The 56,080-nt window shown below is 58.1% G+C and carries 51 protein-coding genes, 1 tRNA gene and 2 pseudogenes (2 of these 54 cut by a window edge); 27 read left to right on the forward strand and 27 right to left on the reverse strand.

Annotated features, from left to right (window positions below; translation table 11 throughout):
- Together ACIPZF_RS12110 and ACIPZF_RS12115 are read right to left on the reverse strand one after the other, a co-directional pair.
- Positions 1-237: the 5' end (the start) of an MFS transporter gene (locus tag ACIPZF_RS12110; RefSeq protein ID WP_400799246.1), read on the reverse strand. Its footprint begins 606 nt before the window's first position; the window shows 237 of its 843 coding nt (coding positions 1-237); the start codon lies at positions 235-237; the stop codon falls past the left edge of the window.
- Between the two features lie 163 nt (positions 238-400).
- A pseudogene (locus tag ACIPZF_RS12115) lies at positions 401-1,132 on the reverse strand (NADH:flavin oxidoreductase); the annotation flags it as partial.
- 172 nt (positions 1,133-1,304) lie between these two features.
- On the opposite strand from ACIPZF_RS12115, the gene ACIPZF_RS12120 reads away from it, so the two are divergent.
- Positions 1,305-1,637, forward strand: a complete 333-nt coding sequence (locus ACIPZF_RS12120) for a LysR family transcriptional regulator (RefSeq protein WP_400799708.1) — start codon at positions 1,305-1,307, stop codon at positions 1,635-1,637.
- A 45-nt stretch (positions 1,638-1,682) separates the two neighbouring features.
- On the opposite strand, the gene ACIPZF_RS12125 is transcribed toward ACIPZF_RS12120, so the two are convergent.
- A complete protein-coding gene (locus ACIPZF_RS12125) occupies positions 1,683-2,264 on the reverse strand; it encodes a hypothetical protein (protein ID WP_400799249.1) in 582 nt (193 codons plus the stop codon).
- Between the two features lie 373 nt (positions 2,265-2,637).
- On the opposite strand from ACIPZF_RS12125, the gene ACIPZF_RS12130 reads away from it, so the two are divergent.
- The 5 genes from ACIPZF_RS12130 to ACIPZF_RS12150 all read left to right on the forward strand — a co-directional run bounded on the left by ACIPZF_RS12130 (position 2,638) and on the right by ACIPZF_RS12150 (position 7,036).
- Complete coding sequence (locus tag ACIPZF_RS12130) at positions 2,638-3,003, forward strand: hypothetical protein (protein WP_400799251.1); 366 nt, start codon at positions 2,638-2,640, stop codon at positions 3,001-3,003.
- A gap of 99 nt (positions 3,004-3,102) precedes the next feature.
- Entirely contained in the window at positions 3,103-3,477 is a 375-nt protein-coding gene (locus ACIPZF_RS12135) for a type II toxin-antitoxin system CcdA family antitoxin (protein ID WP_400799254.1), read from the forward strand.
- A gap of 732 nt (positions 3,478-4,209) precedes the next feature.
- On the forward strand, positions 4,210-4,527 hold the full coding sequence (locus ACIPZF_RS12140; RefSeq protein ID WP_400799257.1) for a hypothetical protein: 318 nt from the start codon (positions 4,210-4,212) through the stop codon (positions 4,525-4,527).
- 559 nt (positions 4,528-5,086) lie between these two features.
- Positions 5,087-5,482: an HAD family hydrolase gene (locus tag ACIPZF_RS12145; protein WP_400799260.1), complete on the forward strand. Its 396-nt coding sequence runs from the start codon at positions 5,087-5,089 to the stop codon at positions 5,480-5,482.
- Between the two features lie 414 nt (positions 5,483-5,896).
- Positions 5,897-7,036, forward strand: coding sequence for a hypothetical protein (locus ACIPZF_RS12150; RefSeq protein ID WP_400799263.1), 1,140 nt, complete (start codon positions 5,897-5,899; stop codon positions 7,034-7,036).
- Positions 7,037-7,167: 131 nt separating this feature from the next.
- On the opposite strand, the gene ACIPZF_RS12155 is transcribed toward ACIPZF_RS12150, so the two are convergent.
- A complete protein-coding gene (locus ACIPZF_RS12155) occupies positions 7,168-7,737 on the reverse strand; it encodes a helix-turn-helix domain-containing protein (RefSeq protein WP_400799266.1) in 570 nt (189 codons plus the stop codon).
- Between the two features lie 198 nt (positions 7,738-7,935).
- On the opposite strand from ACIPZF_RS12155, the gene ACIPZF_RS12160 reads away from it, so the two are divergent.
- The 3 genes from ACIPZF_RS12160 to ACIPZF_RS12170 all read left to right on the forward strand — a co-directional run bounded on the left by ACIPZF_RS12160 (position 7,936) and on the right by ACIPZF_RS12170 (position 9,655).
- The gene (locus ACIPZF_RS12160) at positions 7,936-8,667 is read left to right on the forward strand and encodes a metallophosphoesterase (protein WP_400799269.1); all 732 of its coding nucleotides are present in this window, start codon (positions 7,936-7,938) and stop codon (positions 8,665-8,667) included.
- Positions 8,667-8,978 carry a hypothetical protein gene (locus ACIPZF_RS12165; RefSeq protein ID WP_400799271.1) on the forward strand — a complete coding sequence of 104 codons (312 nt, stop codon included), beginning with the start codon at positions 8,667-8,669 and terminating at the stop codon, positions 8,976-8,978. The genes ACIPZF_RS12160 and ACIPZF_RS12165 overlap by 1 nt, the downstream gene beginning before the upstream one ends.
- A gap of 179 nt (positions 8,979-9,157) precedes the next feature.
- Positions 9,158-9,655 (forward strand): hypothetical protein, encoded by a 498-nt coding sequence (locus ACIPZF_RS12170; RefSeq protein WP_400799274.1) that lies wholly within the window; start codon positions 9,158-9,160, stop codon positions 9,653-9,655.
- 203 nt (positions 9,656-9,858) lie between these two features.
- Here ACIPZF_RS12170 and ACIPZF_RS12175 read toward each other — a convergent pair whose 3' ends face one another.
- The 3 genes from ACIPZF_RS12175 to ACIPZF_RS12185 form a co-directional block, all read right to left on the reverse strand.
- Complete coding sequence (locus tag ACIPZF_RS12175) at positions 9,859-10,878, reverse strand: hypothetical protein (RefSeq protein ID WP_400799277.1); 1,020 nt, start codon at positions 10,876-10,878, stop codon at positions 9,859-9,861.
- A 384-nt stretch (positions 10,879-11,262) separates the two neighbouring features.
- Complete coding sequence (locus ACIPZF_RS12180) at positions 11,263-11,457, reverse strand: hypothetical protein (protein ID WP_400799279.1); 195 nt, start codon at positions 11,455-11,457, stop codon at positions 11,263-11,265.
- Positions 11,458-12,079: 622 nt separating this feature from the next.
- The gene (locus tag ACIPZF_RS12185; RefSeq protein WP_400799281.1) at positions 12,080-13,339 is read right to left on the reverse strand and encodes a DUF4427 domain-containing protein; all 1,260 of its coding nucleotides are present in this window, start codon (positions 13,337-13,339) and stop codon (positions 12,080-12,082) included.
- Positions 13,340-13,797: 458 nt separating this feature from the next.
- Here ACIPZF_RS12185 and ACIPZF_RS12190 point away from each other — a divergent pair, with 458 nt between their 5' ends.
- On the forward strand, positions 13,798-16,605 hold the full coding sequence (locus ACIPZF_RS12190; protein WP_400799283.1) for a TrlF family AAA-like ATPase: 2,808 nt from the start codon (positions 13,798-13,800) through the stop codon (positions 16,603-16,605).
- Positions 16,606-17,234: 629 nt separating this feature from the next.
- On the opposite strand, the gene ACIPZF_RS12195 is transcribed toward ACIPZF_RS12190, so the two are convergent.
- The gene (locus tag ACIPZF_RS12195; protein WP_400799285.1) at positions 17,235-17,792 is read right to left on the reverse strand and encodes an HAD domain-containing protein; all 558 of its coding nucleotides are present in this window, start codon (positions 17,790-17,792) and stop codon (positions 17,235-17,237) included.
- Positions 17,793-17,844: 52 nt separating this feature from the next.
- Here ACIPZF_RS12195 and ACIPZF_RS12200 point away from each other — a divergent pair, with 52 nt between their 5' ends.
- Positions 17,845-18,039 carry a hypothetical protein gene (locus ACIPZF_RS12200; RefSeq protein ID WP_400799287.1) on the forward strand — a complete coding sequence of 65 codons (195 nt, stop codon included), beginning with the start codon at positions 17,845-17,847 and terminating at the stop codon, positions 18,037-18,039.
- Positions 18,040-18,324: 285 nt separating this feature from the next.
- Here ACIPZF_RS12200 and ACIPZF_RS12205 read toward each other — a convergent pair whose 3' ends face one another.
- Genes ACIPZF_RS12205 through ACIPZF_RS12220 form a run of 4 tightly spaced genes read right to left on the reverse strand, consistent with a single transcriptional unit; the run spans position 18,325 to position 24,181 of the window.
- A complete protein-coding gene (locus ACIPZF_RS12205) occupies positions 18,325-19,770 on the reverse strand; it encodes a tyrosine-type recombinase/integrase (RefSeq protein ID WP_400799289.1) in 1,446 nt (481 codons plus the stop codon).
- Positions 19,751-20,365, reverse strand: a complete 615-nt coding sequence (locus ACIPZF_RS12210; RefSeq protein WP_400799291.1) for a hypothetical protein — start codon at positions 20,363-20,365, stop codon at positions 19,751-19,753. Before ACIPZF_RS12210 ends, ACIPZF_RS12205 begins: the two co-directional genes overlap by 20 nt.
- On the reverse strand, positions 20,362-22,500 hold the full coding sequence (locus ACIPZF_RS12215; protein WP_400799292.1) for an integrase: 2,139 nt from the start codon (positions 22,498-22,500) through the stop codon (positions 20,362-20,364). Before ACIPZF_RS12215 ends, ACIPZF_RS12210 begins: the two co-directional genes overlap by 4 nt.
- Entirely contained in the window at positions 22,484-24,181 is a 1,698-nt protein-coding gene (locus ACIPZF_RS12220; protein WP_400799295.1) for a hypothetical protein, read from the reverse strand. Before ACIPZF_RS12220 ends, ACIPZF_RS12215 begins: the two co-directional genes overlap by 17 nt.
- Before the next feature lie 399 nt (positions 24,182-24,580).
- Between ACIPZF_RS12220 and ACIPZF_RS12225 the strand changes: the two genes are divergently transcribed.
- Together ACIPZF_RS12225 and ACIPZF_RS12230 are read left to right on the forward strand one after the other, a co-directional pair.
- Positions 24,581-25,437, forward strand: a protein-coding gene (locus ACIPZF_RS12225; RefSeq protein WP_400799298.1) for an IS5 family transposase whose coding sequence is annotated in 2 segments (ribosomal slippage) — positions 24,581-24,922 and positions 24,925-25,437 — 855 coding nt in all. Because the reading frame shifts where the segments join, the coding sequence is not laid out codon by codon here.
- A gap of 591 nt (positions 25,438-26,028) precedes the next feature.
- Positions 26,029-26,322, forward strand: a complete 294-nt coding sequence (locus tag ACIPZF_RS12230) for a 50S ribosome-binding protein YggL (RefSeq protein WP_400799711.1) — start codon at positions 26,029-26,031, stop codon at positions 26,320-26,322.
- A 36-nt stretch (positions 26,323-26,358) separates the two neighbouring features.
- On the opposite strand, the gene ACIPZF_RS12235 is transcribed toward ACIPZF_RS12230, so the two are convergent.
- The 6 genes from ACIPZF_RS12235 to ACIPZF_RS12260 form a co-directional block, all read right to left on the reverse strand.
- Positions 26,359-29,964, reverse strand: a complete 3,606-nt coding sequence (locus ACIPZF_RS12235) for a transporter substrate-binding domain-containing protein (RefSeq protein ID WP_400799301.1) — start codon at positions 29,962-29,964, stop codon at positions 26,359-26,361.
- Positions 29,965-29,972: 8 nt separating this feature from the next.
- Complete coding sequence (locus ACIPZF_RS12240; RefSeq protein WP_400799304.1) at positions 29,973-30,593, reverse strand: response regulator; 621 nt, start codon at positions 30,591-30,593, stop codon at positions 29,973-29,975.
- Positions 30,594-30,869: 276 nt separating this feature from the next.
- Complete coding sequence (locus tag ACIPZF_RS12245) at positions 30,870-32,201, reverse strand: deoxyguanosinetriphosphate triphosphohydrolase (protein ID WP_400799306.1); 1,332 nt, start codon at positions 32,199-32,201, stop codon at positions 30,870-30,872.
- Positions 32,202-32,300: 99 nt separating this feature from the next.
- Positions 32,301-32,630, reverse strand: a complete 330-nt coding sequence (locus tag ACIPZF_RS12250) for a hypothetical protein (protein WP_400799309.1) — start codon at positions 32,628-32,630, stop codon at positions 32,301-32,303.
- A complete protein-coding gene (locus ACIPZF_RS12255; RefSeq protein ID WP_400799312.1) occupies positions 32,627-33,001 on the reverse strand; it encodes a phage holin family protein in 375 nt (124 codons plus the stop codon). Before ACIPZF_RS12255 ends, ACIPZF_RS12250 begins: the two co-directional genes overlap by 4 nt.
- 9 nt (positions 33,002-33,010) lie before the next feature.
- Positions 33,011-33,325 carry a YqjD family protein gene (locus ACIPZF_RS12260; RefSeq protein ID WP_400799314.1) on the reverse strand — a complete coding sequence of 105 codons (315 nt, stop codon included), beginning with the start codon at positions 33,323-33,325 and terminating at the stop codon, positions 33,011-33,013.
- A 315-nt stretch (positions 33,326-33,640) separates the two neighbouring features.
- Between ACIPZF_RS12260 and ACIPZF_RS12265 the strand changes: the two genes are divergently transcribed.
- The 4 genes from ACIPZF_RS12265 to ACIPZF_RS12280 all read left to right on the forward strand — a co-directional run bounded on the left by ACIPZF_RS12265 (position 33,641) and on the right by ACIPZF_RS12280 (position 36,478).
- Positions 33,641-34,849 carry an ammonium transporter gene (locus ACIPZF_RS12265; RefSeq protein ID WP_400799317.1) on the forward strand — a complete coding sequence of 403 codons (1,209 nt, stop codon included), beginning with the start codon at positions 33,641-33,643 and terminating at the stop codon, positions 34,847-34,849.
- Positions 34,850-34,922: 73 nt separating this feature from the next.
- Complete coding sequence (locus ACIPZF_RS12270) at positions 34,923-35,159, forward strand: glutaredoxin family protein (protein WP_400799320.1); 237 nt, start codon at positions 34,923-34,925, stop codon at positions 35,157-35,159.
- A gap of 74 nt (positions 35,160-35,233) precedes the next feature.
- Complete coding sequence (locus ACIPZF_RS12275; RefSeq protein WP_400799323.1) at positions 35,234-35,542, forward strand: transcriptional regulator; 309 nt, start codon at positions 35,234-35,236, stop codon at positions 35,540-35,542.
- A 51-nt stretch (positions 35,543-35,593) separates the two neighbouring features.
- The gene (locus tag ACIPZF_RS12280) at positions 35,594-36,478 is read left to right on the forward strand and encodes a pseudouridine synthase (protein WP_400799326.1); all 885 of its coding nucleotides are present in this window, start codon (positions 35,594-35,596) and stop codon (positions 36,476-36,478) included.
- Positions 36,479-36,603: 125 nt separating this feature from the next.
- Here ACIPZF_RS12280 and ACIPZF_RS12285 read toward each other — a convergent pair whose 3' ends face one another.
- On the reverse strand, positions 36,604-38,169 hold the full coding sequence (locus tag ACIPZF_RS12285) for a methyl-accepting chemotaxis protein (RefSeq protein WP_400799328.1): 1,566 nt from the start codon (positions 38,167-38,169) through the stop codon (positions 36,604-36,606).
- Between the two features lie 108 nt (positions 38,170-38,277).
- Positions 38,278-41,019, reverse strand: coding sequence for an aconitate hydratase AcnA (gene acnA, locus ACIPZF_RS12290; protein WP_400799330.1), 2,742 nt, complete (start codon positions 41,017-41,019; stop codon positions 38,278-38,280).
- Between the two features lie 222 nt (positions 41,020-41,241).
- Here acnA and rlmM point away from each other — a divergent pair, with 222 nt between their 5' ends.
- From rlmM to pdxB, 3 genes are all read left to right on the forward strand, one after another.
- The gene (gene rlmM / locus ACIPZF_RS12295) at positions 41,242-42,306 is read left to right on the forward strand and encodes a 23S rRNA (cytidine(2498)-2'-O)-methyltransferase RlmM (RefSeq protein WP_400799333.1); all 1,065 of its coding nucleotides are present in this window, start codon (positions 41,242-41,244) and stop codon (positions 42,304-42,306) included.
- Positions 42,307-42,485: 179 nt separating this feature from the next.
- Positions 42,486-42,728, forward strand: a complete 243-nt coding sequence (tusA, locus tag ACIPZF_RS12300; protein ID WP_012313540.1) for a sulfurtransferase TusA — start codon at positions 42,486-42,488, stop codon at positions 42,726-42,728.
- 60 nt (positions 42,729-42,788) lie between these two features.
- Positions 42,789-43,931: a 4-phosphoerythronate dehydrogenase PdxB gene (gene pdxB / locus ACIPZF_RS12305; protein WP_400799335.1), complete on the forward strand. Its 1,143-nt coding sequence runs from the start codon at positions 42,789-42,791 to the stop codon at positions 43,929-43,931.
- 49 nt (positions 43,932-43,980) lie between these two features.
- Here the strand turns inward: pdxB and ACIPZF_RS12310 are convergent, their stop codons facing one another.
- The gene (locus ACIPZF_RS12310) at positions 43,981-44,154 is read right to left on the reverse strand and encodes a PA1571 family protein (protein ID WP_400799337.1); all 174 of its coding nucleotides are present in this window, start codon (positions 44,152-44,154) and stop codon (positions 43,981-43,983) included.
- A 202-nt stretch (positions 44,155-44,356) separates the two neighbouring features.
- Here ACIPZF_RS12310 and ACIPZF_RS12315 point away from each other — a divergent pair, with 202 nt between their 5' ends.
- The 3 genes and pseudogenes from ACIPZF_RS12315 (at position 44,357) to ACIPZF_RS12325 (ending at position 47,927) form a co-directional block, all read left to right on the forward strand.
- On the forward strand, positions 44,357-46,120 hold the full coding sequence (locus ACIPZF_RS12315; protein ID WP_400799340.1) for an ABC transporter transmembrane domain-containing protein: 1,764 nt from the start codon (positions 44,357-44,359) through the stop codon (positions 46,118-46,120).
- 763 nt (positions 46,121-46,883) lie between these two features.
- Positions 46,884-46,994, forward strand: a pseudogene (locus ACIPZF_RS12320) (hypothetical protein); the annotation flags it as partial.
- A 228-nt stretch (positions 46,995-47,222) separates the two neighbouring features.
- Positions 47,223-47,927: a methyl-accepting chemotaxis protein gene (locus ACIPZF_RS12325; protein ID WP_400799713.1), complete on the forward strand. Its 705-nt coding sequence runs from the start codon at positions 47,223-47,225 to the stop codon at positions 47,925-47,927.
- Between the two features lie 54 nt (positions 47,928-47,981).
- Here ACIPZF_RS12325 and ACIPZF_RS12330 read toward each other — a convergent pair.
- A tRNA-Pro gene (locus ACIPZF_RS12330) sits at positions 47,982-48,058 on the reverse strand.
- Positions 48,059-48,140: 82 nt separating this feature from the next.
- On the reverse strand, positions 48,141-48,362 hold the full coding sequence (locus ACIPZF_RS12335; protein WP_145181644.1) for a YgdI/YgdR family lipoprotein: 222 nt from the start codon (positions 48,360-48,362) through the stop codon (positions 48,141-48,143).
- Between the two features lie 176 nt (positions 48,363-48,538).
- On the opposite strand from ACIPZF_RS12335, the gene moaB reads away from it, so the two are divergent.
- Entirely contained in the window at positions 48,539-49,078 is a 540-nt protein-coding gene (gene moaB, locus ACIPZF_RS12340) for a molybdenum cofactor biosynthesis protein B (protein WP_400799343.1), read from the forward strand.
- Positions 49,062-50,288 carry a gephyrin-like molybdotransferase Glp gene (gene glp, locus ACIPZF_RS12345; RefSeq protein WP_400799346.1) on the forward strand — a complete coding sequence of 409 codons (1,227 nt, stop codon included), beginning with the start codon at positions 49,062-49,064 and terminating at the stop codon, positions 50,286-50,288. The genes moaB and glp overlap by 17 nt, the downstream gene beginning before the upstream one ends.
- Here the strand turns inward: glp and ACIPZF_RS12350 are convergent.
- Positions 50,277-51,524 carry a glycosyltransferase family 4 protein gene (locus ACIPZF_RS12350; RefSeq protein ID WP_400799349.1) on the reverse strand — a complete coding sequence of 416 codons (1,248 nt, stop codon included), beginning with the start codon at positions 51,522-51,524 and terminating at the stop codon, positions 50,277-50,279. The two genes, glp and ACIPZF_RS12350, sit on opposite strands and share 12 nt — an antisense overlap.
- A 241-nt stretch (positions 51,525-51,765) precedes the next feature.
- Here ACIPZF_RS12350 and yegS point away from each other — a divergent pair, with 241 nt between their 5' ends.
- Positions 51,766-52,647 (forward strand): lipid kinase YegS, encoded by an 882-nt coding sequence (yegS, locus tag ACIPZF_RS12355; protein ID WP_400799352.1) that lies wholly within the window; start codon positions 51,766-51,768, stop codon positions 52,645-52,647.
- Here the strand turns inward: yegS and ACIPZF_RS12360 are convergent.
- The 3 genes from ACIPZF_RS12360 to ACIPZF_RS12370 all read right to left on the reverse strand — a co-directional run bounded on the left by ACIPZF_RS12360 (position 52,631) and on the right by ACIPZF_RS12370 (position 54,949).
- Entirely contained in the window at positions 52,631-53,290 is a 660-nt protein-coding gene (locus tag ACIPZF_RS12360) for a response regulator (RefSeq protein WP_400799355.1), read from the reverse strand. The genes yegS and ACIPZF_RS12360 overlap by 17 nt on opposite strands.
- Positions 53,287-54,177 carry a sensor histidine kinase gene (locus ACIPZF_RS12365; RefSeq protein WP_400799358.1) on the reverse strand — a complete coding sequence of 297 codons (891 nt, stop codon included), beginning with the start codon at positions 54,175-54,177 and terminating at the stop codon, positions 53,287-53,289. The genes ACIPZF_RS12360 and ACIPZF_RS12365 overlap by 4 nt, the downstream gene beginning before the upstream one ends.
- A gap of 268 nt (positions 54,178-54,445) precedes the next feature.
- Positions 54,446-54,949: a histidine kinase gene (locus ACIPZF_RS12370; RefSeq protein ID WP_400799361.1), complete on the reverse strand. Its 504-nt coding sequence runs from the start codon at positions 54,947-54,949 to the stop codon at positions 54,446-54,448.
- A gap of 341 nt (positions 54,950-55,290) precedes the next feature.
- On the opposite strand from ACIPZF_RS12370, the gene ACIPZF_RS12375 reads away from it, so the two are divergent.
- Positions 55,291-56,080, forward strand: the 5' portion of a protein-coding gene (locus ACIPZF_RS12375; RefSeq protein ID WP_400799364.1) for a chemotaxis protein CheV. Its footprint extends 146 nt past the window's final position; only the first 790 of its 936 coding nucleotides appear in the window; the start codon lies at positions 55,291-55,293; the stop codon falls past the right edge of the window.

Here is a 56,080-nt window from a genome sequence, read left to right on the forward strand (position 1 = left end):
GATTACTGTAGCTACAAATAGTGCTGAAACTGCTGCAAATATCCCTGGTAACGTCATCATCAGTCCTGCAACTCCTGATGACACATCAAAGTTAGTTGCGGCTTCGGGCAGGACGCCTATTGGTGCAAATTCGCAGGTGACTTGAGCAAAGGTGCCGAAACCCAGTGAGGCGACAGCGAGGGCACTGCTATAGGAAGGAGCGCAACTTTCTTCGATGGGCGGAGGTGTTTCGTTCATAGAGCTCATAAAATGTCCCTGTTCAGCAAGCACGTTTCATTATGCCCGCTAGGTAATGTTCGCTTTCCTTACTTATTCAGCCGATTGGCAAATAGCATGCGCCTAGATGCTCCCTACTAATTCATAGTTGGGAGGTCTAGGCGCTTTTTAGTTAGCCTTAAGTTTAGATTGCCAGCTCTGACTCTTTGATTTTGGCAATAGGGCCCAAAATTGAAGGGTCAAATTCTCGCAGGGGCTCACCGCGTTGCACGAGATTTGGCAGGTCTGGATTGGCCAGTGCCCCGCGACCGAAAGCGATCACGTCAGCACCTTTCTCCAGGAGTTCTACCGAACGATCCAGGTCATGCAGCGAGCCGTTGGTGAGGATTGTGGTGTTTGGCGCATACTTCTTCGCCAGTTTGGCCAGGCTGTCGCTACCGCCTTCGAAGGCTGGTTTCCAGGCTTCGAACTCGGTGACGTGGATGTAATCGACACCGGCGTCAGCCAGGGCACCGAAAATCACCTCGGCAGCCTTTTCGCCTTCTGCCCACTTGTGATGGAAATCATTCACCTTGCCCTGTGAAATGCGAACACCTATGGCGGCACCAGGCTTGACAGTTTTCTTCACTGCGTTGACGACCTCAAGAATGAGGGCTGCGCGGTTTTTAACGTTGCCACCCCAGCGGTCAGTACGCTGGTTGGTGTAGTCGGTGAAAAACTGATCGAGTAGGTAGCCGTTTGCGCCATGAATTTCAACGCCATCGAAACCTGAGACTTCAGTTGCCAAACGTGCGGCGTTGGCGAAGCCTTCAATTGCCTCAGCGATTTCCGCGTCAGATGCAGCTGCCGGCACGGGGTACTTGCCCTTACCGTAATAAAAGGCCATCTGGTCGCAAGAGTCGGGAAGTGTTGTTGGTAAACTTGTCATTGATGTCGACTAGGCGCGTGAGTGAATGGCTAGGATGTAGGTATGAGGTTTTGAGCTAATACCGGAAGTCGGGTGATCTGGGGAATGCTTTGTGTCTGAGAAAAGCGTAGAAGAAATATTAGTTTTCGATTTGCTTTCTGCCGTGAATTTGAATTGCCTTGTGGTTTTCATGGCTTTATATCAGGAGCGCAACGTCACTCGCGCTTCAAGGCAGCTCCAGATCGGGCAGCCGGCTGTCAGTAATAGTCTGATGAGACTTAGGTCACTGCTCGGAGATCAGTTGTTCATCAGAAAGCAGTGTTGGATGGAACCTACGCGACGCGCCCACGAGATAGCTCAAAGCCTTATGCCCCTCATCGTTGATGTTCAGATGTTTCTACGAACCAACTGGAGACCTTTGGATGAGGCAAGCGCTCAATCCGAATCCTGCGAAGTTTATGAAACTACAGCCATTGATTTTCACGAAATAGATCATCCACAGGGGTGCCGCTGAGCGATTGCACATGGGCAGGGAGTACCCCTACCCATGTGTGTAGCTTTAGATCAGCCCTTTGTCCTTCAGTTCTCGCTGGACACGGCGTTTGATTTTCGCGATCGGTGGGTCTTCGACAACTTTAGACTGCTGGTTGAAGAGCGAAGGAAATCGGGACTTGGCCATCGCTACAGGTACCAAGGCGAATGACCCCCACTTCAGCTGCCAGGCGTGAAACTCCGCTTCTGTTTCAATCACGTACAGAGGTTCATCAAAAACGTTACGGAAGTCCATGGCGCTGAGCGCCCCATGACCGGGAGTTGGCACTCGAACCTCGCGTCCCCGCTTGTCCCAGCCGATGAAATACGAGTCAAAGCCAACTGACGTCCATGTGCAATCGTTCAGGCGTACATGGTCTACGCCCTCTTTAGGGAGTCGCAAGGCGCATATCTTCTGCATTAGACCAAGGTAAAAATCACCGATGCGATCAGCAGGAGCGGTTTTGACGCACCCTTTGAAGTGGTTGTAGTCGTTGTAGCCGAGCCTTTTAGCCAGGTAGTTGAGATACTGGGTGTGCTTAAGCTTTGGCGCATCCGCCACCTTCGTCTCTTTGAAGGTTTCCAAAATGGATTCAGCAGAAAAACTCATGACATTAGCTCCACTGTCATGGCCGTAAAAGCACCTTAGATGGTAGACCTTTGCAGATCTGATGCGCTTTGCTGGGCTTGCTGCGAGCCGGGCTGGCCACGGGGGACTAATGTGGTTGGCGGCTACTGCACCGTACTCTCCCACGCAGCAGGGCGGTGTACGGCGACCTGGGCTCTGGGCCCTGGTCTGCAGGATAGCAAGTAGCGAAATTCTTGTGCAAGCGCTTGAGTCTGGTACCACGCCGTCAGGCTGTCGGTGAAGGGTGACTCCGCCGTTGAGGAATTTGTTCGTGTCTGACGGAGTGCGCGGTGACTCATCGATAGTAACCTGAAGTATCCAGGGGACAAGTGCTCCCTTGGCCACCAATGCTTAGATGGCTGAGATCGTTTTGAACACTGATGTCGAAGCTGAGATCTGGCGCCACGCTTGCTTGAGATATCCAGGGCAGCTGGCCGAAATCCTTGACCACGCGCTTGGCTGCTTCACTCGACAACCGGGACTTGATGACCTGACTCGCCTTCATCACGTGATACTGAGCGACCTCGGATTCGAGCGGCTAGCCGAGGCGTTAGCCAGTCACTCCTGGCAAGCCTGGCATGTCCGTCATTACGACCATATTGAGCTTCGCTGGCAGCTCCGAATGCACCTCAAGCGATACCTGCAGGCGCGACTGATCCGCGACGGAGTTGCGTCTAGCGTTATTCGTGACGACCATTTCGCCGCTGATCTCGGACTGTGAGGCGTCTTCAGCCTGATGAAGATTGTGCTGGCACGCTTGAGCTCTCAGGCATAGCCTCAACTCATGACGAAACATACGTTTTTATGAAGGAGTAGCGCCGTGCCGCCATCCTATGGAAAAAGTGCACTCAAGGAATCAGTTACCCTCGCCATTAGCGCTGATCTGCTCGCCAGAGCTGTGGAGTTGGGCCTGAATCCAAGCGAGACGCTGGAAAAAGCGCTGGCTGAAGCTGTGAGCCAGCGTGAACAGGAGATCAGTAGGACAGCCCCTCAAGAGGTCGAAGGAGCGTCGTCGGCGGAGGACATTGATCCCGTGCTACTGGCTGCTGCGACTGGCCTGTTGGGCGATGAAGCGAAGGCCGTGCGTTGGCTAACAAGACCAAACAGCGCATTGGGTCACAAGCGCTTAGTTGACGCTGATCACCAAAAGGTATTGGACGTAATAGCGCGCCTATCTCATGGCTTCTGCGTATAGCCTTTCATCAAGCTGTTCAGGCAAAGCGATACCTCCCAACACTTCCGCCTGGTGTCCCTGGCTTCATATCGGAGCCGATGCTGAGCTGATGGCTCAGCTCTTCCAAACAGGACTCTGGGTACGCCGCCTCCGGTCAATGTCGTACAAAATTACTAAATTGCGACAAAACGTTCAGATTCGCGACAATCTGTTCACCCCCCCCTCTTGAAAATTTTTAAACGAGACGGAGTTTTTATATTTGAGGGCAATAGAAAAGCGGTGATGCCTCTGGCAACGCCGTTCCGGCAGGATCCTGCTGTGTTTTTCAATCGGGCAGTTCGAATTTTGCTTACTCGGTCTATAGGGTAAAACAGTCCTCTGCTGGCACCGAATCGGGTGGGGGGCGAGGGGGGATCGCCTTTATTTGCAGCCGTAAGGCTGCTGCTTATGCTTTGATTACAAACCAACTGGCCTATTTTTTTAAAAATCAATATATGGTGGTTTTAAAGGGTTTTTTCGGTACTTTTGCCTATATCTGGTATTTTGACGACGTTTGCATCAGCTGCTAAAGGTGAAGCCTGAGGGGCTGTGTAGACGATGGGAAGGAATTCCGTGGTGTCACTTGCTCTGGTTGGGAAGAGCCTGTTGCTTGCAGTGTACAATTTGAGACCTGGGCCTCCTCTGGCTCATCTTGGTGGAGGCGATCGGCATGAAGATTCTCCACCCGTAATCAGTGGTGTTTGAGATCGAGATATGAGTAAGACCCTTAGCGAGGAAGAGATGAGAGCGGCGTTGTTCGGTGACGCCGCAGGGCCTGTCGGCGGGCCAATTCAACATCAACCCCAACCCAGGGCGGTGTCGGCGACAAAGACACATAGGGTTAAGCGCCTGTCCTCTAGGTTACGCGTCACTATGCGAGTTGCTAGGGAGTTCGAAGGGGAGGAAGAAGTCTTTGTCCATGATGCGAACACGCTGAGTACGCTGATCGCGGAGGCCGAGGCCAAAACAGCGGCGAAAAAGAAGAAGTATCGCTATTTCGATGTGATTTCAGTGACACCGGTTCAGGTCTGAGCGCTTCGTCCCGCAGTGCCTTGAATAAAGCTTGCCACTATTCAGTTTAGTTTCGGTATGTGAGAGGTATGGATGCGTTCTAAGCGTGAGCAACGGCCCGAAACGGTGATCTGCGCAAATCTCAAGTGTGCGAGAACGCTAAGTTTCTCCGGTTACCGGCAGGGGTATGTCGACGAGGAAGTTGAACCAGATCGTGTCCATTGGCGTTCATACCCACTCCTCGATGGCGACTCTGTGTTATGTCCATGCGGGCACTACACGGCTTACTACAACCCTGCAACGCGCACCCCACCTTCAAGGTGAGGCGCCTGAAATATGTGAGGCCAGCCCTGTGCCGATCGTAGCAGCTATTTTTGATGCCTTTTGAACTACGGTTCAGATCAAGTGCAAGCGTCATCCATTTCGGCAACTGCTGCGCATTGGCGCGAAGCAAGGCCGCACGCCGCACGCCGCTGATCTCCACTGTCTGATGACCTCTCGCCTCGGGATAGAGCATGCTGCAGAGCTCTTCGGAATCAGTCTCAACGCTCATGAGCTTCGATCCTTGGAGCATGACCTTATGAAGGAGCTGGAATCGATCACGGTGTACCCCGATGCAATTGAGGCGTTCCGGAGGTTAAAGGCCGCAGGCGTAGCGACCGCCATCTGCTCGAACCTTGCCTCCCCATATGGGCCAGTGCTGAGGCGCTTATTGGGTGACGTCGACGGATTTGCGTTGAGCTACGAAGTCGGGATGATGAAGCCGCATGAGGGTATCTATCTCGATGTGTGCAATAAGTTGGCTGTACGCCCGCGATGGGATCACAGCCCATCAGCTGAGCGTGTGGTTATGATCGGTGATTCTCGGCCATGCGATAGAGATGGCCCTCGGGCTGTTGGCATTTCCGGCTATTACCTGGATCGTAGTGGGGGCGGGGAAATTGCCGACCTAGTGCAATTCGTGGAGCTCGTATAATTGGGGGAAAGCTGTCTCGATGACGGCACGTTTCGCAAATGACCAGCGAGTGATTCTTTCCAATGCCGCAATGGCTCCAATGGCCCTCGCGCGATGCTCTGAGTGAGCGTAGCTACACCTGCTGTTCGAGTCTGATGTGATGACATGAACAATCAGAGGCCGGCTCGAACAGTCCAGGGCGGATGGTTTTCGTAGGATGAGTGAGATGCATGGGCTGGGCAGGTGCACCCCTCGTTAATCAGCGTCATGCCTGGCGAACGTGGGCAAATCGCCAGTATGATCAGGCTATTACCCAAGGAGAGGTGCGTAATGTTTGGTTTTTCACCCAAGAGTAAGGGCTATCTGTTTTCCAGCACTAGCCTAGTTGATGGCCTGGCTCACCGTAGATCGACCACACTCGCAGAGGTTGAGAGCTTGGATGCCAACCGTATGCTCAACACTGCGCCGGATGACCTGATTGCGTATCTGATCGAGAAAGCCTCGGTGGAACCAATCGTTCTTCGCAAAGAGGATTGGTATGCGGAATCTAAAGAAGTCCAAATCGATGTTCGGTATGACTGTAATCGGTATATCCGAGATACCAGCCGCCCCGTTCTGATTGCAGGTGAGAAAATAGAAGTTCACGTCCCTTTCGATGGGCCTGCTGATTTCTTCTACGCGCAGTCGAATCAAATGACCACCAATCCACCTCGCGCGAAGGTGGTCGGCAGCGAGCTGATTCTGGAATTCCAATATGCAGCGGATTCGCCCCGTGAGATCCGTCCAGAGGTCGACCGCCTGCTGTCGAGTATCGAAACGTATTTGAGCTGGCAGCAGCCTTTGATCGACGCCCACAACTCGTCGATGCCCAGCATGGCTCGTCAGGCAGTGGACACGCGAAGAGAGAGACTCCTGGCTCAGTCCCAGCGCACGGCTGCTTTGGGCATTCCGATTCGCCAACGCTCGGATGCGCCCAAGACTTACGCTGTGCCAACTGCACGGCGCAAAGCCGCACCGACCTTACCAGCTGCTACCTCCAAACCCTACCAGCCAGAGCCGACTTGGGCGATGGATCAATACGAGCATGCTCTGAAAATTGTGCAGGACATGTCTGTGGTCATGGAGCGCAGTCCGGCTGCGTTCAAAACCATGGACGAGGAGGCGCTTCGCCAGGCCTTCCTGATGCAGCTAAACGCCCAGTTCGAGGGTAAGGCAACCGGCGAAACCTTCAACATGAGTGGAAAGACCGACATCCTGCTGCGTGAGGGGGAGCGCAACGTCTTCATTGCCGAATGCAAATTCTGGAAAGGCCCGAAGGCGTTTGGTGAGGCAATTGACCAACTGCTCCGATACACGACGTGGCGAGACAGCAAGACGGCCATTCTAGTCTTCAACAGAGGCGTGGAAACAAGCCGCGTCTTGTCCGGTGTAGATGCGACTGCCCAGGGTCATGAGAATTTCAAAAAGCGCGTGAGCTACCCTCATGAGAGCGGCTTCCGTTACGTGTTCCACCAGGTAGGCGATGCGAACCGTGAGTTGATCATCACCGTCCTGGTCTTCCATGTTCCGTCATGAGCCGGTACGGCGACATGGGGCTGAGATGTCAGTGACTCTCAGCCCCTGGCTTGCTGCGATCGCCTCCGTGGTGGGCGCCTATCTGAAACTACCTTTTTCAGTGCCTTAGTAGGTCAGCCGGGCGCGAGTTCCTAGCGAGCCGGGGGAAACGCTCGTTGCCAAAGAAAATTCACGGTGGATCGGCTGATTCCCAACTGCCTCGCAGTCTCCGCTTGAGTCAGCCCTGACTTCTTGCATTCCTGAACCTTTCGCAACTTGTCGAGATCCGCAGGGCGCGCTGCTGGCCGTTTTAATATCTCATCACCCTCCAGATGGGCAGCGATATCATCGGGGCTCACTCGATCCCTGAGTGCCCTCAATTCCTCTGTGGCCTGTGCAAGCAAAAGGTCATGGGGCTCATCGTCTCGTGTCGCCAGTACTAAGGCCATCAACGCTAACGGGCTTAGTTCCAGGACGGCAGCGAGCTCAACGAATTTGTCCAAGGTAGGCGTGCTCCGGGCGCTTTCGATCTTGGCTAAATAGGTGCGCGACGTTGCCTGCGCCATTTCTTCTTGAGTCAAACCCAAGCTGCCTCGGACGGCTCTGATGACTGCAGCGAGCGCAGGTCTAATCGGCGTCAACGCGAATATCCTCGGAAAATTGAGGATGTAGCCACGTTGCGTTGTACAGTTACACGTCATATGGTGTATAAAACTGCTCATCTAGGCTTTCCGAGCCTGGCGGTGCTATGAGGCGGCGAACGTGTGTGCGCCGCTCGACACGGTCGCTTCATGACCCAGGTAAGCGTTAGGCCCTAGCAGTCCTGGAATGGTTGGCATGATGCTGACGGCCAATTAACCCCTAAATCGTGCGCAACCCCCCATCTCCACAGGGGCTGATAGGTCAATGGAGGCTTTGCTGTGAGAGTGCGGATCTACTCCGACCTGCATCGTGAATTTGAAGCTTGGGAGGCCCCGGAGTGTTCAGGGGTCGACCTTGTGATTTTGGCCGGCGACATTGACAAAAAGGGTAGGGGGGTCACATGGGCCAACAAGGCCTTCGACTGCCCCGTTGTCTACATCGGCGGCAATCATGAGTTTTATGACGGTCACCTTGATCGTACTCTGCGGAAAATGAAAGACAGCGCCGCCAGCCACGTCCATGTGCTTGAAAACGAGACCTTCACGCTGGGAAACCTCCGAGTCCTCGGTACATTAGGGTGGACTGACTTCACAGCAACTGGCGATCAAGTTGCGGCGACCAATATGGCTCGCGAATGGATGGGCGACTTCAAATACATCCGTACAGACTCGAATTACCGGCGTTTGAGGCCTGATGACGTCATTGCTAGGAATCATGTCGCTGAGGCATGGCTGAGACAGGAACTGGCAAAAAAATTTGAAGGCAAAACGGTGGTCGTAACCCATCACTCTCCCTCGCCCTTGATCATTGGAAATGAGCATGAGGGGCACCTCACAGCGTCTTACACGAACGACTGGCAAGACCTCATTCCTGGAGTAGATATGTGGGTTTTCGGCCATACCCATCACCCTGTCGACACTGAGCTGGCAGGTTGTAGGGTGATCTCAAACCCAAAGGGGTATCCAAATGAAAACACGGGCTTTGATCCCTATTTTGAGATTCAGATCTGATGACTAACGCTGTGCGGAAGCTACCTGAGCTCGCTGTTGATTCTACCGACGAGCCGAGAACTCCATTCGAGGTGATTCGGGCGCAGGGCATTGATTGGAATGTCCCTGTTGATGCGTTCCTAGCTGATGCTGCTCGGGCCGGGACACGGTATGCCGCCTTGGTATACTGCGATCGATCCGGTGTGAACCAAGACGGTATGACTATCGCGACCCCACCATTGGAGTTCATTGAAGCCAGAGCAGGCTTTAAGTTGATGCGTAGCATCTGTGGCAATGATCATTACGTGATTACAAGCGAGCTGAGCAAGTAGCAGCGCTCTGCGAGAGGTTGCGCCTCTTCAGCGTTAGGCATCAATTGTTTTAGATTCGGCTCAGAACGACGCGCGAGCTTTTATATTGCATCTTTGACTGATGCTGCGAGCTGTAGCGCCATTTTTATGGGATTCAGGGTCAGGCTTCCCTAGTCAACATAGGCACTTAAGGAAAACGTATGTCTGTGCTCAAAAAGATGACTGTTACCGTTAAGAATTACGACCAGCACGTCAGTGGTGATCTTGATGCACTCTACAAGAACGTCCGATGTGAAGATGATTCAGGTGCTACTTTTTGTTTTAAAGGAGTGGTGATGCTTAACTATTTAAAGCGACATGGCGCGATCGTCACTGACATTCCGCGTACTTGGTATTATAAACATCTCGCTAAAAAGACAATTGTCCTTGTTGCACTTGAAAAGGCTGATGGGAAGGTTGAATTTGATTTGGAGCATATGCGGGCGGTTGCTAAGTCCAGTATCCTCAAAGGAGTCATGTTTGCGGTAGCCGCTGTTCCTGCAGGGGTAATTATTGCGACGGCTACTTTCGGTGTCGGCCTTATATTCATCCCTGTAGGGTTTTTCTACGCGTACAGAAGCGCATTCAAAATCCCAGGTTTGCTGCGCCGTAAGACCTTGGTGCGTGAGTTGGCTGAGTATGGGGTTGTCGTTCGATAACCCGGCTTAAAAGCTTCCGTCTGCGGGGCGAAAGCAGCTACCAACGACCGGCAGCAACGGCCAAAAACAGATGCACATTAAGAGCTGCTTTGGCCGTTATTGGATAGAGTGTGGATGCTAGCTGCAATCCCTTTACCACTGCATGCCACCCCGCCTCGCATTATCTATCTCCCAGCGCACGCGATTCAGCGCCTACGCCTTCGCTACGCGTCATCTGACAGGCCATTGATTGCTCTTATGTGATTCACCACTGTTTGAGTAATTTGAGGAGTACTCCAACCTTCGGCATTAATAATGGTGCTGTCTGGATAATGGGCTTGTATGTGCGATACATGGTCATGCAGGCATACAAACAACACATCATTGTCTTTTAGGCGTGCCTTGAGCGCATTCAGATATTGAGGTGCAGCCTCCGACCCCACCACCATAACACGCGGAGAAGCAAAATTTGCTATAGCAGGCCGGTCAATTACGGCAACTGATCGGTTTGACGTGCGAATTGCTTTCAACCAAAAACCGTTTATTAACGAATCAATCAAGGTGAACTGGTTCGTGTCGAAGATGATATCTACGAGCTTTGGGAACCAGGCAACATGGCCGATGGCGGATGGTTTGAGTTCTTCAGTTGTAAAACATGCCCGAACCAATTTCTCAGCAAGTTCAGTCAATTTTTTATCAATATACATCGACCTTGAAACAAGCTCTTCGTATTCATGCTTCTGTATCGGATGACTCAGATGCAGTATCTCAACAGGATCAACATGACCGTTGCCTTGGCTCGGTTTCAGGTCAAAGCGGGTCGCGACATAGGATCTGCGGAGCATCTGTAGCTGCTCATCTGAAACCTGGCTGAGGGTGATGATCAGGAAGCGTCTGCTCTTCCCTTGCACCTCGCCACGACCAATGGCCGCAGCCAGGCGCCCGTAGTACTTGGCCTTCTCGTTTTCCATATCGGCCATGCAACCTGACAGCAAAGCGGTGTAATCATCCGCTGTCAGGTGCTCCGTGACCTCTGGAGTAACCTCTCCAGCAAAGACGCTTTGGATGAATTCCTGGTAACGTTTTTCAGACCGGCGCTCCATCTGCGCAGCCGCTTGCTTACTAAGCAGCTGCAACCCCTCATAGCCGGCTGTCAGCAAAGCTCCTCCGGGGAGCAATCCAATTCCAGCCTTGGCTGCGATGGAGATCAGCTCAGTGAGGGGGTGTTCGGCGTCCTTTGTCATTCCACTTCTCCCATTGTATGGCTAGGCATTAACCATCGCAAAGCGTAGGCCGGCTGTACGCGGTAATCCACTTGCGCACGAGATGGGGCATTGAGGTAGAGGCTCAGAGCTACGCTGGCAACGGACACCCCAGGTTGCAGGCACTCTTGCACATCCTGGGCTTTGAAGGGATTGGGCTAAGAGGTGCGTTAGCGCATGGTGATCCTTCCGATAAGGTAATGGTGTCAACGTAATTGCTGGTGGGAGCCATCGTCCTTTTTGTCGGCATACTGAAGGTGTGACGGGCGGACGCTCACTTCTAACCCACTTTTGCAGTCGATCTACCAGTCGACTGCCTTCCGCGTCGGAGTTGCCGAGAGCCTCATTCGAAGGGAAGGATTTAACCTAATCGTCAATATGCAGCGCGATGTGGTGGATCAACTCCTTGGGGCGGGGGCTACTGATCAATTCGTAGATGATGTCCCTTTTGCTACGGGGCAACTTCTTGACGATGTTCTTGCCCGCACGGCGGACTGCTTCATCCGAGCCATGGATTCGGTCAGCGAGCATCAGAACGAGAATGGCATCGGATAGGGTCATGTGAGTCTCGGTGCTTGGAGAACGTGGAAGGTGCTGAGGAGCCAACTCTCGATTCTCCCACGTCGGGCTGTATCACGGCTTGTGGAGTCACTGACAGTGCGCGGTGGCATCGGCAAGGTTCATATCTCAAACCATCTATTTCAGAGCTTTTTGCTCAGATTGTCGAAGAAGGTCGCGTTCAGCGTCGCTGCCCAGTCAATAGGCAGCAGCTCAGTCCAGCTTAGCGCTTCGAGCAGTGTCACCAGGCCCAGTCCATACGTATTGCCCGGCGCTGACTCAACGCAAAGGCCTGCCCAGTATTTGCTGTCAAAGAAACGCGAACCCACGTGTTGTGGCGTGTGCCGGTGAGGGTGCACTTCACTTTTCCCCCACTCACAACTGACCCCATTGCGTTATCCCTGGCAAACCTGCGCGTCCTGCTAGGTGAGGTTCCTCTCCCCCCGGGGGAGGCCGTCATGAATGTCCTTGCTCGGGCAAGTGGAGCGCGCAGGCGTGAGGATCAAAGCCCGCAGGGCCAAGACCCGGCCAATGCCGGGGCTTGGTTCACGAGAGCCGACCCGAAGGGCACGCAAGGACTGGGCTTGAGAACTTTGTCGCTTGCCGCGCTCAGGCCTTCCCCCGGTCAATCACTTGCTTTGGTGTGGTTGTAAAAAGGATGATCCATCTCCTGAAAGTCCGTGTAGTAGGGTATGCCGTCGCAACTGACGCTGTTCCGAACGGTGAAATAGGTAGCATTGACCTCGAACTCAGTGGCCAAACCTAGAGCAACCCTTTCGCAGTAGTGCTCGTCGAAACCTGCGGGTAACGGCACCAATTGGGCGATATCAAGGAGATAGCGGCCTTCAGTACTGACAATGAGGCGGTTCGCGGCAAGCAAGGCTCTGACCAATTCAGAACCGTTGTCCGGAAGCCAGACCCAGGATTTGCCGTAGGCATCATCACGATCTCTTGGCTCATGGCCTCCCGAACTAGTGATTATCCGGATGATGCTATCCAACTCGTTGTTGATCTCCTCAACACGCTCCTCGGAAATGGAGAAATAGCCAGAGAGATCGATAGAGTGCTCGTTAATCAGGTCGGAGACTCGCCCCGGATCCTGAATGCTTCCATGCTGTTCCACCTTACACAGCGGTATCACGAAGCGGATCATCGACTCGTCGATAATCCCAGCGTCCACTAAGGTCAGGATGTCATAGATCACTTTTTCTACGTCTTCTTGATCCTGAACCAGTACCCCCATCCCCTGGATATCCGAGCCGCCAAGGCTCAACCCCGGCATTTCAGCTAAGGTCTCAACCAAGTCGCCATCTCTGCCTGGCTCAAAGTGAGATTCTCCACCCTCGTAGCGCCACCGCCACTCGCGCTCATGCGTCCAGTCGATGGTTTTTACGTCACCGATGTTATAGGCGACGTAACGGTATTGCTCACCGATAGGCAGGACGTCGTTATCAAAAACCCTGTAAGGATGAGCGTCTTTGAGCTCCCAAGCTGGTTGGCTCAACCCATAGATCACTGGACGGGCGCCCAGGCTGAACATCGCCGCCTTTGGAATCATGAAAGCGTAACGACCAACATTCTCGCCCCTGGCCAGGCGCTCGTTGCTGGACTGAACGAAGGCCGCGAGTGGCATATCCGTGAAGCAAACTGCCGGCGACTTACCGTAGATGGTCGGCCTTCCGTTGCGAAATGACCAGGTCGCAAAGAGCTTGTTGTGCCGGAGCGCGCAGCGCATCAGGAACAGCGAATCCAGCACGCTGGACTCTGCGACGTTATTGAAACGAGCATGCTCCGGGAAGAGGATGCCGTCGGGGGTGGACTGGTCGACGTCCCGGAAGAAATGGATGAGGTAGTCAGAGAGATCGAATCGAATATTGTTGAGCATGGAGCGTCCCTGCGAGATGCGATGGTGGCAGAATCGTAGCACGGCGTGATTGTCGCTTTATGACACTGCACTGATCCCATGGAGCTGCTTAGCACGTGGAAATATGCCAGTTGAGGCGGCTCCTCGGCGCGTCAAAGCAGGACTCGCTACCGAATCGAAGCCCGGATGGTTCGGTCAGACCTTCCGCAAAACGTTGACCGATTCCGGCGAAGAGCATGCTGGGGGAGGCGGGCCGCGGTTATAGGCAGTCACACAGTCGACGTTTGCCATCGCTTGGCAGTGTGAAAAGCGAGTGAAACTAGCATCAACTCAGTGTTGAATGCACCGAGTCGCGATACAACGAAATAGGGCGGTAGCGCCTGGTGCATCAGGCCGGAATTGGTGCTCCCAGAACGCAGGTGCTAGCCCGCTGGCAAATCAGGCTTTAGGGATTAGATGTAAAAGGGGGAGGGCGGGTTTTGAGTAATTACCAAGGAATGCGGTGGTTCAAGGCTGACTTTCAAGTACAGACTCCTGAGGACAGCAAAAACTGGGAAGATGTGGAGCTCCGTTTGGGCAACCCAAGACGTCCCAGAGTTGATGGCATGCCATCGTCGGCGGGTATCCAAGAGAAAGCCCAGGTATTCCTGCGGCGGTGCCATGAGCTTGGATTGCAGATCATTGGCCTGACCGATCACAATTTTTCAGAGCAAACCGATCCCGAAGATTGGTTTTTAACCCACTTGCTCAGGCAGAACAAATCCGTTGCCAAAGCCCTCGGCAAAGATCCCATCGCTTTTTTCCCTGGCTTTGAAGTGGACATCGGTTACCACGTTCTTTGCCTGTTCGAAACCACGAGCAGCGTCGAGGATTTGGTAAGGGTTAACGGTGTGCTCACCAAGCTCGGGTTGCCGTCGCATGAGCGCTTTGACCGAGGGGAACCTCTGCCTCTCCGGCATCGTGGTGGGACTGTCAGCCTTGCTGAGCTGATCGACATCGTCCAGAAAGAGTATGGTGGGCTGGTGGTTCCTGCGCATGCTGATCAAAACGACGGTTTGTTTGCCGACGCAGCCAACAGGCTCGATTACCAACATCCCGACCTCTTGGCCGTTGAAGTCACCCAGTATCCTCTCAATGCAAAGACCTCAGGTATCTTGGGCGGTAAGAACCCTCATTGGTCGCGACCAGGCCAGCAGCCAGCGTACGTGCGATCCTCGGATGCCAAGTCTCTCAAGACGAATGAGCAGGGCGAACCGAAAGCCAATTCACTTGGCTACCGCCACACTTGGCTGAAGTGTTCGAAACCGTCCATAGAGGCGCTGAAGCAGGCATTTTTTGATCCACTTTCCAGGATATGTCTGGACGACGCCAGACCTAGTGATTTTGAGCGACATCCAAGAATTAGCTCTATAAGTGTCTCCAATACCCGGTACCTAGAAGACCAGAGGATCTGTTTCTCTCCCAATCTGAATGCTGTGATCGGAGCGCGGGGCTCAGGTAAGTCCACCATCCTTGAACTGCTCCGGATGATGTTTGCGCGCGCGCAGGGCGAGTCTCTCTCGGAGAAGACGATGGCGAAAGCCAATCGCGCCCGGCAGACACTACTTGAAAATGCGGAAATTCAAGTCGAGTGGGAGGGCGTTCCAGGACAAGTGGATGTTCTCTCGTACTCGCCCGGAAAGGGCGTTTCTCTGATCCAAGGCCAAGCCCATGATCTTGCGACCTACCTGCGGCAGATCCCAGTACAGTTCTACAGCCAGCAGCAGTTGAGTGACCTCACGGCGCCGAACGGTCAGCCACAGTTGCTGAGAATGCTCGATGAAGCCTGCATTGATGATTTGAATAAGCTGGCGGGCGAAGAGCGTATCTTGATCGCGGAGATCAAGCGGCTCTTCGCTGCTCGGGATCAAGCCAAGGCGATCACCGATCAGATCGTCTCTTTGACTCAGGAGTTAGGTGAGCTTGAGCGTCAATGGCAGGCGCGCAAAGACGTTCAAGAGGAGGCCGCCGCCTATCAGCAAGCTCAGCGAGCAAAGCGCTTCCTCCAAGAGAAACGTGATCGGGTGGATAGTGATGTCGGGATCCTTAGATCTTCTCTTGATGCCTTGGATGCCGTGGAAGGTAACTCAACCGTCGTCGCCGATGTCTGGCCCCATGCCGAATGGATTACAGGGCATGCGAGAGAGGCCGACGCGCTACGGCAGCGTTTCAAGAAGAAGCTTTCGGCGGTGCTGAATGAGATGCTCGCAGAGACAGAGACGCTGTTTGGTCAAAATGTTGAGCGGAATGAGGTGATCGAGACGCTGGATGCCGCGCGCACGACATTCGTAAAGGCCTGTGATGAAAAGGGAATCCAGCCGCAGGATGTTAGCCGCCTTCAGGAACTTGATCGTAGCAAGCAGGCCAAGCAGTCAGCGTTGGATGAAAAGAACCGCGAATTTAATGCCTTGGATGGTACAGAGGCTTCTCTGGAGCAGTCATTGGCCCGGTTGTTCTCCCTATGGGCAGAACAGGCGGCGTGCCGCACTGCAGCGGCTTCTGAGCTTACTCAAAAGACCGGTGGGGCCATAAGGGTTTCTGTAAGGCCTATGGCTTACCGGGAGTATTTCGAGAAGCTATGGGTGACTATTGAGCCTGATAGACGCACACGTATAGGTAGGGAGTGGTTGCCGATAGGCCAGGCGTTGCTGAACAGCTTTTCCGAAGCTGCAGAGAGGCATCCGTCGCCTTGGGAGCACATCGAGTATGTATTGGCTCAGCCAGAGAAGGGGCCAGAGGTCTTGCGTCAATTCCAAGGTGAAATTGGGGACTACCTCTTCCAGCAGACCGATACTTGGCGGGATTTTCGTTTGAGCCGCATTCCCGATGTCGTCGACATCGAGCTTTACCGTGCTGACCAGACCTTGGTCGGTAACCTAGAGGGCGGACAGCTTTCGGAGGGCCAGCGAAACACCGCTATTCTTCACATGCTGTTGGTGAAGGGGGATGGCCCGATCGTGATTGATCAGCCTGAAGATGAGGTCGATGCGAGCTTTATTTACAAGGAGCTTGTGCCTCTTTTGCGCCAAGCTAAGCAAACACGCCAGGTGATCCTCGCAACCCACAATGCGAACCTCCCTGTTAACGCTGATGCTGAACTCGTGGTTGCGCTTGAATCACGCCAAGGGAAAGGATGGGTTCTTGCGCAGGGAGGTCTCGACAAAAAGGACGCGTCGCATGCGGTGCTTGAGATCATGGAAGGGTCTGAGGAGGCGTTCCGTCGAAGGCGTCAGAAATACCATTACTGAGGTGACAGTTTTCGCACTGACTGGCCTCTAGCAAGTGCCGCATCGGCGCCGGCACGCATGTCCAGTGGCTCAGTGGCGAGCCAGATGACGTCGATGCGGATCATTGCTTATGGCTGCGAATGGGGTGTGCGCAACCGTCCGGGTCGGAGATGGGCCATACAACCGTGATGGTTTGAGCACCCAGTCGCAGTGCGATAGCCACCGCTTCATCAGCTTGGCGCTTGGGCGAGGGTTACAGAGGTATGAATGCAGAGAGTGGCGGGCACCGTGCGCATCTCTGCTCCCGACCCGGTTAAGCCATAGATCACTGGACGGGCGCCTCCACATCGACCGACACGCATCAGTGCCGCTTAAGCGCTTGGTGGCCAAGAGCAGCGAGCTGGTAGTCGCTGATAAACTGAAACTGCTGCTCCGCTAGAAGCCGCAGTCGAGCGATCTCAGCTGGCGGCTCATCGGCCTCCAGTGCTTCATGGTATCTCTTCATCGCCTCAACCGCCTCGACCACAATCGGATCGTTGACATGATCATTCTTCGAACATCGTGCGCCATCGTCCGCGCCTCTCCCCGCTCAGATCCACCAAGGCTAGCCTAGAGTTTACGCTGCGCAGCAAGAGGAGCATGAATCATCATCAGTCGGTCGGGCAAACGGCGCCTTGCTGCTCGTCGAACAGTTTCGCCAGTTTCCAGCGCAACTCTTCTTGCGTAGATAAACGCCCCAGGCCTTCGTGGCGGTCGCAACGAATCAAGCGGGAATCCAGGATAGGCCAGCTCATATCTGGATCGTCATCCAAGGCGATCCACCGCTTCAAACGACCACGCGTTACTGCTCCGCAAATCTGCTCGTAACGACTAAACATGTCATACCCGTCTCCTGTCATACCTCGCATTCTCGAATGCCAAGTCGCAGACACGGTTCGCTCTTGCAATGAGGTAGGCAATGCAGTTCGTGCTCGTCCATAACCGAGAAGGCGAACCCAAGATGTTGAGAGGCAAATCCTGACCGCAGGGAAGTCCAGCAAGACATTCTCCAAGGTTTTTGCATGCATCATCAGCTCCCCCGACGCTCTCAACTCGATTCCACGTCTGGTACGAAAAGCCGCGTCAGGATGGAGGACACCGTCAAAGTCCAGGAACAAGACGGCGTCGTTTGGTCGCAAAATACGCGGCCCCGGAACCGAATTAGTCATAGCGCCTCACATCTTGGTCACAGTCCCTTCCAGACTACAGGTGGACACAAGCATGCAGCTAGTGCTTGAGGTCATGCACCTAGTGCTTGAAGTCATGCAGAGATGGCTAGGGAAAGATCACGTGGTCGAGATCAAGCTCTCTGCAAACTCCTCTGAGGAGGTCACCTTGCTCCTTACCCCAAACTGGCTCAATGCTGAAGCCGTAGGCGATTTTCCCACTGACATGGTTGATCACCCGCTGGACTGACGAGAACCTCGACTCTCCGCATGGGCTAGGCGCAGGGCGACATCGACGACAGGCTTGCCTTTCTCGGTCAGTTGCTTGACCTTTCGATCTTGAGTTCTTCTGGATAACGCTGACGACCCATGGCATTTCCTGTTTAAGCCTCTTTATGAGGCTTGGAGGTATCTTAGAAACCATGGGCGATTCACACTCAGTGTGGATACTCGGCATGGTTATCATTACCCAAGGAGTCCGGAGCGACTTAGGCCGATACTCAACGTGTTTTACAGGCTGGGCGAAGGATGACGGCTACTTCAACCTGTCACTTGGCGAATTTTCAGGCGTTAATTGATCACAATCCATGGAGGCATCCAGTTTCTCATCGAGCTCAATGAACTGAGCTTTGGTGAGCTTACCCTTTTTGAAATCGTCACGTAGCCGCTTTCGACGCTTCTCGTAGTTTTCATATTTTCGGGCAGCGTCGGCGTTCTGAATGATTTGCTGGTACTTGGATTTCTGCTTGAATGCAGTGTCTACGTACTCTAATAAGCTTTCCAATGTAGCGTGCCCGCTCTTCATCATCGCACGCTCGGCCAACATCTTGTTTGTCATCAGGGTCTGTCTAAATGAATCAGGGCTCAAAGCTTGAGTCGCAGCGATCAATTCGGCAACAACATTGGTGCAGAAAGAGTGTCGGAATAAATGTGCACAGGCTTGTTCAGAAATTCCTGCGGCCTTTCGTATATTCCAGAACTCCGTAGTGATGCTGTCGACACCCAAAGGCCGGCCCCCTCGCTCTGTTACGAAAAGATATCCATGGTCAGGATTATCTTTAAACTTCTTCATGATAGTGCGGCGGGGGCCGCGAATGTAATCGATGAGCTCACCGATCAAAGGTGGACTTAGCTCTAACGACCGGGTAATTCCTGTGCCGCCGCGCTTGAGGGTCTTAACGGTGAGCGTCGGCTTGCTAACTTTGCTGGCGGCAATGACGTCAGCCACCATTAAGGGCTGAGTTTCGCCTCTACGGGTTCCCATTTCTTCAAATAACGAAATCATAAGATGTCGTCGAGTGTTTAAAAAGTCGGATGATGAGGTCGCGTCGATCGCGTCCCTCAATTTCGCAATTGTGGCCTCGCCAATAGGCTGGCGAGTCTTTTTCGCGCTTGCTGTCCTGAATGACCTATGATGTACGCTTGATCTTTTGAACGCTTTACCATTTCTGTAGTGAATAGAGTCAACCATCTTAATTGAAATGGTGCCATTGATTCCGACGAAATTATGAATGCCGTTCATTTCGCCTACGTGGGCAAGAAAGTTTAGGCAGCGTCTGCCGATGCCTGTTATTGTGCGTTCGTTTCGTTTAAACTGTGCAGGCTTGTTAGGCTTCCTCTCTTGGCGAAGGCCGTCGATAAAGTCGCAAAAGTCATCGTCAGACAACGAGATGAAGTTGAGTTTGTTGTAGTAGCAAAAACGGATTAAATGACTGATCTGTCCGGCGTACTGCCCGAACGAACCACCTTTAGTTCCCTCCCTCGATGGGCCATTCCCGCCTCGACCAGAGTGCATTCTGATTGTGATCATGTACGCATTAGCCTGCAGGCAAGGTGAGCCGTCGGGCCAGCACATGAACGGCATCATGTTGCCACTGATCGTGTGGAGCCTTCCATCGGTCATATAATCGTACAGTCGCAGCTTCGGGATGGGGGTGAAGAGCTGGCCTGACTCAGGGTATTCAACGGTTCTTTTTTTCATTAGGCACCAGCTTCAAATGCTTTTCGGTCGACAGGAGTGTGATGTCATCAAACGGGGCTGGGTTCATTCCTAGAATTCTGACCACTCGATCAATCGCATCCTTGATTCGCTTTTGCCGCAGACCTGCCCCCGCAGTGTCAGCGATTGTAATCAGGTCTCTCCGGTTAACCTCTAGTGCTTGTATCAGCACCATGTTGACTGCGTGGAGTTGCGTTAGCGATGCTTTGAGATCTTCAACTTCCTGCTCTAAAGCGCTATTAGAGCGTTTCTTTTGTTCAGGCGGATCTTCGCTTAGGACATTGATGGCCGCCTGTGCATGCGTTCGCAGTCTATCGAGATAAGCTAGATTGCGCTCTGGGCCGTTTTCCGCCAGCCTTTTTTTCAGCGTATTTAAGCTTATAGGCTTAATGGTCACCTGTTCATTTTGGATCCAGAATTCACCATCGAGCGAGCAGAGGCTGCCTTGACTTTTGAGTGCGTCAAGCACTTTTTCGTTCTCGGCATAGGCGTCAGGCGCACGCCGGATGTCATCGAGCACTTTGAATATTGAGTCAATGGATCGGTCAATTTGTTCGCGTTTGCTCAGGGTGCTCATTGAGATTCCCCTTCTTGTTCACCGTTAACAATGAAAAGGACTTTCATTGCTTTGCCGTTCTCGTCTTCGTAGAAGTGAGGGGTGATCTGAATTTTCCCTTCCTCCTGCATGGCCTCGAGGTAGGATTCAATCTCCCGCTCATCCACCAACTTGAAGGACGTGGTGCCAAACTTCTCAGTTAGCAGCTTCTTAAGATTATCATAGTTTTCCAGGCGATCTTGCTTGGCTCGATCCGTAAAATATCGGGCGCCTGCGCCTCGAATATCTTTGGGCTCCAGGCACTCAGTCAAATAATTCCACACGTGCTCAATGTCACGATGACCCAGCATCCAGCGCAACGTGTCCAACTCGCCATAGCTATTCGTATAAAAGAACATAATGGCGAAGAAACGTCGCATCTGGTGCTGCCGGACATAGTAGCGCTCTCCTTTATTGTTCAGTTCACTTTCAAAGTAATCGCAAGCGAAATCGAGGTTGCGGTTGTATAGATGTAATGTACATGCTTGCAGGCCATCGTAACCCCTTGATGAAGGAGTGGCAAAGAGGTCGGTAAGCTCGTTAATAACGCCCGCTGCCTTCAACTGATCTTGGAATCGCTGTATCTCTTCGATCATTTCGACAGCAATCGCGTCAATGGGGCGCGACTCGCGTTGACGTAGCCCCAACGCCTTACGCGTCGATTTGGCCAACTTAAATATCAGCCACGACCTGCTCTCATCTAGGCATTGCTTAACATTGAGGGTCACCAGCTCATCGACGCGTCTGGCCATGAGCATACCGATGGTCATTTGGATGCTCCCTAGATAGACGTATACTAGTTCCAATAAGCCGTGGTTTGCTCTCAAATTACTGAAGTATTCATCAGCAGTGCCTTTGCGCCGTTTTCCGCTGTGACGCCGATTTACCTGGCTTTCAGCGTCCTCACTTTGAAAACTGCTGTGGCTGGAAAGCCCAAGCTTTCGAACGCCCATATTGACCAGTTCTGGGCCGATGGCCTGCAGAAAAGCCACTTCTGTGATATGGTTCATGGGGATACCTTCTGCACGGCAATGGCTTGCTACCCGAACAAAGCCGTCCAGAACTTTCCTACCATGTTCTACGTGGAACTCCATACTTTTCTGGAACAGCTTCATCAAGTTTGATGAAGGCACGCTCCGGAAACGACTGGGCTCGTTTAGCTTTGGTAAATAGTCGGCAATGGTATCGATTTCCGATGGGCATGATAATCCAAGTGCTTCTAAAGCTGCACTGTGTACGAGCGTATAGCGCAAGGAAAAGTACAAAGATTGCTGCAAACTCTCGCTCTTACCCGTTGTCACCCTAACGCCAGGGTACTCGCGCAGATACCTCTGCTGTTCAGGGTGGAATGTCAATGCGTGAAGTGCCGTCTTTGGGGTTGCCTTGCCTCGAACAGTATCAGTGTAGAGGATCGCCGAAAGCATTTTGGTGCTGACCCTCCAGCCGAGATGGCTTGATCCGTAATACAGATCCGCTTTCATCATGGCTGCCCGAATTCTCGGAATGTCAGCTACAGGTATCTCAAGCTTCATGTCTTCCAGATTGTCGTCACTTACGTTCTTCATAGTCGGATACTTGGCAAAAATTTCTGCCTCTTCCGACTGGGTAAGCTCATTTAACGACTGGGCACAGAATGCAGACGCGCGGGAATGCCATTGGTAAATCGAGTCCGCGAAACTCGACGAGGAGGCTATTTCATTGAGTATGCCTTTAAGGTCATCGCCGTTTAAAGCACCAAGGCCCAAATCGATCAACCGGAATCCCTCGGCGTGGATCAGCAGGTAGTCAACGATTCTTAGGGCGTTCATAACCCGTATGCCCTGAGAAGCAGGCGCAAGGGTCGCAAACTCTTCGTTGACCCCATTGGCCCCGATGATCAGAAGATGCTTTAAGGAGCGCAATAGCATGCCGTTCTGCTCGTCAGTCAGCAAGCTGCCGTTCCAGAGGTGTACCCCCCAGTCCAATTGAAAGGGTTCATTCTGAGAAGTTTTTACTTCCCAGACATTTTCCGAAAAATCGGAGCTTAGCCAGGGGGCGGTCGTATGCGGAGCTGAATTGTGTTCTCCGAACGTGTTTAAGAACGCATAACCACGTTTACGCTTAGTGACTGGCGACATAGATCAGCCCCTCCATCTTCTTAGCGTCAACTAATTTAAGCGCTGCCTCTAGATATCGCTTCAACGGCATTTTTCTCCCGCTCGTAATTTCATTCCGGACTTTTCCCGCAATGGAAGCCCAAAACTCGGCTTTCCCGCACACTCTCATCCGATCGCTGGCCGCATTTACAGCGGCTTCAAGCGACAGGAGCGAGGCCAAGAATGGGACGCCAATCGAGAGTATCGCTTCGGTAGTTTCGATCTTTTGTGTTTGTGCTTTACGCTCGGGATCTGACGCTTCAGATGGAATTTCCTGAATGCGGTGCTTATCCAAAAAGCTATCGAGCTCGTCCATGGTGGTGAAATTAGTTACGCGGAATAGGTAGGGACTGTCTTTCATCGCCTCGCATACCATCGCTTTCTGAAATATTCTAATCCATCGGGCTTTGATGAAAGCCAGTAGAGGGTCTGGAAGATAGTGACTCAGCAAGTCGGGATAATAGATTTCGTGCCCCAATGCTTTCGACATCTGCTCTGAGCTTTTGCTTTGGAGAAAAATCTCGACAGCCCTCGATGCGCGTACTGTTGTTAGGCGAATGCGTTTGAGAAATCCGAAAAGATCAGAGTCAGTTAGCTCGCAATGGGGCCTGAATTGTTCAAGCAGTCGGTCGCGCAGGCCTCTGTCGTTGGTAAATGAGGATCCTTTCCAATTTGTCGTTTTGGCTAATGTGAATGCGGTGCACGATTTGCCGGATGAAAGAAACAGATAACGATAGAAATCATTCCCTTCGTCGAGGAGCTTGCGTCGGCCAAGGCTGGTGATGTCAATCAGGTCTTTGACAACAGCAAAAGAGGTATCGTTGAGTTTGATTACCTGCTCGCGAGTGTCCGACTGCTTTCGTGATTTATAACCAATCAACTGTCTGCTGTGCTCGTTAAAGCCAGTCAGCATGTCGTTCTCATTGTAGAGTTCGAAAGTTCTCAGGAACTCAGTTGTGATCTCCGGGTGTTCGAGTACAAGTAAACATTGGAGCGGGAAAAGGCTGCCGGCTAGAGGGAAACCGAACGTATGGGCTAACTGGGTGGCGCTGCATTGCTCGCCGGTAATATGAGTGTAAATTTTACAAAGAAAACTGACAGGCACGCAGTTGTCCGTTGATTCAAGCGTGGCGCAAATATCGGCCAGTGAGTAGTTTTTATAGGTTTTCTTGCCGTACTCTACGATCTTAATGCCATCCTTTGCCAATGAAACCCGACGATTGTATCGGGATTTCAAATCCTCGGCCTGCGCGGTCGCCCATTTGCGCACGATGGAGATATCGTGTTTGATGTGATAAAATAAAATTTCGACAGCCTCTGCGTCAGTCACATGCAATGGAATGCTCGTGAGCAGTTTGTCCTGCACCAGTAGGCCATCTTCAGTTTCCGTGATTTTAGTTTGCGACGGATGTTTGGTAGCTGGAGGCGGTCGCCTGATTGGTGATGACAGCTTTGCCCATACATCAGGCTTGCATAGCAGGTCTTCTACTTGGTTTAGGAAGCGGTTGTAGTTCTTGATATTTGTTTCCGGGTCTAAGTCGGCGGACTCACAGTGCTCGAAATGTGCCATCCCGAAAGCATTCATGAATTTCTTGATGCCTACTTCTGTCTCAAATGTACCCGCAGGCCAGTCATGAGCGTTTTCACTCAGGAAGTCAAACATCTGATTCCATTCAATTCGAAATAGATCAGGGCGATTCCTGTAGTGCCTTTGAAGTTGATCAAAAATCTTCTCAACGAAATCTTGCCCGTAAGGCGCTACTATGAGGGCTATCAGTCAGGCTTTCACCAGCCATCGCCACCGTGAAGTTTTCCAGGATACGCTGGATCTCTGGTGTCCTGAGCGTCTCCATCGTGATCCGCGTGCCCGTGACATCGCAGTAGACTTCGAGCATCTTCAGCGCAGGGTTGATGATGTAACTCTTGAGCTTCAGGGTCTTGCGAAGCGTCTCGGCGGCCTGGAGTACTAGGCTCTGTACGAAATCCCGAGAAACCTAATCGTCACTCCTCTAGCACTGAGATTTTGTAGAGTCACGCGCCATTAACGGAAAGGAATTCTGTGATGGCAAGGCGCTACGAGCTCACGGACGAGGCCTGGGATGTGGTCTCCGATCTCTTCATCGAAACCCATGGCCGAGGCCGGCCCCGACTGAGCGACCGGCTGATGCTCGATGGCGTGCTGTGGGTGCTCTGCTCAGGTGCTGCATGGCGAGATATGCCAGAGCGCTTCGGCCCATGGTCAACGGTGTATCACCGGTTTCGGGGCTGGCGAAACCAAGGGACTTTCGAGCAGATGCTCAGACGTTTGCACCTGCGATTGAATGCGCAGGGCTTGATCGATCTGCAAACCTGGATGATCGACTCAACCGCAGTACGCGCAACCCGAGCCTCATCTGGCGCCGGGAAAAAAGGGGGCCTGACGAGCCTGCCGATCATGCTCTAGGCCGCAGTCGCGGTGGCCTGACAACCAAAATTCACATGCTCTGCGACGCCAACGGAACACCGCTGCGCTTTCTCCTCTCTGGCGGTCAAGCCAGTGACATCAGCTACGCACAACCACTGTTGGACGAGGTCAGCATTCCATCGGGCCAACGTGGCCGCCCGCGCAAGCGCTGCAAATGGCTGCTCGCCGACAAGGGCTACGACGCCGAGGCGCTACGCCGCTACTGCGACCAATATCGAATGCAACCCGTCATCCCGCTGCGCTCGATGAAGCGCAAGCCCAAGCCTGGCTTACCCAGACTGTTCGACCGGCCCAAATACCGACAGCGCAACATCATCGAACGCATGTTTGGCTGGTTGAAAGAGAACCGCCGAATCGTTACGCGCTTCGACAAGCTCGCGAAAAGTTATGCCGCCATGGTCTCGCTGGCTTGCTCCATGCGGTGTTTGCGACATCTCTTTTCGTACAGAGCCTAGCGGGTACGGGGCGAACGATTCAGTTCATTGCGGTGAGTTCAGCGGTCTGTACCCTCTTTGGTCTCGTTCATCTCGTGGGAGTGATTCAGATTGGGTCCTGACGACACAACGGATGGCCAGTTCTGATATGGGGCTTTGGCCCAGTTCGCCTTTTACCTGGATGCGGATATGGATCGCTCGGGGGCAGTCCGCTTCCACAAAAAGCCGCTGCATTCACTGGCCGCTTCGAGTCTAAAGCAGTCGTTCGCAGGGGCCAAATTCGAGTCACTTAGCAGGTGCTGGGCCAAGCGTAGGTCTGCTCACGGTTTTCAAAGCCGCAATACAAAACCTATCAGGCACAATTTAGTCGCTGATTTGGGAGCGCTTCGCGCTCCATCGCGGGACAAGTCGGATCGCCGCACCGCCGCTCCCACAAAACTTTTCATACAGAGCCTAGGGCTGTCACATCTTCGTGGATGGCGTTGAAGGGGTGGTGGCTGATAGCGTAGAGGTTTTTGACAATTGTCATTTTCTTTTTCGACTTCAATGTGGCCTGGAAGGCCCGTATTCAGGCCATTTCAGTCATAATGACATGCATCTCTAAGTAGTCAAATCCAGGAGCTGGGTTTTGAACTGAACCTGGGTTTCAAGGAAGACCTGTCCGACGAAGCCATTGATGCCTTCCTCGACGCCTTCCTGGCAGAAGCCATGGATGCCAACGGCCTGGACTATGTCGGCGGTGACGACTTCGGCCTGGTGTGCTCGGCCAAGCGTGGCTCGGTCAGCGAAGAGCAGCGTGCTGCTGTCGAAGCTTGGCTCAAGGGCCGTAGCGAGCTGACCACCGTTGAAGTCAGCCCGTTGCTGGATGCCTGGTATCCGGAAAAGCCGATCAACTCGGCTTCCTGATGCACGCTTGAAGCGGCCGTCCGACTGGGCGCCGCTTCATCGAGCTGAGGCCAGTTGCCTGGCCAGTGCTTTCTCCACGCGGCGCATGTGCCGCGCCAATGCTTGCCGCCTCAGCCTCAATTGTGAGGCGGGCAAGTCGCTTTCGCTCAAGGCCGCACAGGCCGCCATCATGTTCCGTGCTTCCAGCATCCGCGCCGCGCTGAGGATCTTGTGGGCTTGTTCGCCTATTTCCGCTGCCTGGTCGAGCGGGTCCAGATGCATGAGCTCAACCAGATCGTGTTGCAGACTCAGGAGCACTGTCTGCAGAAAGCGCTCATGGTCTTCGGGATTGTCGCCCACGATACCGTGTAGCCCTTTCAGGTCGAACGCCGCGCTTGGATTGGCTGGTTGATGTCGTGGCACGATGCCGGAAAGGCGCACGCTGAGGGTGCGCAGGCTAATGGGTTTCAGCAGGCAGTCGTCCATGCCGGCGCTCAGGCACTTTTGCCTGACTTCAGGCTGTGCATTGGCGGTGTAACCCAGGATGGTGCAGTGCGCACGTCCCCTCAGGCGCTCTTCGGTACGTACGGCGGCTGCAAGCTGATAGCCATTCATGTGCGGCATGTTGCAGTCGAGCACGACGACGTCGAACCCCCCTTCACGCCATTTGTCCAGGCCTTCGCGGCCGTCGCTGGCGGTGGTGTGATTGAGCCCAAGGTAACCCAGCTGTTGCGCCATCAGCAGCAGGTTGGCAGGGTGATCGTCGATCACCAGAACGTTCAGCCGTGGGTCGGGTACCTCGACTTCATCTGGCTCCAGCGCTGCTGGCGCAGGTGTGCCGGCGCGGTGCAGCGGCACCACCAGGCGGACCTGCGTGCCGAAATCCGGCAGGCTCTTGATGCTGAGGTGGCCACCCATCATTTCACAAAGGCTGCGGCAGATCGCCAGGCCCAGGCCCGTCCCCGCGCGTGCGCCCTGACTGTGTGGATTGACCTGTACGAAAGGATTGAAAAGGCGTTTCAGATCGTCGTCATGGATGCCGATACCGCTATCGCGTACCTCAAGTTCAAGCCGTGTCGGCGTCTCGGGGTTCTCGTCACTCAAACCAAGGCTGATGCGCACGTAGCCGTGCTCGGTAAACTTGATGGCGTTGCTGATCAGGTTGGACAGGATTTGCTTGAAACGCAGGGGGTCGAGCAGGACATGGCAGCGGGTATTCGGATCGATGACCACTTCCAGCGCCAGACCTTTCTGTCGCGCTTGGCCATCGAATACACGGCCCACTGATTCGACCAGGGCGGCCGGTTCTACCGGTTCCGGTGCGAGGGACAGATGACCTGATTCGATGCGCACGATATCCAGAATGTCGCCGATCAGGCCCAGCAGATCTTTTGCCGAGTGGTGCGCGACCTGTAGCGAGGTGCGGTCGATCTGCCCCTGATCGGCCCGGTTGACCGCCAGCTCGAGCATGCCGATCACCGCATTCATCGGGGTGCGTATTTCGTGGCTGATGGTCGCCAGGAAGGTGCTTTTTGCGCGGTTGGCATCATCGGCCCGTTGCTTGGCCTCGCGCAATTCCTGAACCAGTTTGCGCCGCTCGCTGATGTCGATCCAGCCGCCGATGATGCCTTGCACTTCACCCAGCGAATCACGGTAAGGCAGGATCCAGTGATAGATGGTGATCTCGCGATCCTTGAGCCGCAGTGGGCGATCGATGATCAGCGGAGTGCCAGCGGCCATGACCTTGAGGTAATCGGCGTGGATCTGGCGGGTGTGCTCATCGGCGCAGAACAAGCTTTCTTGCAGGCGTTTGCCGAGCACTTCGTCAAGGTTTGCCTGCACCGCTTCCAGATAGCTGTCGTTGCAACTTTGCAGGCACCCCTCGCGGTCTCGAACGTACATGGGGTGCGGCGTACCGTTGAGCAGTGCTCCCATGAACTCCAGCTGATCGTTCAGAGCGCGCTCGGCACGCTGACGTTGCTTGATCTGGCGCCGCAGACGGGCGTTCCACAGCAGCGCCAGCAGCAGAAGCAGGCCAGTGCCCAGCAACACCTGCAGCACCAGGCGCCGCACGCCCCGCCAGCTGCCGTCGTCATAGGTGCTGTAGTCGCGCCAACGGTTGTTGATCACCCCCATCTCCTCCGGGGAGATACTCAGCAGGGCCTTATCGAGGATTGAAGCGAGCTCTGTCGCCTGGTCGGTCGTGGCCATGGCGAAGCTGGCGGGTTCACTGCCGATCGTGCTGCGAATGACCAGATTGGTGTCGCCGGCCAACGCGTGGCTGGCATCGATCAGCGTGGTGATCACCGCGTCCACCGCACCGCTTCTCAACAGGGCCATGGAGTAGTAAGGACTCTCGGTTTCGATCCACCCCGTCTGCGGATAATGGTTTGCCAGCATCTTCGCCATGGCGCTGTAACGCGTGATAGCAATACGCCGGCCGCGGAGTTTGTCCAGCGAGGTGTACTGTGCGTTTTCGCTGCGAGTCACCAGTACATTTGCGCTTTCGAGGTAGGGACGGCTGATGTGCAAACGCTCGTCGTTCATTTCGTCGACCGCCAATGCCGCGATGATGTTCACCCGGCCGGCTTCCAGGCGGTTGATCATCTCGGCGATGCCGTTGGTCCGCTGTACTTCGAAGCGCAGGCCGGTGCGCAGGCGAATCAGCTCAAGAAGGTCGGCGGTTATCCCACGGTAGTGGCCGTTGCCATCGAAATAGGATAACGGTGCGGCGGTTTCGTCTACTGCTACCTGCATGATTGGATGGCTGCTCAACCACGCTTCTTCCGCAGCAGTCAGTTCAAGTTTGCGATCAGTCAGCAGCAAGTCGCCACCTGCGCTCCAGCGTTTGAAGATACTGGTGCGCACGGCAGCTGGCTGTTGCTTGAGGGTGGCATCGACCAGTGCCCTCAAATGAATATCCTGTGCCCGCATGGCAAAGCTGAAACCGACGCGCTCATGTTTACCGAAACTGGCCATTCGAAGGCGCGGCAGGTGGCCGCGATTGAGCTGATAGTGCGTCGAAATGGTATCGCCGATGAACACATCGGCTTGGCCGAACGCGACGGCGTTCAGGGCCTGGGTGGAGGAACCGAAGGCCAGTAACTGGGCCTTGGGGTACTCGGTTCGGACTTCTTGAGTGGGCAGGTAGTGGTACAGCATGCCCAGGCGCATACCTTCCAGGCCTTGGCTCAGCGCGCGGCTTTCATCCTCGCGGGTCACCAGCACGGGCTGGTCGACCGTGTACGGTTGCGACAGCGCCAGGCCTTCGGTTGCGGCTTCATAACCGTTGGCGCTGCCGAGCAGGTCGATATCACCCTGCTTCAGCGCCTGCAGCGCCGCTTGCCGGCTGGGGTAGCGAAGAACCCTAACTGGCAGTTGCAGGGCTTTGCCGATCAGGTTGGCATACTCTGCGGTGATGCCTTGGTAGTCGCGCCCGCCACTGGTGATATCGAAGGGGGGATAGTCCGGTGCAGACGTGCCCAGGGTCAGTTGCTTGCGCTCTTGCAGCCACTGCCGTTGGGGCGCTGAAAGTTGCGGTTGCAAGGGCGGCGTGGATGAACGGGCCAGTAGGGTATAGGGTAAAACTGCAGGTTCGGACGCTTGACTGCCGAAGCTTGTCAATACCAGCATGAGGGCCAGGCCCGCAATGAGTCGTGCCATGGCGAACCTCAGACCAGCGCGTTGCGCTTGGCCATTTCAATTAGATCGACCAAGGTTTCGACCTGAAGCTTTTGCATCAGGCGTTTTTTATAGGTACTGACGGTTTTGTTGCTCAGGAACATGCCTTTGGCAATTTCCTTGTTGCTGCGCCCTTGAGCAAAAAGTTGTAACACCATTAACTCTCGATCATTCACCTGGCGGAAAAGCCGCAGGTCGGTGTCTGCATTTTCGAGACCGTTGTGGATAGCCTGGCTGGGGAAATAGTTGTACCCGGCAAGAACGGCTTTGATCGCGCTGAGCAGCTCGCTCAGGTCTTCCTGTTTGCAAACGTAGCCTGCGGCGCCGGAATGCATGCAGCGCACAGCGAACAATGCAGGCGACTGCGCGGTAAGAATCAGTACCTTCAGTGGCAGAGCCATCGCCTGCAGTCGTGCGAGCACTTCCAGTCCGTCCAGCTTGGGAATGCTGATATCGAGAATTACCAGATCGGGAAGAGTTTCGCGAATCATCTGCATGGCGTCCACGCCATTGTCCGATTCGCCGACGACTTTGTAATTTTGATTTTCAAGGAGCATACGGACAGCCAGGCGGATGACCGGATGATCATCGACAATAAATACGGAATGCATGTTCAACTTCCCTGCGGCGAATGATGAGGCAGGGGGCACCTTAACCCAGTTGCAGTCGATCTGGGGTATGAAGGGTGACGATTAAACGTATATGGGAAATGGATTACAGCGGAAAGCACCAATGGCTACGAAGTGTAATAATTCAATTCAGCGTCAATGGCGTTTTAGTAACTTTTTATTTTTTCAGGTCGGGTATGTTTAATGGTGATGCGACTATGTAGGAAATATCTTTCAATAAGCGATGGTGCCCAAGACGGCGACACCACCGCCTGGATTTCAAATGGGGCTCGAGCGGCCCGTCATCTCGCGGGCCATCTCGCTGGCATAGCTGTCGGTCATGCCGGCGATGAAGTCGATCATGCGCAGAAATGCCTTATGCAGCGAGTCGTGCGGGTGAGGGGCGCTATTGCCGATCAGGTCGAGTACGCGGCGGCTTTTGAACGACGGGGTGCGCCCGCCATGTTGTTCGAGCGCAGCGGCGCAGAAGGTGTTGAGGAGGATTTCCAGGGTCGTATAGGCGCCGATCTCGTGCAGTGTCTTGCGTTTGTCCTGGAAAATCTTGTTGCGTGCCATGTCCTTGGCCTGCAGCACGCAACGCTTGGCCGGGCCATGCATGTGCTCGACCAGATCTCCCTGCAGGTGCCCCGCGAGCAGTGCCTGTTGCTGCTCGACGAAGGCCTGGGCGGCGGCATTGGTCAGATGCTCGATGGCCTTGCCGCGCAAGATCGCCAGCTTGCGCCGGCGCGAATCTGCAGGGCCGAGCTGGCGATAGGTTTCGGGCAGGTCGTCTCCCACCAGATCAAGTAACAGGGCCTCGACTTCAGCGTACTGCAGCAACTCCATCTCCAGGCCGTCCTCCAGGTCGATCAGCCCGTAGCAGATGTCATCGGCGGCCTCCATCAGGTAGACCAGGGGGTGGCGCGCCCAACGCTGAGCTTCCAGCAGCGGCAGCCCAAGCTTGTTGGCGATCTGCTCAAGCAGCGGCAGTTCGCTCTGGTAGCAACCGAACTTGTGCTTCTTGTAACCCAGGGCATCGGCATGCCGGGCGGTCCAAGGGTACTTCAAGTAGGTGCCCAGGGTGGCGTAGGTTAACCGGGTACCGCCATCGAACTGGTGGTATTCAAGTTGGGTGAGCACGCGAAAACCCTGGGCGTTGCCCTCGAAGTTGAGGAAGTCGGCGCGCTCGTCGTCACTCATGTCATCCAGCCAGCCGCGCCCTGCCGCCTGTTGGAACCAGTGGCGGATGGCATCTTCACCGGAGTGGCCGAACGGCGGGTTGCCGATGTCGTGGGCCAGGCAGGCGGACTGCACGACCATGCCCAGGTCACTGGGTTCGCACCAGTCGGGCAGGCTGTCGCGCAGGGTTTCGCCGACCCGCATGCCCAGAGAACGACCGACGCAGCTGACTTCAAGGGAGTGGGTCAGGCGCGTGTGGATATGATCATTGCTGGAGACCGGGTGAACCTGGGTCTTACGCCCCAGGCGGCGGAACGCGCCTGAGAAGATGATCCGGTCGTGGTCCTTGTGGAATGGGCTGCGCCCCAGTTCCTCGGGGCTGTACAAGGCTTTGCCCAGGCGTTCGCGGGTGAGCAGGGTGTGCCAGTCCAAGGCGCGGTCTCCTGTCGATCGAAGGGCGTAGCTTCACGCGTCGGCGGGCGCTGCGCAAGTGGCAAATCCGCACCGCATGGGGCGCATGCGGTGCGAAATTCAGGGGCGTCGCCCGCCCTGCAGGTACAGCTTCACCAACGGCAGCAGGCTGCTGCCCAAGCGGACCAGGCGCGACAAGTTGCCGCTGCGCACACCTTTGCCGGTCAGGAAGCCAAGCGCCACCACCGCGCCGATCCCCCACAGCGGTGCGTGCTTGATCCCCAGGCCATCCTGCAATGAGCCGCCCACCCCGCGCAGGCGGTGCAGAGGTTCGAGCATCTGCCCCGATTCGACGCGGATCTGCTGGCGGTGCATCTCCATGCGCAGGCGCAGCAGGGCCTTGCGCAATTCCCTTGGATTACGGGTATTCGGCAGTTCGGGCAGGTTCATGGCAACAGGCGCTCCCGGTCCTTGGCGAGTTCTTCGAGGGTGGCGCCGAACGGTGAGGACTCATCGAACACCGCAGCCTTGAGCCGTAGCCCGCAGTACACCGCGGCCACTCCGTAGAACACGCACAGCCCAATGATGCCGGCCAGGCGATAACTGTCCCACAGCAGCACCAGCAGTAGCCCAGACAAGGCCGTCAGCAACAGCAGCGCAAATACCAGCGCAAGGCCTGCGAACAACAACAGGCTCAATGTACGACCTTTCTGTTCCTGCAGTTCGATACCAAACAATTCGATGTGGCTGTGCAATAGCCCCAGCACGGCGGCGCCCAGGCGCCTGCCCGAGGCGCCGGTGCCCATGGCGTGATTTTCCATGCGGGCTCCTCAGTGCCGATTGGCCAGCAGGCCGATCAACAGGCCAACGCCTGCGGCGATGCCCACGGCTTGCCAGGGGTTCTGCTGAACGTACTGCTCGGCGCTGCCAAGGGCTGCATTACCGCGCTCACGGACCGAGTCCTGGGTCAGTTGCAAAGTTTCCCGGGCTTGGGTCAGACGGTCGTGGATCTGCTCACGCAACTCATCGGCCTGATCGCCCGCCAGGTTGGCGGTATCGGCCAGGAGTTTCTCGGTGTCACGGACCAAGGCCTGGAAGTCAGCCATCAATATCTCTTGTGCAGTCTTTGCCGATTTGCTGGCCATGGTGCTCTCCCTGTGTAGGTGTGTAGGTATATCGAGTTGCCCGATGCGCGGAAGGTTCACTGCGCTGCCTGGTATGGGCCTTGCTAATGAAGGTTGCCACAACGCGGGGCGTAGACCGGAGCGTTGCGCCGATTCAGGGCGCCGAGCCCGGCGGATACCGTTAAACCTTAACCCAATCCACGACAAACCCAAGAAAAAAACCATGCAGGCTTCGCCCGGTTGGCCACAACGGGTAGTAGGTGGGCACCGATTCGGTGCAGGGATGCAGGTTCTTGAACTGTCCTGGTGCCTTTTTTCAGCAGGTCTGCCTCTTTCATGGATAACATGCACAGCGCGATGGACTCTTTAGTCCACGGTTCCAACACTCTGTTCATCCTCATGGGCGCCATTCTGGTGCTGGCCATGCACGCGGGTTTCGCGTTTCTCGAAGTGGGCACCGTACGCCACAAGAACCAGGTCAACGCTTTGTCGAAGATCCTCAGCGATTTCGCCATTTCTGCCCTGGTGTATTTCTTCGTCGGTTACTGGATCGCCTACGGCGTGAGTTTTCTGCACCCGGCGTCGGAACTTGCCGCCGACCATGGCTATGCGCTGGTCAAGTGCTTCTTCCTGCTGACCTTTGCCGCGGCGATCCCGGCGATCATCTCCGGCGGCATCGCCGAGCGAGCACGGTTCGTGCCTCAATTGTGCGCCACGGCCTTGATTGTGGCGTTCATCTATCCCTTCTTCGAGGGCATGGTGTGGAATGGCAACTTCGGCGTTCAGGGCTGGTTGAATGCCCGCTTCGGCGCGCCGTTCCATGACTTCGCCGGCTCCGTGGTGGTGCACGCCATGGGTGGCTGGCTGGCGCTGGCGGCGGTGTTGCTGCTGGGCGCGCGACGCGGGCGTTATCGGGACGGTCGGCTGGTGGCGTTCGCGCCGTCGAGTATTCCTTTCCTGGCGCTGGGGTCGTGGATCCTCATCATCGGCTGGTTCGGCTTCAACGTCATGAGCGCGCAGACCTTGCAGGGCGTCAGCGGGCTGGTGGCGATCAACTCGCTGATGGCCATGGTCGGCGGCACCCTGGCGGCGTTGCTGGCTGGGCGCAACGACCCTGGCTTCCTGCACAACGGGCCACTGGCGGGATTGGTGGCGATTTGTGCCGGCTCCGACCTGATGCACCCGATTGGCGCGCTGGCTACGGGCCTTGTGGCCGGTGTGCTGTTCGTCTGGAGCTTTACCGCCGCGCAGAACCGCTGGAAGGTCGACGATGTGCTGGGCGTCTGGCCACTGCACGGGCTCTGTGGCGTGTGGGGCGGGATTGCCTGCGGCATCTTTGGCCAGGCGGCCCTGGGGGGCATGGGTGGGGTAAGCCTGGCCAGCCAGCTGATCGGCAGCCTGGCGGGGGTGATCGTCGCGCTGCTCGGTGGTTTTGCCGTCTACGGCGTGATCAGGGCGGTGCATGGCCTGCGCCTGAGCCACGAGGAGGAATTCCAGGGCGCCGACTTGTCGATCCACCGCATCGGCGCGACCAGCCAGGATTGAGCGAGGTCAGGTGCACAGGGGGCAGATGCGACCTAGAATAGGCTTCCATCCACGCTAAACCGAGTCCTGCCCCATGCTGCCTGAATGCCAACTTTTCGGCACCGTTGGGTGCCACTTGTGCGAAGTGGCCGAAGCCGTGCTGATGCCTTTCGTCGATCATGGTTTGCTGGTCGAACTGGTCGATATCGCCGTCAGCGAAGCGCTGGTCGAACGCTATGGCTTGATCATCCCGGTACTGCGGCGTTGTGACAATTCAGCCGAACTGCATTGGCCGTTCGATGCCGAGCAAGTGGTGGCCTTCCTCTCTTAGCATGCAATCGGTGAATTGACGGCAGGGCGGGCAAGTTCGTATGCTGTATATAAATACAGTATTGAGGTAAGCCCATGCTCAACGTCGAGCAACTCAAGTACAGCGTCAACCGCATGCCGGTCGAGCGGGTGTGTGATGCCGTGCTGGAACTGCGCCTCGAAGGCCTGGTCACCGATGACCGCACGCCGTTCGGCAAGGTCCATTTCAATACCTGCTTCGCCGAGATCGAAGCCTTGTTCCAGCGCGCCGGTTACCACCGTGGGTTGGACGTGGTGGGCTACCAAGGCCTGCTGTACGCACTGTACGATCCGGGCCGCTGGGAGCCGGTGCAAGTGCTGCGCTGGTTGAAGGCGCGCAGCGAGGCCGTGGAGCAGGCTGGTTGAGCGAGCGGGCTTGGGCGATAATGCGCGGCCCAGCCTGTGCCGAGCCCCGCCATGACCACGCCTTTCGACCCCGCCCGTCAGCAAGCCAGTACGATTTGCCTGCCACCCGGCAACTGGGCAACGGTGCTCGATTGCTTGTCCGACCATTTCAAGGCGATCGGTCGTGATCAGTGGTTGGACCGCTTTACCCGCGGCCGCGTGCTCGACGCACAAGGCCAGGCAGTCGCTGCCGACCTGCCTTACCGACGGGGCATGCGCCTGCATTATTTCCGTGAAGTGCCCAACGAGCGGCCGATCCTGGTGCAGGAGACCATCCTGCATGTGGATGAGCATCTGGTGGTGGCGGACAAACCGCATTTTCTGCCGGTGACGCCGACCGGCGAGTACGTCGAGCACACCTTGCTGCGTCGGCTCATCCGTCGACTGGACAACCCGCACCTGGCGCCGCTGCACCGCATCGACCGGCATACCGCAGGGCTGGTGCTGTTCTCCGCCAATCCGCAGACCCGCAGTGCCTACCAGCGGCTGTTCCCCGAGCGGCGCATCGACAAGCGCTACCAGGCGATCGCCGCCGCTTTGCCACAGCATGACTTTCCGCTGGTGCACAAAAGCCGCCTGGTGCAGGGCGAGCCGTTTTTTCGCATGCAAGAAGTGTCAGGGGAGGGCAACAGCGAAACCCTGGCCGAGGTACTGGAGAAAAATGGCGAGCTGTGGCGTTATGGGCTTTCGCCGGTCACCGGCAAGACTCATCAGTTGCGGGTGCACATGGCGGCGCTGGGGGCAGGGATCTGCAATGACCCGTTTTACCCGACGTTGCTTCAGGTAGAAGATGATTACCAGCAGCCGTTGAAGCTGCTGGCGCACAGTTTGCGTTTTGCCGATCCGTTGACCGGCGAAGAGCGGTACTTCGAGAGCCGCTTGACCCTGGATTGGTAGGGCCGCTTCGCGCCCCATTCGCGGGGCAAGCCCGCTCCCACAGGTCCTTCACAGGTCTTGAGTGCTGCACTGAACCTGTGGGAGCGGCCTTGCCCCGCGAATGGGGCGCAAAGCGGCCCCCGTGATCACCGGTTGAACCTCTCCACCAGCGAATACTGGCCACCGGCGGTAGTGGTCAGTTCTTCGCTGAGCAGCGCCGAGTGCTGCGCCTGTTCGGCGGTCTCGTCGGCCAGCGTGGCGATGGTGCTGATGTTGCGGCTGATTTCGTCGGCCACGGCGGTCTGCTCTTCGGTGGCCGCGGCAATCTGGGTCGCCATGTCGGTGATGTTGGCCACTGCCTCGCTGATTCCGGCCAGTGCCTGGTCCGCCTGCATCACGCGCTCCACGCCTTCCTGGGCCTGGCGATGGCCGGTTTCCATGGTCAGCACGGCGTTGTTGGCGGTTTGTTGCAGCTTGGCGATCAGGCCGTGGATCTGCCCGGTGGATTCGGCGGTGCGCTGGGCCAGCTGGCGTACTTCATCGGCGACCACGGCGAAACCACGGCCCATCTCGCCGGCGCGTGCCGCTTCGATCGCGGCGTTCAGCGCCAGGAGGTTGGTTTGGTCGGCAATGCCTTTGATCACATCGACAACCCCACCGATCTCGTCGCTGTCCTTGGCCAACTGCGTCACGGTCTCGCCGGTTTCGCCCACCGCAGTAGACAGGCGCTCGATGGCGTCGCGGGTTTCCCCGGCGATCTGGCGGCCTTGGCTGGTCAGGCGGTTGGCCTCCTGAGTAGCATCGGCGGTGCGCTGCACGTGGTTGGCCACTTCCTGAGTGGTGGCGGCCATCTGGTTGACGGCAGCGGCCACCTGTTCGGTTTCGACCCGCTGACGCTCCAGGCCCGAAGAGCTCTTGTGGGCCAGCGCATCGGACTGACGCGCCTGTTCGCTGAGGTGCTCGGCGCTGTCCTGCAGGCGGGTCAGGCACGTCTTCATGCGCGCGTCCTGGCTGAGCATGGCCATTTCAAGGCGCGCCTGCACGCCGCGGCTGTCGGTGTACATCTGCGCGATCAGCGGGTCCGAGGTGGTCTGTTCGGCCAGACGCAACAGACGCTTAAGGCCCCGTTGCTGCCAGCCCAGGCCAAGCAGGCCGAGCGGCACCGACAGGCCGGCAGCCAGAGCGAAGCCCCAGGAATGGCCGAGCCAATTGCCGATAAGGAAGCCGACCTGGCTGATCAGAATGAACGGCAGCCAGTCCTGCAGCACCGGCAGCCACTGGTCACGGCGCGGGATGGCGGTCTTGCCCTGATTGATGCGTTGGTACAGCGCCTCGGCGCGGCGAATCTGCTCTGCGGTAGGCTTGACCCGCACTGATTCGAAACCCGTGACCTGGTTGTTGTCGAAGATCGGCGTGACGTAGGCGTTGACCCAATAGTGGTCGCCCGACTTGCAGCGGTTCTTGACGATGCCCATCCACGGCTGGCCTTGCTTGAGGGTCTGCCACATATGAGCGAAGACTGCCGGGGGCACGTCAGGATGGCGTACGAGGTTGTGCGCTGCGCCGATCAGTTCCTCTCGCGCGAACCCGCTGATCTCCACGAATGCATCGTTGCAGTAGGTGATCACGCCTTTGGCGTTGGTGGTCGAGATCAACCGTTGTTGGGCTGGGAAAGTCCGTTCCCGTTGAGTGATCGGCTGGTTGTTACGCATGGCTGATTAATCCGCAAGGCTTTGGACTGATATCGGCAGGCCCATGCTTTTATTGAATGGATATTTAAATTTGTTACAGGGGCGCACGGCGCCCCCGCTGACCGGGCTTCAGCTCGCAATCAACTGCCGCAATACATAGTGCAGAATGCCGCCGGCCTTGAAGTATTCCACTTCGTTGAGCGTATCGATCCGGCACAAGACCTCAATGTCTTGCTGCTGGCCATCTTCACGGGTAACGCGCAGGGGCAGGCTCATACCCGGTTTCAGTTGCACGCCAGCCAGCCCCAGCACGTCGATTCGCTCGTTGCCGGTAAGCCCAAGCTGTTTGCGGTCTTGCCCAGCCTTGAACTGCAGCGGCAGCACGCCCATGCCCACCAGGTTGGAGCGGTGGATGCGCTCGAAACTCTCCGCCAGCACGGCTTTGACCCCCAGCAGGTTGGTGCCTTTGGCTGCCCAGTCGCGGCTGGAGCCGGTGCCATATTCCTGGCCCGCTACCACCACCAGCGGGGTACCATCGGCCTGGTAACGCATGGCTGCGTCGTAGATCGACAGCTTCTCGCCCGTTGGCGGGTACAGCGTGTTGCCGCCCTCTTCGCCGCCGAGCATCTCGTTGCGGATGCGGATATTGGCGAAGGTGCCGCGCATCATCACCTCGTGGTTGCCGCGCCGTGACCCATAGGAGTTGAAGTCCCGCGGTTCTACCCCTTTGTCGCGCAGGTAGCGCCCCGCAGGGCTGTCGGCCTTGATGTTGCCGGCCGGGGAAATGTGGTCGGTGGTCACCGAGTCGCCAAGCAGGGCCAGAATGCGTGCGCCCTGGATGTTTTCGATAACGGGCAGCGGCCCATCGATGTCCTCGAAGAACGGTGGGTGCTGGATATAGGTGGAATCGTCCTGCCACACATAGGTGGCCGCCTGCGGCACTTCGATCGCCTGCCATTGGGCGTCGCCGGCGAACACTTCGGCATACTCCTTGTGGAACATCGCCGTGTCGACCTTGGCCACGGCGTCGGCAATTTCCTGCTGGGTGGGCCAGATGTCACGCAGGTATACCGGTTGGCCGTCCTTGCCAGTGCCCAGTGAATCACGGGTCAAGTCGACGCGTACGCTGCCTGCCAGGGCGTAGGCCACCACCAGCGGTGGCGAGGCCAGCCAGTTGGTCTTGACCAGTGGGTGCACGCGGCCTTCGAAGTTGCGGTTGCCGGAAAGCACCGAGGCGACCGTCAAGTCGGCGCTGCCGATGGCTTTTTCGATGGCTTCGTCCAGCGGGCCGGAGTTGCCGATGCAGGTGGTGCAGCCATAGCCAACCAGGTCGAAGCCAAGCTGGTCGAGGTAGGGCGTGAGGCCTGCAGCGTTGTAATAGTCGGTGACCACCTTGGAGCCAGGCGCCAGCGAGCTCTTGACCCACGGCTTGCGCTGCAGCCCCTTTTCCAAAGCTTTTTTTGCCAGCAACCCGGCCGCCATCATCACGCTGGGGTTGGAGGTGTTGGTGCAGGAGGTGATTGCAGCGATCACTACCGCGCCATGGCGCAGGGTGTGAGTCTGGCCCTCGTGGCTGTAGTCGATCTCACCGGCCTGGTCGGCATTGCCCACCGCCACGCCACCGCCGCCCTCGCTTTCCAGGCGGCCGACTTCCTTGGCCAGTACCTTGGGCTGCTGTTCTACGAAGTGGTTGAAGGCCTGGTTGACCTGGCCCAGCGCGACGCGGTCCTGGGGCCGCTTGGGCCCGGCGAGGCTGGCCTCGACGTCGCCCATGTCGAGGGCCAGGGCATCGCTGAACAGCGGTTCCTGCCCTGGCAGGCGCCACAGGCCCTGCGCCTTGCAGTATTGTTCGACCAGTTGCACGGTCTGCGGCGGTCGGCCCGACAAGCGCAGGTAGTCGAGGGTGACCTCATCGACCGGGAAGAAGCCACAGGTGGCGCCGTACTCAGGCGCCATGTTGGCGATGGTTGCGCGGTCGGCCAGGGGCAGGTCGGCCAGGCCGTCGCCGTAGAATTCGACGAACTTGCCGACCACGCCTTTCTTGCGCAGCATCTGCGTGACGGTCAGCACCAGGTCGGTGGCGGTGATGCCTTCGCGCAATTTGCCGGTCAGCTTGAAGCCGATGACTTCCGGGATCAGCATCGACACCGGCTGGCCAAGCATGGCCGCCTCCGCCTCGATGCCACCGACGCCCCAGCCGAGCACGCCCAGGCCGTTGATCATGGTGGTGTGCGAGTCGGTGCCGACCAAGGTGTCGGGGAAGGCGTAGGTGCGCCCGTCGGCTTCGCGGGTCCAGACGGTGCGGCCGAGGTATTCCAGGTTGACCTGGTGGCAGATGCCGGTACCCGGTGGCACTACGCGGAAGTTGTCGAAGGCGCTCTGGCCCCAGCGCAGGAAGGCGTAGCGTTCGCCGTTGCGCTGCATCTCGATGTCGACGTTTTCGCCGAACGCCTGCGGTGTGGCGTAGCGGTCGACCATTACCGAGTGGTCGATCACCAGGTCCACGGGCGACAGCGGGTTGATCCGCTGCGGATCGCCACCGGCCTTGGCCATGGCCGCGCGCATGGCAGCAAGGTCGACGACTGCCGGCACGCCGGTGAAATCCTGCATCAGTACCCGCGCCGGACGGTACTGGATCTCGCGATCGGAACGGCGCTCCTGCAGCCAGCCGGCGAGGGCGCGCAGGTCGTCTGCGGTGACGGTTTCGCCGTCCTCCCAACGCAGCAGATTCTCCAGCAGCACCTTGAGCGACATGGGCAGGCGCTGCAGGTCGCCGAGCTGGGCGGCGGCTTCGGTAAGGCTGAAGTAATGGTAGGTGTGGTCAGCCACCTTGAGGGTCTTGAGGGTGTTCAGGCTATCGAGCGAGGGCATTGCCAACTCCTTGTGCAGCGGGGCCCGGCATTCGCGGGTGAGGCCGGTGCCACCGCTGTGTTTCGGCCCGCACGGCACGGGCCTGGCTGAAAGGTCAGGTTAGCCCTGTTTGGCACCCCTGACTCTTTTCTGGACCGGCGGGGCGTGTCGCAGGTTCCGAACTTCCTTTATCATCGCCGCCCTGCCGGCGCCCGTAGCGCGCCAGCCGTAGTGGAGTGAGAGATGAATACCCTGCTCATGCATTGCCGGCCCGGTTTCGAGGGCGAGGTCTGCGCCGAGATCAGCGAACACGCGGCCCACCTGGGCGTTGCCGGCTATGCCAAAGGCAAGCCGCAGAGCGCCTGTGCCGAGTTTGTCTGCGCCGACAGCGAGGGTGCGGAACAGTTGATGGCGCAGTTGCGCTTCGCGCAACTGATCTTCCCCCGCCAGTGGGCGCGCGGCAGCTATATCGAATTGCCGGAAACCGACCGTATCAGCGTGCTGCTGGAACACCTGGCGGCGCTGCCGGTGTTCGGCAGCCTGTGGCTGGAAGTGCTGGACAGCAACGACGGCAAAGAGCTGTCGACCTTCTGCCGCAAATTCGAGGTCCCGCTGCGCAAGGCGCTGGAGAAGGCCGGGCGTCTGGTCGACAACGCCAGCTTGCCGCGCTTGCTGCTGACCTTCATCAGCGGCCGTCGGGTATTCCTTGGCGTTGCCGAGGCGAACAACAGCGCGCTGTGGCCGATGGGCATCCCACGGCTGAAATTCCCACGCGAAGCGCCGAGCCGCTCGACCTTGAAGCTTGAAGAAGCCTGGCACCAGTTCATCCCGCGCGAGCAGTGGGAGCAGCGCCTGGGCGATGACATGACCGGTGTCGACCTCGGGGCTTCGCCGGGCGGTTGGACCTACCAGCTGGTGCGCCGCGGCATGCTGGTGACGGCCATCGACAACGGGCCGATGGCCGAGAGCCTGATGGACACTGGCCTGGTACAGCACCTGATGGCGGACGGTTTTACCTGGCAGCCCAAACAACCGGTGGACTGGATGGTCTGCGATATCGTCGAGAAGCCGGCGCGGACCACCTCGCTGATCGAAACCTGGCTGGGTGAGGGGTTGTGCCGAGAGGCAGTGGTCAACCTGAAATTGCCGATGAAGCAGCGCTATGCCGAGGTGCGGCGGTTGCTGGACCGGATGGAGGCGACGTTCAAGGCGCGCAAGATCAAGGTGTCGATTGCCTGCAAGCAGCTGTATCACGACCGTGAAGAAGTGACCTGTCATTTGCGCAGGTTGGACCTGAAACCGCGTTGAGTTCAGGGGCGGCTTCGCCACCCATTCGCGGGGCAAGCCCGCTCCCACAGGTACTGCGCCGACCTAGGGCTCAGCAATACTCTTGTGGGAGCGGGCTTGCCCCGCGAATGGGTGGCGAAGCCGCCCCTTGGTCCGCGCCACAGGATGCGCCACAATAGCGATCATTTGCGGAGCCCCCCATGACTGATTTCACCCCCGATGCCATCCTCGACGCCACCGGCCTGAATTGCCCGGAACCGGTCATGATGCTGCACACCCACGTGCGCAACCTGGCCGCCGGCGGCCTGCTCAAGGTCATCGCCACCGATCCCTCGACCCGTCGCGACATCCCCAAGTTCTGCAACTTCCTCGGCCACGAGCTGTTGCAACAGCAGGAAGAGGCGGGCACCTACCTGTACTGGATTCGCAAGAAAGCCGACTGATCCACGCTGGATCGCCCCTGCCATAGCACCTACACTGCGTTCCCCAGACAGGAGAGCGCCATGCTGATAGTTGCCGACGAGAATATTCCGCTGCTCGATGCCTTCTTCGAAGGCTTCGGCGAGATTCGCCGCTACCCTGGCAGGAGCCTCGACGCTGCCAGCGTCAAGGATGCCGACGTGCTGTTGGTGCGCTCGGTGACCAAGGTCGACCGGCAACTGCTCGAAGGCAGCAAGGTGCGCTTCGTCGGCACCTGCACCATCGGCACCGACCACCTGGACCTGGACTACTTTGCCGAAACCGGTATCCACTGGAGCAGCGCGCCGGGCTGCAACGCCCGCGGCGTGGTCGACTATGTGCTGGGCAGCCTGCTGACCCTCGCCGACCTGGATGGCGTGGCGCTGCCACAACGTACCTATGGCGTTGTGGGGGCCGGTGAAGTGGGTGGCCGACTGGTGCGTGTACTGCACGGCCTGGGCTGGAAAGTGCTGGTCTGCGACCCGTTGCGTCAAGCGGCCGAAGGTGGCGACTTCGTCAGCCTCGACACTGTTCTTGAACAGTGCGATGTGATCAGCCTGCACACCCCGTTGCAGCGCGGCGGCGAGTTCCCGACCTGGCACCTGCTGAGCGACGCGCAGCTGTCGCAGTTGCGCCCCGGCGCCTGGCTGATCAACGCCAGCCGTGGGCCGGTGGTGGACAATGTGGCATTGCGTGAACTGCTGCTGGACCGCGAAGACGTGCACGCAGTGCTGGATGTGTGGGAAGGCGAGCCGCAAGTCGACCTGCAACTGGCCGACCTGTGCACCCTGGCCACGCCGCACATTGCTGGCTACAGCCTCGATGGCCGCCAGCGCGGCACGGCGCAGATCTACCAGGCCTTGTGCCGCTTCCTCGGCGAGCCCGAGCGGGTGCAGTTGAATGATTTGCTGCCCAAGCCGCCGCTGGCGCAGATCGAGCTGGATGCCGATGCCGATCTGGGTTGGGCGCTGGCGACCTTGTGCCGTGCAGTGTACGACCCGCGCCGCGACGATGCCGATTTTCGCCGCAGCTTGAGTGACGATGCCGCCGAGCAGCGCACCGCGTTCGACCAGTTGCGCAAGCACTATCCGCCACGGCGCGAGATCGAAGGGTTGGCAGTACGCTTGCGCGGCGAGGCGCCACAGTTGGCGCAGATGGTCAGTGCGCTGGGCGGCGTGGTGGTCTGACGGCCAATAAAAACCCGGCGCGAGCGCCGGGTTGCAAACAATTCTTCACTCAGCCCTTGTGCACTTTTCTGACCCGGCTTTCCTCAAGATCCTTGCAAGCTTTCTGGATCATCTGCTCGGTGATCGGCACTTCGTGGCCCTGGGCGTCGATGATCGAACCGCAGGGTTTCGGTTGCTGAGTAGTCTGGGGCTTCTGGGTGTCGCTGCCATGTTGCAGGCTCATTTATCGTCTCCTCGTCAGGTCCAGTTTCAAGGTAAACCTGCGCCGTGACCGGCCAGTGACAGTGGCTCTTGGGTGTCACGACACGGACAGTGCAACAGAAACGGCGGCAAACCTCCAGAGGCCTTTTAGAACGATGGGCTATAGCCACCGGCCAGCCCGATGAGTGCTAGGCTGCAGGCTCACTGTTGCTGTGGCCACTGTCATGCCCGAACCGGTTACTTCTCGTCAGCGTCGTGCCTTGCGCCTGTGTTGGCAATTCTTGCGGCCCTACCGTCGGCAAGTGCTGCTGGCCTTGCTGGCATTGGTGGCGACTGCCGCCATCACCTTGTCCATCGGCCAGGGCATTCGCCTGCTGGTGGACCAAGGGTTCATGACCCGCTCTGCGCACCAGCTGAACCAGACCATCGGCTTGTTTCTGCTGCTGGTGTTGGCGTTGGCTATCGGCACATTCAGCCGTTTTTACCTGGTTTCATGGATCGGTGAGCGTTGCGTGGCCGACATCCGCCGCGCTGTTTTCGATCATCTGATCGGGTTGCATCCAGGCTTTTTCGAAGATAACCGCAGCTCGGAAATCCAGTCTCGGCTGACCGCCGACACCACCTTGCTGCAGTCGGTGATCGGCTCGTCGCTGTCGATGTTCCTGCGCAATGCCTTGATGGTGATCGGTGGTGTGGTGTTGCTGTTCATCACCAACCCGAAGCTCACCAGCATCGTCGTGGTCGCACTGCCCCTGGTGCTGGCGCCAATCCTGTTGTTCGGCCGCCGGGTGCGCAGCCTCTCGCGACAGAGCCAGGACCGGGTGGCGGATGTGGGCAGCTATGTGGCCGAGACGCTGGGGCAGATCAAGACCGTGCAGGCCTATAACCATCAGGCGCTGGATCGCCAGATGTTCGCCGGTACGGTGGAAGCGGCGTTCTCTGTGGCACGTCAACGCATCGCTCAACGGGCCTGGCTGATCACACTGGTCATCGTGCTGGTGCTGGGCGCGGTAGGGGCGATGCTGTGGGTGGGCGGCATGGATGTGATCGCGGGGCGCATTTCCACTGGTGAACTGGCGGCATTCGTGTTCTACAGCCTGATCGTCGGCAGCGCCTTCGGTACCCTCAGCGAAGTGATCGGTGAGTTGCAGCGCGCTGCGGGCGCGGCAGAACGCATCGCTGAACTGCTGGCCGCGCACAGCAGTATTGTCGAGCCCGAGCAAACGCTGGTAGTGAATGGGCAGCGCACACTCGGGCGTATCGAGCTGCAAGCGGTGGCGTTTGCCTACCCGTCGCGGCCATCGGTAGCGGCGATCGACAACCTCAGCCTGGTCATTGAACCTGGCCAGACCGTGGCGCTGGTAGGGCCGTCGGGGGCGGGCAAGTCGACCCTGTTCGACCTGTTGCTGCGTTTTTACGACCCGCAACAGGGCCGGATCCTGCTGGATGGCCAGCCGATTTCCGGGCTGGCGCTGGCAGACCTGCGCCGCCAGTTCGCGCTGGTGGCGCAAAACCCTTCGCTGTTTCGCGGTACGGTCGAGGCCAATATCCGCTACGGCCGCCCCGAGGCCAGCCTGGCGCAGGTCCAGGCGGCGGCACGGGGCGCGCATGCCGACGAATTCATCCGGCAATTGCCGCAGGGGTACCAGACACCGCTGGGCGAGGGTGGGGTGGGGCTGTCCGGCGGGCAGCGCCAGCGCCTTGCAATTGCTCGCGCGTTGCTGGTGGATGCGCCGATCCTGCTGCTCGACGAAGCCACCAGCGCCCTCGACGCACAGAGCGAACATCTGATCCAGCAGGCGTTGCCGAGCCTGATGGCCGGTCGTACGACACTGGTCATCGCCCACCGCCTGGCCACGGTGCAGCATGCCGACCGCATTGCGGTCATCGACAAGGGGCGCGTGGTGGCGGTCGGTACACATCGCCAGTTGATCGAACAAAGCCCGTTGTATGCCCGGCTGGCCTCGCTGCAGTTCACCACAGCTTAATCGTCGCAGGCCTGTAACATTTTTGTAGCAATTGCCTGAGAGTATGATTTGCAACTGTTGTGTAAGTGCTCGAACTGGCTGCTATCGCTTGATGGCAGCTTTTTTTTGCCCTGCGAACGAGGACAAGGATGTCTATCGCGGCGCTGCCAACGGCGCGCTGATTCCTACTTCCTTGTTCCCGAGAACCGCGATGTTGCGTAAATCCCTCCGAGTGCAAATTCTCGCTCTGCTTGGCGGCAGCCTGGCAGCGATACTGCTGATCGCCCTGGTGTGCTTCCAGTTTCTGTCTTCCAGCGTGCGCGGCTATGCCGAGTTGGTCGATGGGCCGCTGCGCGCTTCGCAAGTGATCGATGAAGCCAACCTCCAGTTCAAGATCCAGGTGCAGGAGTGGAAGAACGTGCTGCTGCGCGGCCGTCAACCCGCCGAGCTGGACAAGTACTGGCAGCAATTCCAGGCGCGTGAGCAGCAGGTTCAGCAGCTGCTTGGGCAACTGATCGACAGCAGTGACGAAAAGCTCAAAGCGCCGTTGCAGCAGTTGCGCGAAAGCCACCGCCAGCTGGGTGCGGCTTACGCACAGGGGCGCCAGGCTTTCCTGGCTGCAGGTGGTGACCCGGCGGCCGGCGACCTGGCGGTCAAAGGTGTCGACCGCGCCGCCAGTGACCAGATGAGTGCACTGGTGGAGCAGTTGCGCAGCGACGCCCGTGAGCGCGCTGCCAGCATCAATGCCCGTGCCCAACGCACGGTCTGGCTGGGCGTACTGGTCATGCTCGGCTCGGCGCTGCTGGTGGGCTTGTTCAGCCTGTGGCGGGTCAACCGCAGCTTGATACAGCCGATCAGTCAGCTGATCGAGTATGTCGCACAGTTGAGCCAGGGCCGCTTTGGCGCTCGGGTCGACAGCCGGCGCGAGGATGAGCTGGGCCGCCTGGCGCGCGCCGCCAATACACTGCGAGATTTCCTGGCCGAAACCGTTGGCCGCCTCAAGGACAACGCCCAGGAGCTGGAAGGCGCCAGTGGCCAGCTGCGCAACATTGCCGGCGACATGGCGCGTGGTACCCAGGACCAGTTCCAACGCACCGACCAGGTGGCCACGGCGATGCACGAGATGTCCGCCACCGCCCAGGAGGTCGCGCGCCATGCCGCCGAGGCCGCGCGTGCGGCCGATGATGCCGACCACAGCGCCCAATCGGGGGAGCAGGTGATGCAGCAGACCATCGACATCATTGGCGCGGTGAATCGGGAGATTGCCGATACCGCTGCGGTGATTCGCGACCTGGAAAATGACAGTTCGCGCATCGGCAAGGTGCTCGAGGTGATCCGCGGCATTGCCGAACAGACCAACCTGCTGGCGCTCAACGCGGCCATCGAAGCGGCCCGTGCGGGTGAGGCCGGGCGCGGCTTCGCGGTGGTGGCCGATGAGGTGCGCAGCCTGGCCCAGCGCACGGCGGCGTCGATCGCTGAAATTCATCAGATCATCGAGGCCGTGCAGTCTGGCGCGGTGGAGGCGGTCAAGGCCATCGAAAGTGGCCAGCAGCGCAGCGAGGAGGGCGCCGAGCAGGTGCAGCAGGCCGGGCAGATGCTGCAGCGCATCACCACGGCAGTGGAAGCCATCCGCGACATGAACCGGCAGATCGCCACGGCGGCCGAAGAGCAGACCAGCGTGGCCGAGGACATTTCGCGCAACCTGATCGAGATCACTCGTATCGCCACTGCCAACCAGGAGGCGGTGCAGCATACCGAGCAGGCCGGGCAGCGCTTGCATGGGTTGTCGGGGCAACTGGGTGAAGTGACCTCGCGGCTGACGGCATAGGCGAATCGCAGGCAGCAAAAAGCCCGCACAAGGCGGGCTTTCTGCAGCAGGGTTTGGTCGGAGAGACAGGATTCGAACCTGCGGCCTTCTCGTCCCGAACGAGACGCGCTACCTGGCTGCGCTACACTCCGATGAGCGAAATCCTACTGCATGGTTTTTTCCAGCACAAGCCCTTGGCGGGGCACGGCCTCGTGCTCAAAAACAGCTGCTCGATCAGAGTTCCTTGACAGTGCGGACCTGGTCTTTGTTCAGGCGCGTACGCTTGCCATCGAGTTGTTCGAACTCGTAGAAACCGGAGTCCTCGTCAAAGGACGGGGTATCCACTGCCTGGATCTCACGGCCGTCGTTCAGGGTGATCACGGTAGGCGAAGCGCAGCCTGCGAGGGCGCCCAGGCCCAGGGCGAGCAGGAAGGCGGGAAGGGTCCGTTGAATCATCGTGTTTCTCCAGTGCGATGGTGCTAGATGACTGTATGACGCAGGGCATCTGCGCAAGTTCCTTTCACAGTGCAGCATAGCGCCATTGCCGGGGTATTGACCTGGGTCTGTCGAGGTCGCTTCCCCGTAGCCTGTGATATAAATGCGGCCATCCCTTACCCTTGCGATGGACACTCATGAAAGCCAAGGCAGATACCCCATTCGTGGCGCTGAACATTGCCGTGCTGACAGTCAGCGACACCCGTACCTTCGAAACCGATACCTCCGGGCAGATGTTCGTCGACCGCCTGAGCGCTGCGGGCCATCAGTTGGCGGCACGTGTGCTGCTCAAGGACGACCTGTACAAGATTCGCGCCCAGGTGGCCACCTGGATCGCCGACGACGCGGTACAAGTGGTGCTGATCACCGGGGGGACCGGCTTCACCGGCCGCGACAGCACGCCGGAAGCGGTGGCCTGCCTGCTGGACAAACAGGTGGAAGGCTTTGGTGAGCTGTTCCGGCAGATCTCCGTGGCCGATATCGGCACCTCGACGGTGCAGTCGCGTGCACTGGCCGGTCTTGCCAACGGCACACTGGTCTGCTGCCTGCCGGGTTCTACCAACGCCGTACGCACTGGCTGGGACGGCATCCTCGCCGAGCAGCTCGATGCCCGCCATCGCCCGTGCAATTTCGTCCCGCACCTGAAGCAGGCAGCGGCCTGTGAAAGCCGTGGCTGAGGCGCCTCAGGCCCGGCCGCTGATGCCGGTGGAGGAAGCGCTGGCGCAGTTGCTGGCGTTGGCCGAGGCAGCACCGATCAAGGATATCGAAACCGTCTCGCTGGCCGACGCCGAGGGCCGTGTGTTGGCAAGCGATCTGGTCGCCTCGCTGGACTTGCCGCCCTGGCCCAACAGCGCCATGGACGGCTATGCGCTGCGCCTCGCCGATTGCCAGGGTGAACCCTTGTCGGTCAGCCAGCGTATTTTCGCCGGTCACGCGCCCGAGCCTTTGCTACCTGGTACTTGCGCGCGGATTTTCACCGGCGCGCCGTTGCCGGCCGGGGCCGATTGCGTCGAGATGCAGGAAAACACCGAGGTGCTGGAAGATGGCCGGGTGCGTTTCCTGGAGCCGCTCAGGCTCGACCAGAACGTTCGCCCTCAAGGCCAGGAAACCCGCAAGGGCGAGCAGGTCATGGCGGCTGGTACGCGCCTGGGGCCTATCGAGCTGGGCCTTGCCGCGACCCTGGGACATGCGCAGCTTGAGGTGGTGCGGCGGGTGCGCGTGGCGGTGTTGTCGACAGGTGACGAGCTGGTCGAACCTGGCCTGCCACTGGGCCCTGGGCAGATCTACAACAGCAACCGGCGCCTGCTGGTCAGCTGGTTGCAGCGCCTGGGCTGCGAAGTGCGCGACATGGGCATCGTCCCCGATGACCTGGCACGCACGCGCCAGTGCCTGGCCAGCCTGGGCGATGTCGACCTGATCCTGTCCACCGGCGGCGTTTCGGTGGGCGAAGCCGATTACCTCGGCGCGGCCCTGCGTGAAGCCGGTGAGCTGGCGTTGTGGAAGTTGGCGATCAAGCCAGGCAAGCCACTGACCTTTGGCCACTATCAAGACGTACCGGTGATCGGCCTGCCAGGTAACCCGGCATCGACGCTGGTGACCTTTGGCCTGCTGACGCGCCCGTACCTGCTGCGTCGCCAGGGCGTTGCCGAGGTGACACCGCTGCGTTTCGATGTGCCTGCAGGGTTCGATTGGCCCAAGGCCGGTAGCCGCCGCGAGTACCTGCGCGCACGTATCGACAACGGCCGCGCAACTATCTACAAGAACCAGAGCTCCGGCGTGCTGCGTAGCGCCGCGTGGGCCGAGGGCCTGGTAGAGGTGCGCGAAGGCAGCACGCCACAGCAGGGTGACAGCGTGCCGTTCATACCCCTGAGCGAACTACTTGGTTGACCGCCCGAGCCAGACGCCACCGGCTTGCGTGGCGTCGGCGGGTGCCGACTGGGTCAGGCGCATGTGCACGGTTTCCAGTTGCTGGGCCGCCACGCTCCAGTCGTGACGCTGCCGAGCGAACTGACGGCCGGCTTCGCTGAGCTGGCACATGCGCCAGGGTTGGTTGAGCAACTGGGTGATCAGCAGCGCGAGCTGGCCGCCGTCATCGCTGCCCAGGTAGTGCTCGCCATTGTTCACGGCAAGGCCTGAAACACCTTTGCCGGTGGTGATCACGGGTAGCCCGGCGGCCATGGCTTCGAGGATTTTCACCTTGGAGCCGCCGGCGTAGCGCAAGGGTGCGAAGAACAGTGCCGAGCGCCGTTGCAATTCGCGCAGATCGGGGCGATAGCCAACCCATTCGATGCGCGGGTCGTTCCAGTGCAGCTTCCAGCTGGCCGGCAGGGCATGCCCGGCGATAGCCAGGCGTACCGCCGGATTGCTCATCCAAACCTGCGGGAGGATTTCCTCCAGCGCCCATTCAATGGCTTCCAGGTTGGCGCCATACTCGAAATTGCCGACGAACAGAAGACGCTGGCTGTGCAGGGAAGGGCGCACGTCCTGGTAATAATCGCAATCGACCCCGTTGACCACCACGTTCACCGGGCGCCCACTGATCTGACTGATCAGTTCGGCGTCATGGCTGCTCACCGCAACCACTTCGCTGGGCTGGCGCAGCACGCGTTGCTCCCAGCGGCGGTAGCGCCAGCGATCGAAGGCATTGAGCGGGCGCAGCCACAGGGGCAAGCGGTCGTGGCAGGCGGCGCCCATCACCGATTCGAGCGTGTGCTCGCTGAGCATGTAGGGCACGCCGCGTGCCTGCAGGGCCTTTTCGAAGGGTTGAAAACCGTAGCTGTGCTCGATCTGGATAACGTCCCAGGGCTCGTCCAGCAATTGTTCGAAACGGTGCCGCAGGCACGGCGCCAAGCCATTGATGATCGCTCGCATGGGATAGTCGATGATCGGCGAGGCGAGCAGGTTGAGCGGACTGTGCAGTGCCCGTCGGGGCAGCACGATCAGGCGTTCGACCAGCGGTTCGAGGGCTTCGCGAGTGGCATCGTTGAGCGGTATCTTCGACTGCACCAGCAAGGTGATCCGGTGGCCATGTTGCGCGAGGGCGCGCAACAGGTGGTATTGCCGGGTCTTGCTGCCGCTGGTGGTGGGCCAGGGTAGGTAGGGCAGTGTCCAGAGTATGCGCATGAACCACAATCCTCGTTAAAGGCCGCGGACAAAAAACGCGCCCGTCGGCAGTCAGCCGATGGCGGCTGCCGGGACGCGTCCATAGCTATCAGTAAAGCGCACGATTGGGTCTTCGCCCAGATACCCGCTGCTCGGCACTTCGATCCTGTCGTGGTTTGGCGGTTATTTTTCCGCTGCATGCAGCATTATGCCCCTGGCGGTGGTCGAGATTTTGACTGAACGGTCCCCAGGGAGAGGCGCGATGGGCAAGGCGATATTGATCCTGCATGGCAAGCAGGCGATGAACGAAGAGGTGCGCACGGCCGTGCTCGCGCAACGCGAGCGTGGCTGGACGCTGGATGTGCGAGTGACCTGGGAGGCGGGGGATGCCCAGCGGCTGGTCGACGAGGCGCTGGCGGCCGGCTATACCCACGTGGTCGCGGGCGGCGGGGATGGCACGTTGCGCGATGTGGCTGAAGCCATGGGTCGGGCTAACACCAATGCCAGCCTGGCGCTGCTGCCGTTGGGTACCGCCAATGATTTCGCCAAGGCTGCCGGTGTGTCGTTACAGCCGGCTGATGCCTTGGCGCTGCTGGACCTGCCGGCACGGCCGATCGACCTGGGCAAGGTAGGCGATCAGCTGTTCCTGAACATGGCCACGGGCGGCTTTGGCAGCCAGGTTACGGCCAACACGTCTGAAGACCTGAAAAAGGTATTGGGTGCGGCGGCCTACCTGTTTACCGGCTTGTCACGTTTCAGCGAGCTGCAGGCCGCTTCGGTGGAGCTGACCGGACCGGATTTCCACTGGCAAGGAGACCTGCTGGCTCTGGGTATCGGCAATGGTCGCCAGGCCGGTGGCGGGCAAGAGTTGTGCGCCGAGGCGGTGGTGGATGACGGCTTGCTCGACATTGCCATCCTGCCAGCACCACAAGAAGTGGTAGGCGCGCTGCGCGATCTGCTGGCCGGGGAAGGGTTGTTCGTGCGTGCGCGTTTGCCCTGGGTCGAAATCAAGAGCTCCCAAGGCCTGGATATCAACCTTGACGGTGAACCTTTGCAGGCCGAGAGCCTGCGTTTCGAGGCCGTGCCTGCGGCGTTGCGGGTGCACTTGCCGCCGAACTCGCCGCTGCTCAGTCGTCCAGCCTGATTATTTTTTCGCGTACGGCAAATAGCACCAGGCCGGCGACGTCGTAGATCTGCAGGCGTTTCATGATCTGTGACCGATGGGTTTCTACAGTCTTGATCGACAGCCCGAGGCCCGCGGCGATCTCCCGGCTGGATTTGCCACGTACGATCAAGCGCAGGATTTCCAGCTGCCTGGCCGTCAGGTTGTGGCGGTCGGCGTTGTGCTGCTTGCCCTGCTGCGAACGCATCAGCGCCTGGTTGATCACGGTGTGGGCAATGGCTGGGCTGAGGTAGCGTTCGCCATTGCGCAATGCGACGAGAGCCTGCTCGAGCTCGGTTGCGGTGGCATCCTTGAGCAGGTAACCGTGGGCGCCGCTCTCCAAAGCCCGCATGATCAGGTCCGGGTCGGTGTGCATGGACAGGATCAGCACCTTGCAGGTATTGCCGGTGGCGCGCAGCAGGGTAAGGGCATCGAGGCCGCTGGTCGAGCGCATGGAGATGTCCAGCAGCACGATGTCGGGCGCCAGTTGCTGGACCTGCTCAAGCAGCTGGTCGCCATCATCGGCTTCGCCCACTACGCAGTAGCCGGGGATGTCGGAAACCAGGGCACGGACTCCGGCGCGGATCAGTGAATGGTCATCTATCAGCAGCAGTCTGGATGTCATTGGGAAGCAGGGGTCCTGGCGCGTTCGTGGGTGCGCGGTGGCCACGGAAACAACACCTCGATCCGCGTGCCCAGGCCGAGCTGGCTGGTAATGTCCAGGCTGCCTTGCAGCGCTGTGGCGCGCTCCTGCATGCCAGCCATGCCGCGCTGGCCTGCCTCGGCCGGGTTGACGGCGGGGATGAAACCCTGGCCGTCGTCCTCGATCGACAGCAACAGACCCGCCGGGCTGCGTTGCAGACGGACGATCAAGTTGCGCGCTTTGGCATGGCGCAGGATGTTGGTAAGCGCTTCCTGGGTAATGCGGAAGGCGGCCATGGCCACATCTTCGGAAATACCGCCCAGGCGCTGATGGCACTCCAGGCTCCAGTGGATGTCGCTGCTCGCCAGGGTGCGCACCAGGTGCGCACGTAGGCTGGCTTCCAGGCCAAGGCTGGCCAGTTGCCGGGGATTGAGGATGGCGGAGACGTCGCGCACTTTGCTCAGGGTGTCTTCGAGGGTACTGCGCAGGCTGCCGCAGTGCGCCTGCAAATCGTTCGGCAGCCGTCTTTGCATCCATTCGAGCTGGAGTTTGGCGGCAGTGAGCAACTGGCCGATGTCATCATGCAGTTCACGGCTCAAGTGCTGGCGCTCGCTTTCCTGGACCTTGAGCATGCGGTCGGCGAGCTCTGCCGGGCGCAGGCTGATCGAGCGGGCGCCGTGGGTCAGGTGCCAGCCGACCCCGAGCGTGGCTGCCAATTGCAGCAACACCAGGCTGACGGGCAGTGCTTGGCCACCGAGGAACAGCAGCAGGTTGGCAGACAGCGAAGCCACACACAGCAATGCCGTCGCCCAACGCAGCAAGGTGGCGCGGGAACGGCAACGCAGAAGAATCTTCAAGCGTAAGAGCATAGATGGGATGCCACTGAAGTCGTGCTGATGGAGGCCTTGCACCTGTCTTGCCAGGGCGTTGGCAAGGTGCTTTCAACAATCGCCGAGATACGGATGGCCAATGTTAGTTAGTGCGCATGGTAACACTTCGAACTGGGCTGGTCGCGGCTGGGTAATGCTTTGAAACCTCAGCATTTACGGGCGAATCACCAGGCTTGGCAGGCGCTACGCAATGGCCAAGTGATATCGCGCGTGCCGGTGAAGGCTAGGTACAGGATAAAAGCGCCCGCTAATGCGGCCGAGCCGGTGGGCTGGACGCGGCGGGGTCAGCCTTGTGCGGGTGAGTGCACGCCTCACCGGTGTTGTGACAAGGCGCACACGTTTGCGGCAGCGGTTGATCCAGCGCGGTCGCAAGTTCGGCCAGCAGTGCGACCTGTTCGCTGGCATCGAGGGCCAGCCGCCCAGTTTGCTTGTCGACCAGCTCCAGTTGCCATGCCAGCAAGGTCAAGCACGCAGAGAGCGCTGGCAGGGCCTTGCTGTGCAGGTGCAAGTGTCGGCATGCCGGGGCCAGCAGCTGCTGCAGAGTACAGGTGTAATGCGCCACTTCGAGCAAGCCCAGGCCGCTGGCGCGCCTGGCGAGGGTGTCGAGGGCGTTGTCCAGGCAATGGCAGGCGTCTGGGTCATTGTCGATCAGCTCGAGGTGCTGCAGGCATTCATGAGACTGGGTCAGCAAGACTTGCGCATCCAGCAAAAACTCTTGCAGGGCGCTGCTGTTGAAGGCTGTGCTTTCCATCAGGAGGCTCCGGCGCGCTGGGCGGGAGCGGGGGATGGCCAAGCCATGTCGATCGCTAGCAAAAGCCTGACTCCATTCATGCAGTGAGAATGGCGTCACATTAATGGCTAATGGATATCGCGAACATCAGGTTGCACCTGATTGCTCCTAGGGGTTTCCCTGATGGATGACTAGGGTGCGACAGCTTGTCCAAGCAATGGATCCAAGCTGAGCTACCCGCAGTAAAGCATGATGGTAATGTGATATCAATTGCCTTCGCGGCATTTTCGTACAAGGGTCAAGCTGCGCCTCAAGCCGCCGATACAAGGTGGATCAATTCATACTTTTCCGGGGTTTTTCCAATGGCTGGCATTCTCGACACGGTAGACCAACGCACGCAACTGGTGGGTGAGAACCGTCTGGAAATCCTGATGTTTCGTTTGGCAGGACGTCAGCTTTTCGCCATCAACGTGTTCAAGGTGCAAGAGGTGCTGCAACTGCCCAAGCTGACCTTGATGCCGCAGCGTCACGCGTTTGTCTGTGGCGTGGTCAACCTGCGTGGGCAGACCTTGCCGGTAATCGACTTGTCCCAGGCCATCGGCATGCGGCCGCTGACGCCTGGGCCGGACAGCACCATCATCGTGACCGAGTACAACCGTTCGGTGCAGGCGTTCCTGGTGGGCGGGGTCGACCGCATCGTCAACATGAACTGGGAGGCCATCATGCCGCCGCCTACCAGTGCTGGCCGCCAGCATTACCTGACCGCCATCACCAAGGTGGAGGACAAGCTGGTGGAAGTGATCGACGTGGAAAAGGTGCTGGCCGAGATCGTCCCGTACAGCGCCAAGGTGTCCAACGACAAGCTCGCCGACCCGGTACTTGCCCGTGCCCGCGGCCGTGAGGTGTTGCTGGTCGACGACTCCAGCGTGGCCCTGGCGCAACTGCGTGAAACCCTTTCGCAACTGGGGGTGAAACTGCATGTGGCCAGCGACGGATTGAAGGCATTGCGCATGCTCAAGGGTTGGGCCGATGCTGGCGAAGATGTCTGCGAAAAATTGCTGATGGTGTTTACCGATGCAGAGATGCCCGAGATGGACGGTTATCGGCTGACCACCGAAATACGCAGCGATGCACGTCTGCGCAGGCTTTATG

This window comes from Pseudomonas sp. NPDC089752 (assembly GCF_044748725.1).
In the GTDB taxonomy this organism is placed as follows: domain Bacteria; phylum Pseudomonadota; class Gammaproteobacteria; order Pseudomonadales; family Pseudomonadaceae; genus Aquipseudomonas.

What these genes read in the sequence shown, in the direction of transcription:
- ACIPZF_RS12260 (WP_400799314.1), bottom strand. Translation starts at nt 33,325, where the DNA reads ATGGCCAGCAAATCGGCAAAGACTGCACAAGAGATATTGATGGCTGAC.
- ACIPZF_RS12170 (WP_400799274.1), top strand. Translation starts at nt 9,158, where the DNA reads ATGTCTGTGCTCAAAAAGATGACTGTTACCGTTAAGAATTACGACCAG.
- ACIPZF_RS12255 (WP_400799312.1), bottom strand. Translation starts at nt 33,001, where the DNA reads ATGGAAAATCACGCCATGGGCACCGGCGCCTCGGGCAGGCGCCTGGGC.
- rlmM (WP_400799333.1), top strand. Translation starts at nt 41,242, where the DNA reads ATGAATACCCTGCTCATGCATTGCCGGCCCGGTTTCGAGGGCGAGGTC.
- ACIPZF_RS12175 (WP_400799277.1), bottom strand. Translation starts at nt 10,878, where the DNA reads ATGACAAAGGACGCCGAACACCCCCTCACTGAGCTGATCTCCATCGCA.
- ACIPZF_RS12275 (WP_400799323.1), top strand. Translation starts at nt 35,234, where the DNA reads ATGCTCAACGTCGAGCAACTCAAGTACAGCGTCAACCGCATGCCGGTC.
- ACIPZF_RS12210 (WP_400799291.1), bottom strand. Translation starts at nt 20,365, where the DNA reads ATGAGCACCCTGAGCAAACGCGAACAAATTGACCGATCCATTGACTCA.
- ACIPZF_RS12125 (WP_400799249.1), bottom strand. Translation starts at nt 2,264, where the DNA reads ATGAGTTTTTCTGCTGAATCCATTTTGGAAACCTTCAAAGAGACGAAG.
- ACIPZF_RS12325 (WP_400799713.1), top strand. Translation starts at nt 47,223, where the DNA reads ATGTCCGCCACCGCCCAGGAGGTCGCGCGCCATGCCGCCGAGGCCGCG.
- ACIPZF_RS12180 (WP_400799279.1), bottom strand. Translation starts at nt 11,457, where the DNA reads ATGACCCTATCCGATGCCATTCTCGTTCTGATGCTCGCTGACCGAATC.
- ACIPZF_RS12365 (WP_400799358.1), bottom strand. Translation starts at nt 54,177, where the DNA reads ATGCTCTTACGCTTGAAGATTCTTCTGCGTTGCCGTTCCCGCGCCACC.
- yegS (WP_400799352.1), top strand. Translation starts at nt 51,766, where the DNA reads ATGGGCAAGGCGATATTGATCCTGCATGGCAAGCAGGCGATGAACGAA.
- ACIPZF_RS12280 (WP_400799326.1), top strand. Translation starts at nt 35,594, where the DNA reads ATGACCACGCCTTTCGACCCCGCCCGTCAGCAAGCCAGTACGATTTGC.
- ACIPZF_RS12130 (WP_400799251.1), top strand. Translation starts at nt 2,638, where the DNA reads ATGGCTGAGATCGTTTTGAACACTGATGTCGAAGCTGAGATCTGGCGC.
- ACIPZF_RS12360 (WP_400799355.1), bottom strand. Translation starts at nt 53,290, where the DNA reads ATGACATCCAGACTGCTGCTGATAGATGACCATTCACTGATCCGCGCC.
- ACIPZF_RS12185 (WP_400799281.1), bottom strand. Translation starts at nt 13,339, where the DNA reads ATGCTCAACAATATTCGATTCGATCTCTCTGACTACCTCATCCATTTC.
- ACIPZF_RS12200 (WP_400799287.1), top strand. Translation starts at nt 17,845, where the DNA reads ATGCAGCTAGTGCTTGAGGTCATGCACCTAGTGCTTGAAGTCATGCAG.
- ACIPZF_RS12315 (WP_400799340.1), top strand. Translation starts at nt 44,357, where the DNA reads ATGCCCGAACCGGTTACTTCTCGTCAGCGTCGTGCCTTGCGCCTGTGT.
- ACIPZF_RS12205 (WP_400799289.1), bottom strand. Translation starts at nt 19,770, where the DNA reads ATGAAAAAAAGAACCGTTGAATACCCTGAGTCAGGCCAGCTCTTCACC.
- ACIPZF_RS12270 (WP_400799320.1), top strand. Translation starts at nt 34,923, where the DNA reads ATGCTGCCTGAATGCCAACTTTTCGGCACCGTTGGGTGCCACTTGTGC.
- ACIPZF_RS12220 (WP_400799295.1), bottom strand. Translation starts at nt 24,181, where the DNA reads ATGTTTGACTTCCTGAGTGAAAACGCTCATGACTGGCCTGCGGGTACA.
- ACIPZF_RS12250 (WP_400799309.1), bottom strand. Translation starts at nt 32,630, where the DNA reads ATGAACCTGCCCGAACTGCCGAATACCCGTAATCCAAGGGAATTGCGC.
- acnA (WP_400799330.1), bottom strand. Translation starts at nt 41,019, where the DNA reads ATGCCCTCGCTCGATAGCCTGAACACCCTCAAGACCCTCAAGGTGGCT.
- ACIPZF_RS12140 (WP_400799257.1), top strand. Translation starts at nt 4,210, where the DNA reads ATGAGTAAGACCCTTAGCGAGGAAGAGATGAGAGCGGCGTTGTTCGGT.
- ACIPZF_RS12335 (WP_145181644.1), bottom strand. Translation starts at nt 48,362, where the DNA reads ATGATTCAACGGACCCTTCCCGCCTTCCTGCTCGCCCTGGGCCTGGGC.
- tusA (WP_012313540.1), top strand. Translation starts at nt 42,486, where the DNA reads ATGACTGATTTCACCCCCGATGCCATCCTCGACGCCACCGGCCTGAAT.
- ACIPZF_RS12350 (WP_400799349.1), bottom strand. Translation starts at nt 51,524, where the DNA reads ATGCGCATACTCTGGACACTGCCCTACCTACCCTGGCCCACCACCAGC.
- ACIPZF_RS12215 (WP_400799292.1), bottom strand. Translation starts at nt 22,500, where the DNA reads ATGTCGCCAGTCACTAAGCGTAAACGTGGTTATGCGTTCTTAAACACG.
- ACIPZF_RS12235 (WP_400799301.1), bottom strand. Translation starts at nt 29,964, where the DNA reads ATGGCACGACTCATTGCGGGCCTGGCCCTCATGCTGGTATTGACAAGC.
- ACIPZF_RS12240 (WP_400799304.1), bottom strand. Translation starts at nt 30,593, where the DNA reads ATGCATTCCGTATTTATTGTCGATGATCATCCGGTCATCCGCCTGGCT.
- moaB (WP_400799343.1), top strand. Translation starts at nt 48,539, where the DNA reads ATGAAAGCCAAGGCAGATACCCCATTCGTGGCGCTGAACATTGCCGTG.
- pdxB (WP_400799335.1), top strand. Translation starts at nt 42,789, where the DNA reads ATGCTGATAGTTGCCGACGAGAATATTCCGCTGCTCGATGCCTTCTTC.
- ACIPZF_RS12265 (WP_400799317.1), top strand. Translation starts at nt 33,641, where the DNA reads ATGGATAACATGCACAGCGCGATGGACTCTTTAGTCCACGGTTCCAAC.
- ACIPZF_RS12145 (WP_400799260.1), top strand. Translation starts at nt 5,087, where the DNA reads ATGAAGGAGCTGGAATCGATCACGGTGTACCCCGATGCAATTGAGGCG.
- ACIPZF_RS12165 (WP_400799271.1), top strand. Translation starts at nt 8,667, where the DNA reads ATGACTAACGCTGTGCGGAAGCTACCTGAGCTCGCTGTTGATTCTACC.
- ACIPZF_RS12285 (WP_400799328.1), bottom strand. Translation starts at nt 38,169, where the DNA reads ATGCGTAACAACCAGCCGATCACTCAACGGGAACGGACTTTCCCAGCC.
- ACIPZF_RS12155 (WP_400799266.1), bottom strand. Translation starts at nt 7,737, where the DNA reads ATGAGCAGTTTTATACACCATATGACGTGTAACTGTACAACGCAACGT.
- ACIPZF_RS12370 (WP_400799361.1), bottom strand. Translation starts at nt 54,949, where the DNA reads ATGGAAAGCACAGCCTTCAACAGCAGCGCCCTGCAAGAGTTTTTGCTG.
- ACIPZF_RS12310 (WP_400799337.1), bottom strand. Translation starts at nt 44,154, where the DNA reads ATGAGCCTGCAACATGGCAGCGACACCCAGAAGCCCCAGACTACTCAG.
- ACIPZF_RS12195 (WP_400799285.1), bottom strand. Translation starts at nt 17,792, where the DNA reads ATGACTAATTCGGTTCCGGGGCCGCGTATTTTGCGACCAAACGACGCC.